The 55,529-nt window shown below is 68.3% G+C and carries 52 protein-coding genes (1 of these 52 running past the window's edge); 11 read left to right on the top strand and 41 right to left on the bottom strand.

All coding sequences use genetic code 11. The features are described 5' to 3' along the window. Positions 1 to 165: 165 nt before the first annotated feature. Genes AC1DYK_RS16735 through AC1DYK_RS16750 form a run of 4 tightly spaced genes read right to left on the bottom strand, consistent with a single transcriptional unit; the run spans position 166 to position 3,594 of the window. Entirely contained in the window at positions 166 to 834 is a 669-nt protein-coding gene (locus AC1DYK_RS16735; protein WP_478167348.1) for a cysteine hydrolase family protein, read from the bottom strand. A gap of 26 nt (positions 835 to 860) precedes the next feature. After that, on the bottom strand, positions 861 to 1,724 hold the full coding sequence (locus AC1DYK_RS16740; RefSeq protein WP_478167349.1) for an ABC transporter permease: 864 nt from the start codon (positions 1,722 to 1,724) through the stop codon (positions 861 to 863). 32 nt (positions 1,725 to 1,756) lie between these two features. Further along, entirely contained in the window at positions 1,757 to 2,563 is an 807-nt protein-coding gene (locus AC1DYK_RS16745) for an ABC transporter ATP-binding protein (protein WP_478167350.1), read from the bottom strand. Continuing rightward, complete coding sequence (locus AC1DYK_RS16750) at positions 2,563 to 3,594, bottom strand: ABC transporter substrate-binding protein (protein WP_478167351.1); 1,032 nt, start codon at positions 3,592 to 3,594, stop codon at positions 2,563 to 2,565. The genes AC1DYK_RS16745 and AC1DYK_RS16750 overlap by 1 nt, the downstream gene beginning before the upstream one ends. A 290-nt stretch (positions 3,595 to 3,884) precedes the next feature. Here AC1DYK_RS16750 and AC1DYK_RS16755 point away from each other — a divergent pair, with 290 nt between their 5' ends. Continuing rightward, positions 3,885 to 5,417: a hypothetical protein gene (locus AC1DYK_RS16755; RefSeq protein WP_478167352.1), complete on the top strand. Its 1,533-nt coding sequence runs from the start codon at positions 3,885 to 3,887 to the stop codon at positions 5,415 to 5,417. 123 nt (positions 5,418 to 5,540) lie between these two features. On the opposite strand, the gene add is transcribed toward AC1DYK_RS16755, so the two are convergent. After that, the gene (gene add / locus AC1DYK_RS16760) at positions 5,541 to 6,509 is read right to left on the bottom strand and encodes an adenosine deaminase (RefSeq protein ID WP_478167353.1); all 969 of its coding nucleotides are present in this window, start codon (positions 6,507 to 6,509) and stop codon (positions 5,541 to 5,543) included. 248 nt (positions 6,510 to 6,757) lie between these two features. On the opposite strand from add, the gene AC1DYK_RS16765 reads away from it, so the two are divergent. The 3 genes from AC1DYK_RS16765 (at position 6,758) to AC1DYK_RS16775 (ending at position 9,967) form a co-directional block, all read left to right on the top strand. Beyond that, entirely contained in the window at positions 6,758 to 7,009 is a 252-nt protein-coding gene (locus AC1DYK_RS16765) for a heavy-metal-associated domain-containing protein (protein ID WP_478167354.1), read from the top strand. A gap of 118 nt (positions 7,010 to 7,127) precedes the next feature. Further along, entirely contained in the window at positions 7,128 to 7,598 is a 471-nt protein-coding gene (locus AC1DYK_RS16770) for a hypothetical protein (RefSeq protein ID WP_478167355.1), read from the top strand. Positions 7,599 to 7,792: 194 nt separating this feature from the next. Continuing rightward, positions 7,793 to 9,967, top strand: coding sequence for a copper-transporting P-type ATPase (locus AC1DYK_RS16775; RefSeq protein ID WP_478167527.1), 2,175 nt, complete (start codon positions 7,793 to 7,795; stop codon positions 9,965 to 9,967). A gap of 33 nt (positions 9,968 to 10,000) precedes the next feature. Here AC1DYK_RS16775 and AC1DYK_RS16780 read toward each other — a convergent pair whose 3' ends face one another. Together AC1DYK_RS16780 and senA are read right to left on the bottom strand one after the other, a co-directional pair. Further along, entirely contained in the window at positions 10,001 to 10,348 is a 348-nt protein-coding gene (locus AC1DYK_RS16780; RefSeq protein WP_478167356.1) for a copper-binding protein, read from the bottom strand. A 24-nt stretch (positions 10,349 to 10,372) separates the two neighbouring features. Beyond that, positions 10,373 to 11,707 carry a selenoneine synthase SenA gene (gene senA, locus AC1DYK_RS16785; protein WP_478167357.1) on the bottom strand — a complete coding sequence of 445 codons (1,335 nt, stop codon included), beginning with the start codon at positions 11,705 to 11,707 and terminating at the stop codon, positions 10,373 to 10,375. Here senA and senB point away from each other — a divergent pair. Then, complete coding sequence (gene senB, locus AC1DYK_RS16790) at positions 11,592 to 12,566, top strand: selenoneine biosynthesis selenosugar synthase SenB (RefSeq protein ID WP_478167358.1); 975 nt, start codon at positions 11,592 to 11,594, stop codon at positions 12,564 to 12,566. The genes senA and senB overlap by 116 nt on opposite strands. A gap of 60 nt (positions 12,567 to 12,626) precedes the next feature. Here the strand turns inward: senB and AC1DYK_RS16795 are convergent, their stop codons facing one another. Both AC1DYK_RS16795 and AC1DYK_RS16800 read right to left on the bottom strand, forming a co-directional pair. Continuing rightward, positions 12,627 to 12,824, bottom strand: coding sequence for a hypothetical protein (locus AC1DYK_RS16795; protein ID WP_478167359.1), 198 nt, complete (start codon positions 12,822 to 12,824; stop codon positions 12,627 to 12,629). Next, positions 12,821 to 13,009 carry a hypothetical protein gene (locus tag AC1DYK_RS16800; protein ID WP_478167360.1) on the bottom strand — a complete coding sequence of 63 codons (189 nt, stop codon included), beginning with the start codon at positions 13,007 to 13,009 and terminating at the stop codon, positions 12,821 to 12,823. The genes AC1DYK_RS16795 and AC1DYK_RS16800 overlap by 4 nt, the downstream gene beginning before the upstream one ends. A 184-nt stretch (positions 13,010 to 13,193) precedes the next feature. On the opposite strand from AC1DYK_RS16800, the gene AC1DYK_RS16805 reads away from it, so the two are divergent. Next, a complete protein-coding gene (locus tag AC1DYK_RS16805; RefSeq protein WP_478167361.1) occupies positions 13,194 to 13,370 on the top strand; it encodes a hypothetical protein in 177 nt (58 codons plus the stop codon). Positions 13,371 to 13,398: 28 nt separating this feature from the next. Here AC1DYK_RS16805 and AC1DYK_RS16810 read toward each other — a convergent pair whose 3' ends face one another. The 7 genes from AC1DYK_RS16810 to nadB form a co-directional block, all read right to left on the bottom strand. Next, the gene (locus AC1DYK_RS16810; RefSeq protein WP_478167362.1) at positions 13,399 to 14,250 is read right to left on the bottom strand and encodes a LysR family transcriptional regulator; all 852 of its coding nucleotides are present in this window, start codon (positions 14,248 to 14,250) and stop codon (positions 13,399 to 13,401) included. 43 nt (positions 14,251 to 14,293) lie between these two features. Further along, the gene (locus tag AC1DYK_RS16815) at positions 14,294 to 16,150 is read right to left on the bottom strand and encodes a lactonase family protein (protein WP_478167363.1); all 1,857 of its coding nucleotides are present in this window, start codon (positions 16,148 to 16,150) and stop codon (positions 14,294 to 14,296) included. A 132-nt stretch (positions 16,151 to 16,282) separates the two neighbouring features. Further along, the gene (locus AC1DYK_RS16820; protein ID WP_478167364.1) at positions 16,283 to 16,954 is read right to left on the bottom strand and encodes an AraC family transcriptional regulator ligand-binding domain-containing protein; all 672 of its coding nucleotides are present in this window, start codon (positions 16,952 to 16,954) and stop codon (positions 16,283 to 16,285) included. Positions 16,955 to 17,159: 205 nt separating this feature from the next. Further along, positions 17,160 to 17,990 (bottom strand): pantoate--beta-alanine ligase, encoded by an 831-nt coding sequence (panC, locus tag AC1DYK_RS16825; protein WP_478167365.1) that lies wholly within the window; start codon positions 17,988 to 17,990, stop codon positions 17,160 to 17,162. A gap of 10 nt (positions 17,991 to 18,000) precedes the next feature. Next, the gene (gene panB / locus AC1DYK_RS16830; RefSeq protein WP_478167366.1) at positions 18,001 to 18,885 is read right to left on the bottom strand and encodes a 3-methyl-2-oxobutanoate hydroxymethyltransferase; all 885 of its coding nucleotides are present in this window, start codon (positions 18,883 to 18,885) and stop codon (positions 18,001 to 18,003) included. Positions 18,886 to 18,903: 18 nt separating this feature from the next. Further along, the gene (gene panD / locus AC1DYK_RS16835) at positions 18,904 to 19,305 is read right to left on the bottom strand and encodes an aspartate 1-decarboxylase (RefSeq protein ID WP_442285846.1); all 402 of its coding nucleotides are present in this window, start codon (positions 19,303 to 19,305) and stop codon (positions 18,904 to 18,906) included. Positions 19,306 to 19,346: 41 nt separating this feature from the next. After that, on the bottom strand, positions 19,347 to 20,924 hold the full coding sequence (gene nadB, locus AC1DYK_RS16840; protein ID WP_478167367.1) for an L-aspartate oxidase: 1,578 nt from the start codon (positions 20,922 to 20,924) through the stop codon (positions 19,347 to 19,349). 155 nt (positions 20,925 to 21,079) lie between these two features. On the opposite strand from nadB, the gene nadC reads away from it, so the two are divergent. Continuing rightward, positions 21,080 to 21,955, top strand: coding sequence for a carboxylating nicotinate-nucleotide diphosphorylase (nadC, locus tag AC1DYK_RS16845; RefSeq protein WP_478167368.1), 876 nt, complete (start codon positions 21,080 to 21,082; stop codon positions 21,953 to 21,955). A 14-nt stretch (positions 21,956 to 21,969) separates the two neighbouring features. Beyond that, positions 21,970 to 23,091 (top strand): quinolinate synthase NadA, encoded by a 1,122-nt coding sequence (gene nadA, locus AC1DYK_RS16850; protein ID WP_478167528.1) that lies wholly within the window; start codon positions 21,970 to 21,972, stop codon positions 23,089 to 23,091. Between the two features lie 6 nt (positions 23,092 to 23,097). Here nadA and AC1DYK_RS16855 read toward each other — a convergent pair whose 3' ends face one another. The 16 genes from AC1DYK_RS16855 to AC1DYK_RS16930 form a co-directional block, all read right to left on the bottom strand. Next, on the bottom strand, positions 23,098 to 29,478 hold the full coding sequence (locus tag AC1DYK_RS16855) for an amino acid adenylation domain-containing protein (protein ID WP_478167369.1): 6,381 nt from the start codon (positions 29,476 to 29,478) through the stop codon (positions 23,098 to 23,100). 176 nt (positions 29,479 to 29,654) lie between these two features. Continuing rightward, positions 29,655 to 31,517, bottom strand: coding sequence for a non-ribosomal peptide synthetase (locus tag AC1DYK_RS16860; protein WP_478167370.1), 1,863 nt, complete (start codon positions 31,515 to 31,517; stop codon positions 29,655 to 29,657). A gap of 197 nt (positions 31,518 to 31,714) precedes the next feature. Continuing rightward, positions 31,715 to 32,896 carry a lipocalin family protein gene (locus tag AC1DYK_RS16865; protein WP_478167371.1) on the bottom strand — a complete coding sequence of 394 codons (1,182 nt, stop codon included), beginning with the start codon at positions 32,894 to 32,896 and terminating at the stop codon, positions 31,715 to 31,717. Positions 32,897 to 32,976: 80 nt separating this feature from the next. Continuing rightward, the gene (locus tag AC1DYK_RS16870) at positions 32,977 to 35,205 is read right to left on the bottom strand and encodes an NADP-dependent isocitrate dehydrogenase (RefSeq protein WP_478167372.1); all 2,229 of its coding nucleotides are present in this window, start codon (positions 35,203 to 35,205) and stop codon (positions 32,977 to 32,979) included. A 344-nt stretch (positions 35,206 to 35,549) separates the two neighbouring features. Further along, the gene (locus AC1DYK_RS16875; RefSeq protein WP_478167373.1) at positions 35,550 to 36,269 is read right to left on the bottom strand and encodes a type 1 glutamine amidotransferase; all 720 of its coding nucleotides are present in this window, start codon (positions 36,267 to 36,269) and stop codon (positions 35,550 to 35,552) included. Beyond that, positions 36,266 to 37,303: an amidase gene (locus AC1DYK_RS16880; RefSeq protein WP_478167374.1), complete on the bottom strand. Its 1,038-nt coding sequence runs from the start codon at positions 37,301 to 37,303 to the stop codon at positions 36,266 to 36,268. Before AC1DYK_RS16880 ends, AC1DYK_RS16875 begins: the two co-directional genes overlap by 4 nt. A gap of 222 nt (positions 37,304 to 37,525) precedes the next feature. Continuing rightward, a complete protein-coding gene (locus AC1DYK_RS16885; RefSeq protein ID WP_478167375.1) occupies positions 37,526 to 38,698 on the bottom strand; it encodes an ABC transporter substrate-binding protein in 1,173 nt (390 codons plus the stop codon). 54 nt (positions 38,699 to 38,752) lie between these two features. Further along, on the bottom strand, positions 38,753 to 39,472 hold the full coding sequence (locus AC1DYK_RS16890) for an ABC transporter ATP-binding protein (RefSeq protein WP_478167376.1): 720 nt from the start codon (positions 39,470 to 39,472) through the stop codon (positions 38,753 to 38,755). After that, positions 39,465 to 40,229 (bottom strand): ABC transporter ATP-binding protein, encoded by a 765-nt coding sequence (locus AC1DYK_RS16895; RefSeq protein ID WP_478167377.1) that lies wholly within the window; start codon positions 40,227 to 40,229, stop codon positions 39,465 to 39,467. Before AC1DYK_RS16895 ends, AC1DYK_RS16890 begins: the two co-directional genes overlap by 8 nt. After that, complete coding sequence (locus AC1DYK_RS16900; protein ID WP_478167378.1) at positions 40,226 to 41,188, bottom strand: branched-chain amino acid ABC transporter permease; 963 nt, start codon at positions 41,186 to 41,188, stop codon at positions 40,226 to 40,228. Before AC1DYK_RS16900 ends, AC1DYK_RS16895 begins: the two co-directional genes overlap by 4 nt. Then, entirely contained in the window at positions 41,185 to 42,045 is an 861-nt protein-coding gene (locus AC1DYK_RS16905; RefSeq protein WP_478087154.1) for a branched-chain amino acid ABC transporter permease, read from the bottom strand. The genes AC1DYK_RS16900 and AC1DYK_RS16905 overlap by 4 nt, the downstream gene beginning before the upstream one ends. Before the next feature lie 36 nt (positions 42,046 to 42,081). Continuing rightward, the gene (locus AC1DYK_RS16910; RefSeq protein WP_478167379.1) at positions 42,082 to 43,278 is read right to left on the bottom strand and encodes an ABC transporter substrate-binding protein; all 1,197 of its coding nucleotides are present in this window, start codon (positions 43,276 to 43,278) and stop codon (positions 42,082 to 42,084) included. Positions 43,279 to 43,362: 84 nt separating this feature from the next. Beyond that, the gene (locus AC1DYK_RS16915; protein WP_478167380.1) at positions 43,363 to 44,622 is read right to left on the bottom strand and encodes an NAD(P)/FAD-dependent oxidoreductase; all 1,260 of its coding nucleotides are present in this window, start codon (positions 44,620 to 44,622) and stop codon (positions 43,363 to 43,365) included. After that, the gene (locus AC1DYK_RS16920; protein ID WP_478167381.1) at positions 44,622 to 44,945 is read right to left on the bottom strand and encodes a 2Fe-2S iron-sulfur cluster-binding protein; all 324 of its coding nucleotides are present in this window, start codon (positions 44,943 to 44,945) and stop codon (positions 44,622 to 44,624) included. Before AC1DYK_RS16920 ends, AC1DYK_RS16915 begins: the two co-directional genes overlap by 1 nt. 7 nt (positions 44,946 to 44,952) lie before the next feature. Beyond that, on the bottom strand, positions 44,953 to 46,392 hold the full coding sequence (locus AC1DYK_RS16925) for a glutamine synthetase family protein (protein WP_478167382.1): 1,440 nt from the start codon (positions 46,390 to 46,392) through the stop codon (positions 44,953 to 44,955). A 12-nt stretch (positions 46,393 to 46,404) separates the two neighbouring features. Further along, positions 46,405 to 47,730 (bottom strand): aromatic ring-hydroxylating dioxygenase subunit alpha, encoded by a 1,326-nt coding sequence (locus tag AC1DYK_RS16930; protein ID WP_478167383.1) that lies wholly within the window; start codon positions 47,728 to 47,730, stop codon positions 46,405 to 46,407. Between the two features lie 287 nt (positions 47,731 to 48,017). Here AC1DYK_RS16930 and AC1DYK_RS16935 point away from each other — a divergent pair, with 287 nt between their 5' ends. Further along, positions 48,018 to 48,752, top strand: coding sequence for a GntR family transcriptional regulator (locus AC1DYK_RS16935; RefSeq protein ID WP_478167384.1), 735 nt, complete (start codon positions 48,018 to 48,020; stop codon positions 48,750 to 48,752). A 3-nt stretch (positions 48,753 to 48,755) separates the two neighbouring features. Here the strand turns inward: AC1DYK_RS16935 and AC1DYK_RS16940 are convergent, their stop codons facing one another. After that, positions 48,756 to 48,992, bottom strand: a complete 237-nt coding sequence (locus AC1DYK_RS16940) for a hypothetical protein (protein ID WP_478167385.1) — start codon at positions 48,990 to 48,992, stop codon at positions 48,756 to 48,758. A gap of 202 nt (positions 48,993 to 49,194) precedes the next feature. Between AC1DYK_RS16940 and AC1DYK_RS16945 the strand changes: the two genes are divergently transcribed. Continuing rightward, complete coding sequence (locus AC1DYK_RS16945) at positions 49,195 to 49,503, top strand: DUF4124 domain-containing protein (protein WP_478167386.1); 309 nt, start codon at positions 49,195 to 49,197, stop codon at positions 49,501 to 49,503. Positions 49,504 to 49,544: 41 nt separating this feature from the next. Here the strand turns inward: AC1DYK_RS16945 and AC1DYK_RS16950 are convergent, their stop codons facing one another. From AC1DYK_RS16950 to AC1DYK_RS16970, 5 genes are all read right to left on the bottom strand, one after another. Beyond that, positions 49,545 to 50,153 (bottom strand): PqiC family protein, encoded by a 609-nt coding sequence (locus tag AC1DYK_RS16950; RefSeq protein WP_478167387.1) that lies wholly within the window; start codon positions 50,151 to 50,153, stop codon positions 49,545 to 49,547. Continuing rightward, positions 50,150 to 51,136 carry an MlaD family protein gene (locus AC1DYK_RS16955; protein ID WP_478167388.1) on the bottom strand — a complete coding sequence of 329 codons (987 nt, stop codon included), beginning with the start codon at positions 51,134 to 51,136 and terminating at the stop codon, positions 50,150 to 50,152. The genes AC1DYK_RS16950 and AC1DYK_RS16955 overlap by 4 nt, the downstream gene beginning before the upstream one ends. Further along, a complete protein-coding gene (locus AC1DYK_RS16960) occupies positions 51,133 to 51,918 on the bottom strand; it encodes an ABC transporter ATP-binding protein (protein ID WP_478167389.1) in 786 nt (261 codons plus the stop codon). Before AC1DYK_RS16960 ends, AC1DYK_RS16955 begins: the two co-directional genes overlap by 4 nt. A gap of 2 nt (positions 51,919 to 51,920) precedes the next feature. Next, positions 51,921 to 52,727 carry an MlaE family ABC transporter permease gene (locus AC1DYK_RS16965; protein WP_478167390.1) on the bottom strand — a complete coding sequence of 269 codons (807 nt, stop codon included), beginning with the start codon at positions 52,725 to 52,727 and terminating at the stop codon, positions 51,921 to 51,923. A 210-nt stretch (positions 52,728 to 52,937) separates the two neighbouring features. Next, positions 52,938 to 53,129, bottom strand: a complete 192-nt coding sequence (locus AC1DYK_RS16970) for a hypothetical protein (protein WP_478167391.1) — start codon at positions 53,127 to 53,129, stop codon at positions 52,938 to 52,940. Positions 53,130 to 53,238: 109 nt separating this feature from the next. Between AC1DYK_RS16970 and AC1DYK_RS16975 the strand changes: the two genes are divergently transcribed. After that, positions 53,239 to 53,772: a nucleoside deaminase gene (locus AC1DYK_RS16975; protein WP_478167392.1), complete on the top strand. Its 534-nt coding sequence runs from the start codon at positions 53,239 to 53,241 to the stop codon at positions 53,770 to 53,772. 24 nt (positions 53,773 to 53,796) lie between these two features. Here the strand turns inward: AC1DYK_RS16975 and AC1DYK_RS16980 are convergent, their stop codons facing one another. The 3 genes from AC1DYK_RS16980 to AC1DYK_RS16990 form a co-directional block, all read right to left on the bottom strand. Then, positions 53,797 to 54,537, bottom strand: a complete 741-nt coding sequence (locus tag AC1DYK_RS16980; protein ID WP_478167393.1) for an SDR family oxidoreductase — start codon at positions 54,535 to 54,537, stop codon at positions 53,797 to 53,799. 112 nt (positions 54,538 to 54,649) lie between these two features. Further along, positions 54,650 to 55,297 (bottom strand): PAQR family membrane homeostasis protein TrhA, encoded by a 648-nt coding sequence (gene trhA / locus AC1DYK_RS16985; RefSeq protein WP_478167394.1) that lies wholly within the window; start codon positions 55,295 to 55,297, stop codon positions 54,650 to 54,652. Positions 55,298 to 55,308: 11 nt separating this feature from the next. Next, positions 55,309 to 55,529 carry the final stretch of an SPFH domain-containing protein gene (locus tag AC1DYK_RS16990; RefSeq protein ID WP_478167395.1) on the bottom strand. 691 nt of this gene lie beyond the right edge of the window, so only the last 221 of its 912 coding nucleotides appear in the window; the start codon falls outside the window, past its right edge — the gene reads right to left on this strand; it ends in the stop codon at positions 55,309 to 55,311.

Consider the following 55,529-nt stretch of genomic DNA (forward strand, 5'->3'; position numbering starts at 1 on the left):
GAGGTCCTCACCACGCCCAACGCCAAGCAGCAGAGAGCGCTCAACCTCATCCAGAAGATCCAGATGTAGACAGCAGCCAGAACCCCGATCTCACGCCAAATGCTTGTCGTGCAAAGGAAAACTCGCTCGGCGACTTCAGGAACTTCGGTCTAGGCCTGAACAGGCCTAGGCCCGCAGGCGCGTGCCGACCTCGTCGACGGTCAGCACGTCGCCGAAGAACAGCATCCAGTTGTGCAGCGACTGCACATGCTCGCCCGGCGTGAGGGCCGAGAGCGCGTCCTCGACCATCACGGTGGCGTAGTTCATCATCATCGCGTCGCGTGCCGTCGACTCGCAGCAGACGTTGGTGACGGTGCCGCCGATCAGCACGGTCTCGATGCCGCGCGCCTTCAGCACTTCGTCGAGCGATGACGAGCCCGGCACCAGTGCGCTGTAGCAGCGCTTGACGACGCGCGGGTCTTCAGGGCGCGCGTCCAGGCCCGGCGCCAGCGCGAAGCCGGCGTGCGAGCGTCCGAGTTCGAGCAGCCGGCGCGCGCTGCGCTCGGGGGTCAGCATGTAGGCGTGGTGGTGCGACCAGAAGCTGTCGGCGCCGTCCGAGCAGGTCTGCACCCAGATCACCGTGCCGCCAGCCTCGCGCAGCGCGGCGGCGAGTTGGTTGACCTTGCCGAAGGTGTCGCGCGCCGGCGCGCACTCGGCCATGAAGCCGGGCTGGGTGTAGTAGTTCTGCAGGTCGACCACGACGAAGGCGGTGCGGCGCGCGTCGAAGCGCGGGTAGGGGTGCAGCGTGCCTTGCCGCGCGATGACGCGGTCGACGATCCAGGCGGGAAATTCCATCGTGTGTCCTTGGGGCTGGCGGGCGCTCAGCCGTAGCGGCGTGCCAGGGCGCTCTCGACGCGGGCGATGACGAGGTACATCAGCGCCGACATCAACGCCAGCACCACGATCGCGGTCATCACGATGTTGAGCTTGAAGATCTGGCTGCCGTTGACGATCAGGAATCCCAGGCCCTCGCTGGCCGACTGGAACTCGCCGACGATCACGCCGACCAGCGACAGGCCGATGTTCATCTTGAGTGCGGCGATGAGCGTCGGCACGCTGCCGGGCAGCACCACCATGCGCAGCACCTGCGCGCGGCTCGCGCCCAGCGTCGTGGCCAGCTTGATCTTGTTCGGATCGGTCGCCTGGAAGCCGTCGTAGGCGACCATGATCGTCACGAAGATCGCGATCGCGACCGCCATGCCGTACACCGAGTACTCCGAGCCGAGCCAGATGTAGAAGATCGGCACGAAGGCGATCTTCGGCATCGCGTTGGCGACCACCAGGAACGGGTCGAGCACCTTGTTGGCGAAGCGCGACCACCACAGGCCCGCCGCGATGGCGACGCCGAACACCATGCTGAGCACGAAGCCGACCAGGGTCGCCTTGAAGGTGGCCCAGGTGTGCATCGCCAGGTTGCCGTGCAGCAGCAGGTCGACGAAGGTCGGCCACAGTGCGCTCGGGTAGCTGGTGAGCATCGGGTTGACCACCTTGGTCTTGGCCAGCAGTTCCCAGAGGCCGAAGAAGGCCGCGAGCAGCAGCAGCCGGCTGGCGAGCACCAGAGTCTTCTCGCGGCGCTGGCGGGCCAGCCACTTCGCGTAGGCCGCGCTGGGCGCCTGGTCGGCCTTGCCGGCGGCTGAGCCGGGTGAGGCGGGCTGCGAGGTCGCGGCCGGGGCGGGTATCGTCATCGAGGGGGTTGCATTCATCTCTGCGCTCACGGTCATCCTTCGACGTGCACGTCGAGCTCGTCCCAGAGCGTGCCGAAATAGGTGTTGAACTCGGGCAGGGCGCGGGCCTCGAAGGGCGTCGGCCGCTTGCCGTGGCTGGGAAAGCTCATCAGGTGTTCCGACTTGATGCGGCCCGGGCGGCGCGACAGCACCACCACGCGGTCGGTCATCGCGATCGCCTCGCCGATGTCGTGCGTCACCAGCACCACCGACTTGCCTTCGCTGCGCAGCACCTCGACCACCTCGTCCGCAATCGCCAGGCGGGTCTGCGAATCGAGCGCCGAGAAGGGTTCGTCGAGCAGCACGACATCGGGATTGGTCACCAGCGTGCGGGCCAGCGCCACGCGCTGGCGCATGCCGCCCGAGAGCTGGCGCGGGTAGTGGTGCAGGAAATCCCCCATGCCGCACTTGTGCAACAGGTGGATGGCGCGCTCGCGGGCCTCGCGCATGTTGCGCTTCTGGATCTGGGCGCCGAGCAGCGCGTTGTCCAGGATGCTGCGCCATTCGTACAGGTAGTCCTGCTGCAGCATGTAGCCGATGCTGGGCGACGGACCGGTGACGGGCTTGCCGTCGACGGTCACGCTGCCGGCCGAGGGATCGAGGATGCCGGCGATGATCGACAGCAGCGTGCTCTTGCCGCAGCCCGACTGGCCGATGATGCTGACGAACTCGCCGGGCGCGACCGCCAGCGAGATGTTGTCGAGCGCCTGGGTCTCGCCCTGCAGCGTGAAGTAGCGCAGCGAGACGTTGCGCACGTCGATGCGCGGCCGCCCGGCCGCGGAAATGCCCGGCGCCGCCATCACTTGGCCTTGTTGGCGAAGTCGGTCACGACGACCTGCTCGTACTTCACGCGCTTGCCGCTTTCGAGCACGCCGCTGGCCGTGAGCATGTCCTGCAGTTGCTCGATGGCGGGCTTCTCCACCAGCGGCGAGGTCTTCCACAGCTTGTAGCCGCGATAGCGCTCGATGGCCCTGGCAAGTTCGGGCTGCGACATGCCGGGGAAGAACTCGGCGACCTGCCTGGCGAGGTCGGCGGCCGGCGCCGTCTGCACGTACTGCTGGGCGCGCGCCACGGCCTGGGTCCAGGCCTGCAGCACCTCGGGGTTCTTCTGCATGTAGACGTCGGTGGTGGTGAACACGGTGTAGTCGACCGGACCGACTTCGCTGCCGATGGAGGCCATGACGTAGCCGTTGCCGTCTTTCTCGAGGTTGCCGGCTTCCGGCTCCAGGAAGATCGCGTAATCGTTCTGGCCGGCCATCCAGGCGCCGGTGCGTGCGGCCGGACCGATGTTGTTGACCAGCTTGAGGTCTTTCTTCGGGTCGAGGCCGTGCTTGCGCAAGGCGGCTTCCAGGAAGACGTCGGGGTTCGAGCCCGGACGGAAGGCCATGACCGACTTGCCCTTGAGCTGGTTCCAGTCGAACTTGCCGCTGACCGGCTTGCGCGCCATCAGCAGGAAGCCGTCGGTCGCGGTGAGGCCGGCGAAGATCTTCGGCTTGGCCGGCGACTCGCTGTTGGCCACATAGATCGAGGCCTCGGGGCCGATCAGCACGATGTCGGCGCTGCCGGACAGCAGCGCGGCCATGCCCTTGTCGGTGCCCTGCGAGGTCTTCATCCCCACGTCCAGGCCGGCATCCTTGAAGTAGCCCTGGTTCAAGGCGACGTACATCGGCACATACAGCACCGAGCGGATCACTTCCTCGTAGCGCACCTTGGTCAGGGGCTTGGCGGTCTGCGCCGCGGCCTGGCCGCAAAGGCCCACCAGTCCGGCCGCCATCGCGAGCGCCGGCACGAGTCGAACAAGTGCCGGTATACGGCGCGAAAGCAGGAACATGGGGAACCTCCAAGTGGTGATGAGTTAATACAGTATGCAAAACGCGGGCCAGAAAGCAATCTTGCAATGCAGCATGGCGGCCCCTCTGAAGCCATTCGCACGCCGACCCTGAGAGGGGAGTTTCCCTATGGCGATGCTCTTTTTCGGAGCGCCTTTCGCACCATCCAGGCGCGCCGGAAGCCGTCTCAGAGCGTTTACCCCATGGCCTGATCTTTGCATTGTTGGAATACTGTATACCGTTTTAGTGCGTTTTCTTCTACAGAACAACCCCAACTCCACGAGGTTCACAGATGGATTCCATCAGCATCACCGCCGCCCACTGGGTCTACCTGCTGGGTGTCGGCGCCATCGTCCTGACGATGATCTTCCGCGCCAACGTCGTCGTGCCGTCGATCATCGCCACCTTCTGCGTCGCGCTCGCCTGGACGCACAGTCCGGTGGCGGCGCTCGGCAGCATCTTCAATGCGAGCTTCGTCGCGGCCAAGGAGCTGTTCAACATCTTCCTGGTCATCGCCTTGATGACATCGTTGCTCAATGCCCTGAAGGCGCTGCAGTCGGACATCCGCATGGTCGAGCCTTTCCGCGCAATCATGAAGAACGGGCATGTCGCGTACTTCGTGCTGGCCGGCATCACTTACCTGATCTCGCTGTTCTTCTGGCCGACGCCCGCCGTTCCGCTGGTGTCGGCGGTGCTGCTGCCCGCGGCCATCGCGGCTGGCCTGCCGCCGCTGGCCGGCGCCGTGGCGGTCGCCATCGCCGGCCAGGGCATGGCGCTGTCGTCGGACTACGTGATCGGGGTCGCCCCCGGGATCGGTGCCCGCGCCGCCGGTGTCTCGGCCGCGATCGTGGCCGACCGCGCGCTGGTGCTGTCGCTGATCACCGGCGTCATCGCACTGCTCATCGCCTACCTGTCCTTGCGGAGCCGCATCGTGCCGGCCAGCAATGCCCTGCTCGTGAAGTGGCAGGGGCAGCCGACCCATGGCCGCAGCGCCGAATTCGAAGCCGCCGGGACTTTCGACAAGGCGGAGATCGCCCGCGGCACCAGCCGCGACGCGCCCTTCCTCAGCGATGCGCAGATCGAGAAGACCCTGCACGCGTTGACGGCACGCCGCATCGTCTGGTCCAAGGTCTTCGCCATCCTCACGCCATTGGCCTTCCTGGCCGTCATCGCGACGATGGTGATGCCCAAGGTCGTGCCGTCGCTGCCCGAGCTCAAGGGCGGTGCCGCGGCGACGCTGGTGGGCGGCATGGCGGCAATGCTGATGATCCTGGCGACGCTGGCCGCCGAAGGCCCGCGCAAGATGCTCGACGTCAGCGCCGACCACATCACCGACGGGTTCGTGTTCGCCTTCAAGGCGATGGGCTCGGTGCTGCCGATCGCCGGCTTCTTCTTCATCGGCGCGGGCGAGACCGCCGGCCCGATCCTCGGAATGGCGGCCGACGCCAAGCCGCCGCACCTGTTGTTCGAGCTGATCCAGAGCGCCCAGCACCTGATCCCCCACAACCACGCCTTCGTCGCCTTCGGCGTCCTGATCGTGGGCATGATTACCGGAATCGACGGCTCCGGCTTTGCCGGCCTGCCCCTCACCGGCACCCTGTCGGGGGCGCTGGCGCCCGCCGCCGGCATGGACGCGGCGACGCTGGTCGCGGTCGGCCAGATGGGTGCCGTGTGGACCGGCGGCGGCACGCTGATTGCGTGGTCCTCGCTGATCGCGGTTGCCGGCTTCGCGCGGGTGCCGGTGCTGTCCGCGGTGCGGGCGCTGCTGATTCCCGTCGTCACAGGGCTCGTCGTGTCCACCTTGTGCGCAGTCTTGCTCTGGTGACATCTCCGCCTTGTCCGGTCATCGACGAACCGCCCCAGGGCCGCGCATGAAGATTTCCCGCAGGTGCCCATCCGCATACCGCGCGCTGCGGCTGCCGATGATCTCACGCCACCTCTTCTCTTCTCACCAGTTCGACAGCGCCTCGATCAGCCGTGCCTTGACGTCGGCATTGGCAAAGCTCGCATCGATCGAATGGCGTGCCAGCGATCGAAGGTCGTCATCCGACCAGCCGAACGCCTTGCGGCACATGGCGTACTCGCCCACCAGGCTGGCCCCCAGCAAGGCCGGATCGTCGGTGTTGAGGGACACGGCGACGCCGGCACGGCGCAGGCGATCGATGGGATGGTCCTCGATGCGAGGGTAGACGCCCAAGGTCAGGTTGGAGGTCGGGCAGATGCCCAGGGGTATCTGCCGATCGACCAACAGTCGAACCAGCTCCGGATCTTCGATCGCGCGCACGCCATGGTCGATGCGGTCGGCGCCGAGCAGTTCGATGGCATCCCGAACGCCCTCGGGGCCGCTGGACTCGCCGGCATGCACGGTGCGGCGCAGCCCCGCCGCACCCGCGCGTCGGAACGCCTGGGCGAAACGCGGGCCCGTGCGGCCGGCGGCAGCCTCGTTGCCATCGATGGAGAGTGCCACGACACGCGGGTGTCGCAGGGCCACCAGCGTGTCGACCAGTTCGGCCGCGGCGTCGGCCGATTGCGTACGCAACAGGCTCACGCACAGACCCACCGGCGGAAGTCCGTCCTGTTCTGCGGCGGCGAAGCCGGCATCGATGGCGTCGATCATGTCGGGCAGGCGACCCTGCCACGCCTCCCAATGGGTCGGGTTGACGATCACGTCCGCGTAGCCTGCACCGCTGTCGGCGAGCCGCTTGCTGTAGCTGTAGCTCAACTCGGCCAGGCGCTCGCGGGTCGACGCGAGGCCGCACGCCCAGTCAAGGAACTGCAGGAAGTCGGCCAGGCCTTCGAACTCGAACAAGCGTTCGCGTGGTCTGGGCAGGGGCACGCCTGCTTGCGCTGCCCATTGCGCCAGAGAGTTGATTTCGAAGCAGCCTTCGAGATGCGCATGGACCTCTGCCTTCGGCAAGGCCTTCAGTCTGTCATTGTCGATAGGGGAAGTCTGAGAGTGGTTCATGGGGGTGCCCGGTTGTGCATGCGCCGTGAGGCGCCAGCCCGCCAGTCTCGCGCGTCGGCGGCCCGACGTCATGCGCTCGCGTGCATAGCCTGTATTCGCCGGTGCATCTTGGCCACAAAAAAATGAATGGGGGCCTTGACCTTCCCATGATGGGAGGGTTAACACTGAACGCTTCAAGTACTTCCCTTTGGAGCCAAGCAATGATTACCTTCGAAGTCAACGACATGACCTGCGGCCACTGCGCGAGCACCATCAGCAAGGCGGTCGCCGGCATCGACAGCGACGCCAAAGTCCAGGTGGACCTGGCCGCGCATCGGGTGCACATCGAGCCGGCCGCTGCAACGGCTCAGGCGTTGAGCGACGCCATCAAGGATGCGGGCTACAGCCCGGTGGCCATCGACGGTGCCTCCCGCCCTGCGGCAGCGCAGCGAAGCGGCTGTTGCTGCGGATAGGCAAGGGCAGCCCCTGAGACCACTCATTTGATCTGCATCAAGGGTGCATGGGGTCTCCGCGAGCATGCTGGTGACATCGAGCGCGCTTCCGAGCGCTCGCGTCACAAGGTGAACCACGATGAAGCTCATCAGCATGCTCGTCACTACCGCTGCGGTCACGCTGGCCGGCTGTTCCTCGTTCTCCGGTTCGGGGGCCCCGCAGGGGGAAGCGCACGACGCGCATCACCCGGCGGCTGAATCCGCACCGAAGGTCGACCCCGCCAGGTTCGAGCAGCAAATGAAGACGATGCAGGAGATGCACCAGAAGATGATGGCCGCCAAGACGCCCGCAGAGCGTGCCGCGTTGATGAACGTCCATATGAAGGCCATGCAGGACGGCATGGCGATGATGGGCCAGATGGGCGGCGGCATGCCGATGATGGGCCAGATGGGCGGCGGCATGCCGATGCAGGGCCAGATGGGCGGCAAGTCATCGATGCCCGGCGGTCCGTCCATGCACAAGGACATGGTGCAGCGCATGGAGATGATGGAAATGATGATGCAGATGATGGTGGACCGGGAGGCCGCGCGGCCGCCCGCTGCCAGGTAGCGGCATCTGCGCAGCCTCGGGACTGAAGCGGGCGAAAGCCGTCCCGGGGCTTGACCTTCCCGCCATGGGAAGGTGGAGACTTCGGCATCACTATTGCTGGAACGAAGATGCCAATGACGCCCGACACCACGTCCGAGCTCGACGCGGCCAAGATGCCCGACCCCATGGGCCATCACGGTCACCATGGCCATGGCATGCACGCCGGCCACGCGCCGTCCCAGCCGAGCCAGGCGCCGAAGGCGGGCTCGAAGGACATCGAGTACACCTGTCCCATGCATCCTCAGGTGCGGCAGATGGGCCCGGGGAACTGCCCCATCTGCGGCATGGCGCTCGAGCCGGTCGTGGCCACGACCGAAACCGGAGAGAGCCCCGAGTTGCGCGACATGACGCGGCGCTTCTGGGTCGGCCTGGTACTCACCGTCCCGGTCTTTGCGCTGGAGATGGGCGGGCACCTGATGGACATCCATCACCTCATCGGGCAGCAGACCTCGAACTGGGTCCAGCTTCTGTTCGGAACGCCGGTCGTGCTCTGGGCCGGCTGGCCCTTCTTCGTCCGGGCCTGGGCGTCGGTCAAGAACCGCAGCCTGAACATGTTCAGCCTCATCGCGCTGGGCACGGGGGTGGCCTGGGTCTACAGCATCGTGGGGACGCTGATGCCGCAGGTCTTTCCGGCCGAGTTCAGGGGGCCTGACGGCGCGGTGGCCATCTACTTCGAAGCCGCCGCGGTCATCACGGTGCTGGTGCTGCTCGGCCAGGTGCTCGAACTCCGGGCCAGGGAAAAGACCTCGGGCGCGATCCGCGCGCTGCTCGACCTGGCGCCGAAGGAGGCGGTGCGCGTGAAGGCCGACGGGACCGACGAGCGCGTTCCATTGGAGACCGTGCAGGTGGGCGAATCGCTGCGCGTGCGTCCCGGCGAAAAGGTGCCGGTCGACGGCGAACTGATCGACGGCAAGGGCACCGTCGACGAATCGATGGTCACCGGGGAGCCGATGCCGGTGGCCAAGGCGCCGGGCTCGAAGGTCACGGCGGGGACGCTCAACCAGACCGGCGGCTTCGTGATGCGCGCCGAGAAAGTCGGAGCCGACACGCTGCTCTCGCAGATCGTCCACATGGTGGCCGCCGCGCAGCGCAGCCGCGCGCCGATTCAACGCATGGCGGACCAGGTGGCGGGGTGGTTCGTGCCGGTGGTCATCGCCGTGGCGGCGCTCGCCTTCGTCGCCTGGTTCGTGTGGGGGCCCAGCCCGGCGTTCTCGTATGCGCTCATTGCGGCGGTGGCGGTGCTCATCATCGCGTGTCCCTGCGCCCTGGGGCTCGCCACGCCGATGTCCATCATGGTCGGCGTCGGGCGCGGTGCGCAAAGCGGCGTGCTGATCCGGGATGCCGAAGCGCTGGAGCGGATGGAGCAGGTCGACACGCTGGTGGTCGACAAGACGGGCACATTGACCGAGGGCCGCCCCAAGGTCGTGACCGTGCAGCCGGTGGAAGGCTTCGAGGCCGGCGATGTTCTCCAGAAGCTCGCCAGCGTGGAGCGAGCCAGCGAGCATCCCCTGGCTGCGGCCATCGTGGCCGACGCCCTGGAGCGCGAGCTTGCGCTCTTGCCCGTCGCCGACTTCGACTCGCCCCTGGGCAAGGGCGTGGTCGGTGTCGTGGACGGCGCCCGCATCGTCTGCGGCAGCGCGAAGTTCCTGGCGGAGAGCGGCATCGAGGTCGCCTCGCTGGCCAAGGCCGCCGAGGCGGTCAGTGCCAAGGCGGCCACCGTCATCTTCGTCGGCATCGATGGCCGCCTGGCCGGATTCGTCGGCATCGCGGACCCGATCAAGGCGAGCACGGCCCAGGCCATCGCCGCGCTGCGAAAGGCGGACATCCGCGTGGTCATGCTCACCGGCGACGGCAGGACGACGGCGCAGGCGGTCGGTCGGGAGCTGGGCATCGACGAAGTCGTGGCCGAGGTGCTTCCGGAGGACAAGGCCTCGGTGGTGCAGCGATTGAAGGCCGAAGGGCGCGTCGTCGCGATGGCGGGAGACGGCGTGAACGATGCGCCGGCCCTGGCAGCGGCGGACGTCGGCATCGCCATGGGCACCGGAACCGATGTGGCCATGGAGAGCTCGGGCGTGACGCTGCTGCACGGAGACCTCATGGGCATCGTGAAGGCGCGCCAGTTGTCGCGGGCGACGATGGGCAACATCCGCCTGAACCTCTGGTTCGCCTTCGGCTACAACGTGCTCGGCATCCCGGTCGCGGCCGGCGTGCTCTATCCCTTCTTCGGCATCCTGCTGTCGCCGGTCGTGGCGGCAGCCGCCATGGCGTTGTCGTCGGTGAGCGTCATCGCCAACTCCCTCCGGTTGCGAACGGCCAGGCTGGACGACTGACGGCTGAAAGGGAAGTACGAAGGGTGGTGGCGTTCAGCGGGCGGATTCGATGTACGTCACCGTCGCTTCGCCCTTCCTGCTCTCCGCGTTGAATCGCACCTTGTCGCCAGGCTTGAGCCGGTCCAGCATCCGCTTGTCGGCCACGGCGAAGCCCATGGTCATCGGGGGCATGCCGAGGTTGGGCAGGTCGCCGTGGTTGATGACGACTTCGCCGTGTTCCTTGTCGACCCTTTCCACTTCGCCTTCGGTGAGGGCCATGGCGGGAAGCGTGCCGACGCTCCAGGCCTTGCCCGGGGCAGCCGCCGCGCGCGTGCTGGGCTGCGCCTGTGCGCCAGCCCACGAGACGAGCGAGAGGGCAATGAGGATGGCTGTGCGATTCATCGTGGTTTTCCGTGGATGTTGTCCTCACGAAGCCGTTCGGAACCCGGCAAAGATGTCTGCCCGTTGCGGCATGAAGAAGTTGCGGTAGCGCAGGTCGTGCATCCGCTCGTGCGTCGCGAAGGCGCCGCCGCGCAGCTCGCGGTGGTCTCCGAACCAGGGTTGGGAGTAGTCCGTGTACGGACCGGCCTTGAAGCCAGGGTACGGCTGGAAGGCGTCGCAGGTCCATTCCCAGACGCTGGCGCCCCAATGGAACGCCATGCCGAGCAGCGCCGCGGCATGCTCCCACTCCGCCGCGCGCGGCAGTCTTCGGCCCGCCCACGCGCAGTAGGCTTCGGCTTCGAAGGCATTGACGTGGATGACCGGCAGATCCGGGTCCAGCGGGAGCCAGCGGTCGAACCAGCGCACTTGCCACGCCTTGCCTGCGGCCGTCTCGTGGAGTCGCCAGCGCTCGGGATGTCCCCGCGCGGCCGTGGAACGCCACGCGCCCGCCATGCCCGGCCAATACGCCGGCTCGTTGTAGCCGCCGGCCTCGACGAAGCGCAGGAACTCGCCCGCCGTCACCGGCCGCGCGTCGATCTCAAAGGCTTCAAGCACCTCGACGCGGCTCGGCCCTTCGTTGTCGAACGCAAAGCCGCGGCGATCCGGAGGCCAACCGGTGCGCACGCTCCCACCCGGGACCTTGATCGGGCTGCCGTGGGGAACCGGTGCCAGCCCTGTGCCCGCAGGTGCGGGATAGCAGAGCGCCGAGCGCATCCAGGTGAAGGCTTCGCGATGCATGTCCTCATGGAACAGGGCCAGGCGATGAAAGTACAGCGCGTCGTCGCCGTCGCCGTCCGGCAAGGCCTGGATGCAAGCCTCCAACTGGGCGGCCAGCATGTCGCCCACCTCCTGGCGCGAAGGCAACGGCGCTTGCCAGCGCAGGGCGTGCGCGAGCCGGGCGGAGTCGAAGAGGGTGTCGGGGCCGGCGATCCGAGCCGGCAACGCCGCCCGGACCCATCCGTCTTCGCCCGCATGGTGCGGGCCTCGAAGCATCCAGAACTCGCCGAACCAGGCCAGATGGCCAAGCTCCCAGGGGATGGGGTTGATGCCGTTCTGGTGGGGAACCTGCCACTGCGCATCGGACAGGTCGTCGACGAGCGACAGCGTGCGGCGACGACTGTCCCGCATGGCGTCCGACAGTGCTTGTCCGCCCAGGCGGCGGGCATCCTGCGCTTCGATCGCGGGTCGTGGCACCATGGCTGGCATGAACGAGTCTCCTGTGGTCATCGTGTCGCCGGCGGTCGAATCAAGCAACAACGGGAATTGGCACACGGCCGCGCGATGGCGGGAGTTCCTGTCGGCGCGGGCGCCGACCACCATCGTGCAGCAATGGGACGGCGAGGACGCGAGGGCCATGATCGCCCTGCACGCGCGTCGCTCCGCCGAATCGATTGCGCGATTCCGAAAAGCTTATCCGAAGCGGCCCCTCGCGCTGGTGCTGACCGGCACCGACCTGTACGGCAACCTGGCGTCGGACGCGGCAGCGCAGCATTCGCTGCAGTGTGCCAGTCACATCGTGGTTCTGCAGCAAGAGGCCATCCACAGCTTGTCCTCGGCCGACCAGGCGAGGGCGCGTGTGATCGTCCAGTCGGCGCCTCGTGTGTCGTGCGTCGAACCGGCCGCCTACCCTTGCGACTTCGTCGCCGTCGGGCACTTGCGCAGCGAAAAGGACCCGCTGACGCTGATGCTGGCGGCGCGACAGCTCCAGGGTACGGGCATTCGCATCGTCCACATCGGCAACGCACTGGATGCGGCGCTGGGTGACCAGGCGCGCCTGACGATGGACGAATGCCCGGACTACCGCTGGCTTGGCGGCCTGCCGCAACCCGTGGCGCGGCAATGGATGGCGAGCGCACGGGCGCTGGTGCACATGAGCCGGCTCGAGGGCGGCGCCAACGTGGTCATCGAGGCGGTGCGGGCGCAAGTCCCGGTCCTGGCGAGCCGGATCGACGGCAACGTCGGCTTGCTGGGGCGTGACTACGACGGCTATTTCGAGGTGGGCAATGCTTCGGCCCTGGCGGGGCTGATGCGGCGCGCGCACGAAGACCCTTCATTCCTGTCTCGTCTGCGGGGGCAGTGTGCCGGCCGCGAGACCCTCTTCGACACCGCGGCCGAGGCGACGGCGGTGACGCGCCTGCTCGGCGACATGCTCGGCCACGAGGCGGGAGACCGCACCTAGCAGCCACCGCCAGGTGCGCGTTCAAGTCCGAGGCGATCGCTCGGAGGGGTTGCGAGCCGGTCAGAGCGGTCTTCGCTCCGGCTCATGACGCTTGCGGGCGAGTGAGGCATGCCGCGCCCGAATCACGGAATCCAGTGCGTCGGCGACGGCATCGGCGTTCGGTTGGCCGCGCAACGCTCGCAGGCGCAGTTCCAGGGCAATCCTACGCAGCTGGGCGATGCCCAAGGGCACCGGCGCTGGGTAGAAATCAGCCGTCATCCGGAGGTCAATACGCGAATCAGGACCGGCACGGCCACGAGCAGGACGCCGAGCGCGATGTTGCGTCGCCAGCCGGCGGCGTGTTGCGCTCGCGTGCGTTCCCGGTGAGCCTGGCTCAGGGCCATGCGCTCGGTCGGGTCGACGTCGTTGTTCCACCATCCGCGGGTTGTGTTGCTGTCCGTCATGTAACCAATTATGTCTACAAGAAAGCAAATTATCTAGAGGTAAGTGATGAAAAAGTTCACGTTTCTTCCAGATCGTCCCTCCACTTCTTCCCGGAGCGCCATCTCAAGCGGGACTTCAAAAATGGGTACTTAGGTGTGCATTTATTCCTTGGAACCCGTAGGGATGATGAACACAATTGTTTACATGCAGCCTCCCTCGACCGACCCCCAGAGCTTCAGCAGCTTCGCACCCTTGAATCGCGCGGACATGACCCACGAGCCCAAGAAACGTCCCCCTCCGAGGGATCGCATGACCAAGTTCGTGATGGCCGGCTTGATCGCCGTCTTGGCGATCTGCGTGGGCTTCGGAGTTCGGTGGTAGCCGGTCGCGACGGCTGACTGCGCGTGGCTCAGTTGGCCAGGCGTGCGATCAGCAGGTTGAGCAGCACTTGCAGTCTGGCCTGGCGTCGCATGTCGCGGTGATAGCCCAACCAGGTGTCGCGGCTGGGTGGCTCGTCGCCGAGGTCGACCCGCTCCAACTGGGCGAACGAATCGCCGAGCGGGCGGGGCAGCACGGCCAGGCCTGCGCCCAGTGCGCACATCCTCGCCTGAACGTCGCGATTGTTGCTTCGTGCGATCACGGTGGCGTTCGGAAGGATCGCTTTCAGCCAGGCCGCATCGGACGTTGCGCCAGAGGCCAGGTCCATCGTGACCAGGGCCGTCCCGGCGCCGTCGCCTGCAGCCGGATGTCTGGCGCCTGCCCGGATATAGGCCGCATAGGAGATGCTCATCAGTCGACGGGACACGATCTCCGCATCGTCGAACGGGTAGACCCGAAAGACCAGGTCGGCCTCCCGTCGCAGGAGGCTGTAGGCCCGCGCGCTCGTGATCAGTTCGACCACCACGCCGGGTTGGAGAGCCGCGTACTCCGCGAGCACCGGCGTGAGAAGGTGCTCGCCGAACCAGTGCGAGGACGAGAGGCGGATCAGTCCTTCGAGTTCCGGATCCCTGCCCGACAGTTCACGCTGGAGCGCGAGGGTCTCTCCCTCGATGCGCTCGGCCCGGGGCAGGACCGAGGCGCCTTCATCGGTCAGTACGAAGCCGTCATCCGTTCTGAGAAAGAGCGGCTGCCCGATGGCCTCCTCGAGCACACGGAGCCTTCGGCCCACCGTGGCCTGGCTCTGGCCGAGCAGGCGCGCGGCGGCGCCGAGCGAGCCTTCCTTCGCAATGGCCAAGAAGATGCGGAGGTCGCTCCATTCCATGCGCATCGCGCCATTGTGAATGCATGCTCGCGGCGGAGGTGGATCAGTACGACAGCGCGATGGAAGATCTTCCGCCTCCGCCGCTGACCAGCGTCGTGCTGCCCGTCGCCAGGGCGCCCGTGACCGCATCGATGGTCTGGGTCGTCATGGTCCATGCGCCGGTCGACCCGGTGAAAAGGAAGCGGCCCGTGGGGTCCGCAGCCAGCGCACCCGCAAGGCCGGAGCCCACGTTGAGGGGCGATGCCGGCAGCGGCGACAACGCCCCCGTGGCGGCGTTCACCGTGTAGGCGGTCACCGAGTCGCCGGTGTTCTCCGAGACATAGACGAACCGCCCCGAACCGTCGAACGCGATCATGTCCGCGCCGGGCGGCCCGGCGAATGGCGAGCCTGGGACCGCGCTGAGCGCCCCGCTCGCGGCGTCGATCGCGAAGGCGCGCACGCCCGTCGAAACGTAGCCTCCATTGCCGTAGAAGAACCGGCCGTCGGGACTGAAGGCGGCACCGCGACTGGCGATGCCGGGGGCTGCGAAGGGGCTGCCAGGCACGGCGGTCAAGGCGCCGGTGCCGTCGTCGATCGAGAAGGCCTCGATGACGCCCCTGGCGCTGGGCACGACGTAGAGGAACCTTCCGCTCGGGTCGATCGAGACGGACAGGATCGGGCCGAGCACGGCCGTGGCCACCGATGCGCCGAGCATGCCCGTCACGGTGTCCGTGACCTGAAAGACCTGCACGCTGTCGCCGGTCTGGTTGCCGACGACGACGTACTTGCCGTTCGGCGTGACCGCGACCGACGAGGGGTAGGAGCCTGTCGAATAGGAGGTGGGCGCGGCGAGCGCACCTGTCGTTCGATCGATGCGCTGGACGGTCAACAGGTTGGAGGCGCCCGCCGTGACGAGCGCGAAGTTGCCCGACGGGTGGATGGCCACCGCGGTGGCGTCGGGGAGGGTCGCGAACGGCGATCCCGCGATCGGGTTGAGCTTGCCCGTGGTCGCATCGATGGCGAAGACGTTCACCTTGTTGCCGGCTCTGTCGGCGACGTAGGCGAAGCGCGCGGCCGGCGTGCTGCAGTCCACGACCGCCCCGGTCGCGGGAGCGGCCGCCACCGTGCCGCTGCCGGCCGTGACCTTGCAGTAGAAACCGTTGGGCTGCGTGCGGACGCTGACCCGGAAGGCGGCGCCCGATGCGACTTCCGCGGGGAACGAGAAGGAGCCGTTGGCCGAGATGGCCAGGTCGTCGCTGGCGTTGTTCTGCAGCACCAGCCCGGCGCCCGTATAGCCGCTGACGACGCCGGACACGGGGAAAGTGCGCGTCGAGCAAACGACGCTCGGGTCGCCGATGTTGCGGTCGACCACCGACCCGCTCGCGTGCCCGACGCTGCAGGTCTGCGTCGGCGCCGACGGCTGCGTCTTCACGGTGATTGCATAGCTGCCACCGCTGGCCACCGGCGTCGCGAAGGCGATGCCGCCGTCGGCTGCCACCGCGAGGTCGTCGCCCGCGTTGTTCTGCAGCACCAGCCCGCTGCCGGCCAACCCGCTCACGGTGCCGCGAACCGCGAAAGCCTGCAGCGAGCAGACCACCGAGATGTCGGTGACGTTGGCATCGCCGACGGTGCCGCTGCCTCGGGTCGCGGAACAGGTCTGGCTGGGGCCCGAGGGCTGGGTCTTGACCGTGACGGCGTAGCGGCTGCCCTTGGCCTGCGCTGCAGGGAACACGAAGACGCCGTTCGCCGTCACGGCACGCTCGTCGCCCGCCGCATTCTGGAGTACCAGCCCGGTGCCCTGCAGGCCACGGACTTCGCCGCCGACGGTGAAGGTCGCAGGGGCGGGCGCCGGTGTCGTCGGCGTGGCCGGCGGGATGAAGACGGCGGAATCGCTGCCGCCGCCGCAGGAAGCCAGCGCCATGACGAGCAGGCTTGCCGCGCCGCATCGGCGCCAGTGCCAGAGGCGCCGCTCTGACGATCGCGCCGCGGGGCGTGGGGAGATCGAGTGGGACATGAGGCCGAATGAAACAATTTGTAGTGGATGCGGACGAGGCTATCCACCAGCGGCGTGGCTGTCGATCACCGGTTTCCGTGAGCGGGTGCGCTTCACTTTCAACAGGTCAACTGGCGGCCGCATGCGGGTTGAGAGAAGACACATTGCAAGTTTGCCAACTCCAGTTCTCAGGGACCGTGTTGATTGGCCGTAGGGCAACCCTACCGTGAGCTCATCGACAGGCCGACCGAGGATCGCCTCGAGCAGTCTGCAGTGCGCGCCAAGGACGGACTGCATGACGAACACGTGGGTCTCACACAGCGGGCGCAGCGTCTTGACCTTGAGGGTGCTCCATCGAGGGCCGTTGTCCACCTGGAAGTCCATGCTCCCGAAGATCAATTTGGCGTGCCGACTCAGGTACTGGAGGCCTTGGCCCAGGCTGTCGCTTGTCACTGCTGCGATCCCCACCGGGCTGTGATACGGCTGGAGCATCGACCCTGCCATCAGGCCCAGCGCGGGCTCGCCACTGCACTGGATGGCATGCGCGACAAAGCGACGGAAGACAGAGAAGTCCACCATGCGCTGCCCGTCGCAGAGCTCATGCCACCAAGCCAGGCCTGCACTTGCAAGTACTTCCGACGGCCGTACGCCGCGGCTGTTCAAACAGTCCAGGATGCTGCGGACGTAGACCGGATGCGCGAACGGAATGGCGACTTCGCCCTTGATACTCATGACTCGATAGTTGGGTTGGCCTTGACCCGAACTTGTTGCTTCGTCGAGTCATATTTGGCTGTGCCCAATCTACACGCCAACTCTCGGACGCCACTCTGCAAATGGTCCGAGACGTTTCCTGAGAATCACCGGAAAGTTCTCTTGCCGCGATCTGTCCTTGGTTGGTGCCTTGGCGACGAATTCAACGCTTCTTGGCAACCGGCCGTCAGCCGTCGATCTCGAGGTTGTCGATCAGGCGCGTGCTCCCCAGACGCGCCGCCGCCAGCGCCACCAGCGGCTCGCCGGCCGTCGGCGCCTGCAGGTCCGAGCGGCGGCGCAGCACCATGTAGTCGGGCTGCCAGTCTCGCGCGCTGAGGGCCTGCATGGCGCGCGCCTCGATGGCGCCGAAGTCGCGCTCGCCCGAGCGCACGGCCGCGGCCATGGCCTGCAGCGCCTGCGACAGCTGCACGGCCTCTGCGCGTGCGGCGTCGCCCAGGTAGCCGTTGCGCGAAGACAGCGCCAGCCCGTCGTCCGCGCGGCGGGTCTCGCCGCCGACGACCTCGATCGGCAGCGCGAACTGGCGCACCATGTGGCGGATGACCATCAGCTGCTGGTAGTCCTTCTTGCCGAACACGGCCACGCGGGGCTGCACGCAGGCGAAGAGCTTCATCACGACCGTGCAGACGCCGACGAAGAAGCCGGGCCGGAAATGGCCTTCGAGGATGTCGGCCAGCGCGCCGTCGGGGTGCACCTTGCAGGTCTGGGGTTCGGGGTAGAGCGCCTTTTCGTCGGGCGCGAACAGAAGGTCGCAGCCGGCCGAGCGCAGCTTCTCGCAGTCGCTGTCCCAGGTGCGCGGGTAGGTGTCGAAGTCTTCGTGCGGCAGGAACTGCAGCCGGTTGACGAAGATGCTGGCCACGGTGACGTCGCCCAGCGGCTTCGCCTGCCGCACCAGGGCCAGGTGGCCGTCGTGCAGGTTGCCCATGGTGGGCACGAAGGCGGGGCGCCGGTAGCGGCTCAGGTGGTCGCGCAGTTCGGGAATGGTGCGGGCGATGTGCATGGTCGTGTGCCTACCAGGCGTGGAGTGAGTCGTCGGGGAAGCTGCCGTCCTTGACGGCGCGCACGTAGGCCTGCATGGCTTGCGCGATGCCCGGCGCATCGGCCATGAAGTTGCGCACGAACTTCGGCAGCTTGCCGAGGCCGACGCCCAGCATGTCGTGCAGCACCAGCACCTGGCCCGCGGTGCAGCGGCCGGCGCCGATGCCGATGGTCGCGCAATGGCGCAGTTCGTTCGTGAGTTCGGTCGCCAGCGCGGCGGGCACCATCTCGAGCACCAGCATCGCGGCGCCCGCGTCCTGCAGCGCATGGGCCTGCTGCTTGAGCAGCGCCGCGGCCTCGCTGCCCTTGCCCTGCACGCGGTAGCCGCCCAGGGCATGCACGGTTTGCGGCGTCAGGCCGAGATGGGCGCAGACCGGGATGCCGCGCTCGACGAGGAAGCGCACGGTCTCGGTGGTCCAGCCGCCGCCTTCGAGCTTGACCATGTGCGCGCCGGCCTGCATCAGCTGCGTGGCGCTGTGCAGCGCCTGTTCGCGCGACGCGTGGTAGCTGCCGAAGGGCAGGTCGGCGATGAGCCACGCCGTGCCCTGGGTGCGGCGCAGTCCGCGCGCCACGCTTTCGGTGTGATAGCGCATGGTGTCGAGCGACACGCCCACGGTGCTCGGAAGCCCCTGGCAGACCATGCCCAGCGAGTCGCCGACCAGCAGGCATTCGACCCCCGCGGCATCGGCCACGGCGGCGAAGGTGGCGTCGTAGGCGGTCAGCATCGTGATCTTCTCGCCGCGCGCATGCATGTCGGCCAGGCGCGGCAGGCTCAGCGGCTTGCGAGTCGATGGCGGCGAGGCCGGGGGCAGGCTGCCGTAGGGGGTGGCCGCATCGGCGGCGGGCAGGGATGACATGTCCTCTTGCTCCCGATGTCAGGCCGCGACGGCTTCGCCCGAGGCGGCCTGCACCGGGATGTGGGCGCGCTCTTCCTTGATGCGGTTGGCGTCGTCGACGAAGACCAGCTTCGGCCGGTGCGCTGCCACCTGCTCCTCGGGCACCAGGCCGAAGGCCGCGATGATGATCAGGTCGCCCACGGCGGCGCGGCGCGCGGCCGAGCCGTTGACCGAGATGATGCCGGTGCCGCGCTCGCCGCGGATTGCATAGGTCACGAAGCGCTCCCCGTTGTTGATGTTCCAGATGTGGACTTGTTCGTTCTCGGCCATGCCGGCGGCGTCGAGCAGGTCTTCGTCGATGGCACAGGAGCCTTCGTAGTGCAGCTCGCAATCGGTGACGGCGACACGGTGGATCTTGGACTTGAGCAGGGTGCGGAACATGGCGTGAAAGCTCTTTCTTTGTGCGAGAAAAGATGAAGGTGTCAGCCCGCGGGCGGCACGAGGATGGTCGGTGCCGCTGGCGCGGCGAGCGTCGGATAGTCGCGGCTGAAGTGCAGCCCGCGGCTTTCGCGCCGGGCCTGGGCCGAGCGGACGATCAGGTCGGCGACCTGCACCAGGTTGCGCAGCTCCAGCAGGTCGCGCGTGACGTGGAAGTGGCCGTAGAACTCCTGCACCTCGCCCTGCAGCAGCGCGATGCGGTGCGCCGCCCGCTCGAGCCGCTTGTTGGTGCGCACGATGCCCACGTAGTCCCACATGAAGCGCCGCAGCTCGTCCCAGTTGTGCGAGATGACCACGGTCTCGTCGGCGTCGGTGACGCGGCTGTCGTCCCAGGCCGGCAGCTCGGCGCGCGGTCGTTGCGGCGCCTCGGCGATGGCCTGCGCGGCGGCGCGCGCGAACACCATGCACTCGACCAGCGAGTTGCTGGCCAGCCGGTTGGCGCCGTGCAGCCCGGTGCAGGCGGTCTCGCCGATGGCGTGCAGGCCGGGCACGTCGGTGCGTCCCGCGAGGTCGGTGAGCACGCCGCCGCAGGTGTAGTGCGCTGCCGGCACCACTGGAATGGGCTCGCGCGTGATGTCGATTCCCAGTTCGGCGCAGCGCGCCAGGATGTTCGGGAAGTGTTCCTGCAGGAAGGCCGGGCTCTGGTGCGAGATGTCGAGGTGCACGCAGTCGAGGCCGTGCTTCTTCATTTCGAAGTCGATGGCGCGCGCCACGATGTCGCGCGGCGCGAGTTCGGCCCGCTCGTCGTGCGCGGGCATGAAGCGGGTGCCGTCCGGCAGCAGGAGCCGCCCGCCTTCGCCGCGCACCGCCTCGCTGATCAGGAAGGACTTCGCGTCCGGGTGGTACAGGCAGGTCGGATGGAACTGGATGAACTCCATGTTCGCGACGCGGCAGCCCGCGCGCCAGGCCGCAGCAATGCCGTCGCCGGTGGCGGTGTCGGGGTTGCTCGTGTAGAGATAGACCTTGCCGGCGCCGCCGGTGGCCAGCACGGTGTGCGGGGCGCGGAAGGTCAGCACCTCGTCGGTGGCCTCGTCCAGTGCATGGAGGCCGAGGCAGGCGTTGTCGGTTCGCCCGAGCTTGCGGCCGGTGATCAGGTCGACCAGCGTGTGCTGCTCGAACAGCGTGATGTTGGGCGTGCGCCGCACCTGCTCGATCAGCGTGCGCTGCACCGCCGCGCCGGTGGCGTCGGCCGCATGCACGATGCGGCGCTCGCTGTGGCCGCCTTCGCGCGTGAGATGCAGCTCGCCGTCTTCGAGCGAGAAGGGCACGCCGAGCGCGCGCAGCCAGGCGATGGCCTCGGGCGCATGCTCGACCACGAAGCGCGTGGCGGCCAGGTCGCAGAGGCCCGCGCCGGCGACCAGCGTGTCGTCGACGTGCGACTGGATGCTGTCGCCTTCGGCCAGCACCGCGGCGATGCCGCCCTGCGCCCACTGGCTGGCGCCGTCCTGCAGGGCGCGCTTGGTGATGACGGCGACCCGATGCGTGGGCGCCAGGTGCAATGCAGTGCTGAGGCCGGCCAGCCCGCTGCCGACGATCAGGACATCGAATTCATGAAAAATCACAGGTCTTCGCTCTTGGCTCGGATGACAAACGGGGCGAACCATAACCGACTCTTGCGCTACGCCCGCGTGCATTTAGGCGAGGCGACCGCATCGGCATCGCTGCTACGATCGCGGCCATTCGCCGCATGTGTGTGGCCTCGCGACCGATGATGAAGATGGACAGTACTCTCGATTTTTCTTCCGCCGAATGGGCCGCCATGGTGCGCGCCGATGCACTGCGGGCCCTCGATGAAGATGTTGGCAGTGGCGATCTCACGGCCTCGCTGATTGCCTCCGATCGCCGCGCCGAGGCGCGGGTTCTCGCCCGCGAGTCCGCCGTCCTGTGCGGGGCGCCCTGGGTCGAGGCGGTGGTCCGCCACCTGGATCCCGGCGCACGGATCGTGTGGCATGTCGCGGAAGGCGATCGCTGCGCGGCCGACCAGACCGTGCTCGAAATCTCGGGCGCTGCCCGAGCGCTGCTCACGGCCGAGCGCACCGCGCTCAACTTCCTGCAGCTGCTCAGCGCGGTGGCGACCAAGACCGCGGCCCATGTCGAAGCCGTGCGCGGCACGCGGGCGCAGATCGTCGACACGCGCAAGACGCTGCCCGGCCTGCGCCTGGCGCAGAAGTACGCGGTGCGCATCGGCGGCGGCGTCAATCACCGCATCGGCCTCTACGATGCCGTGCTGATCAAGGAGAACCACATCGTCGCGGCCGGTGGCGTCAGCGCCGCCTTGCGTGCCGCGGCCGAGGTCGCGAGCCGCGCGACCTTCGTGCAGATCGAGGTCGAGACCCTGGCGCAGCTCGACGAGGTGCTGGCCGACGGGGCCCGCATGGTGCTGCTGGACAACATGGACCTGCCCGCGCTGCGAGAAGCCGTGCGTCGCAATGATGCGCTCGGCGATGCCCGTGCCTTGCTGGAGATCTCCGGCGGCGTGACGCTCGACGGCCTGCGCGCGCTGGCCGAGACCGGCATCGACCGGATCTCGATCGGGGCCCTGACCAAGGACGTCAAGGCGATCGATTTCTCGATGCGGTTCCGGGAGGCTTGATCATGACGCTGACCATGGAGCTTCCGCTGATCGACGTCGACTACGAGCAGCCGCTCGCCGCCGCCGGCGGCGCCGCCTGCGAAACGCGCCAGGCGTGGGCCCGCGTGGCACCCGAGCCGGGTGCCGCGGAGCGCCTCGCGCTGAAGGATCGCATCCGCCGCCTGCTGCGCGAGCGCGATGCGGTGATGGTGTCCCACTTCTACGTTCATCCCGACCTGCAGGACCTGGCCGAGGAAACCGGCGGCCTCGTCAGCGATTCGCTCGAGATGGCGCGCTTCGGCCGCGACCATGCGGCGCGCACGCTGGTGGTCTCGGGGGTGCGCTTCATGGGCGAGACCGCCAAGATCCTGTCGTCCGACAAGCGGGTGCTGATGCCCGATCCGGACGCCACCTGTTCGCTCGACCTCGGATGCCCCGCGGACGACTTCGATCGCTTCTGCGCGCAGCATCCCGACCGCACGGTCGTCGTCTATGCCAACACCAGCGCCGCCGTGAAAGCGAGGGCCGACTGGGTGGTGACGTCGAGCTGCGCGCTGGACGTGGTGCGGGCACTGACGGCGCAGGGGCGCAAGATCCTCTGGGCGCCCGACCGGCACCTGGGCGACTACATCCGGCGCGAGACCGGCGCCGACATGCTGAGCTGGGGCGGCGCCTGCATCGTGCACGACGAGTTCAAGGCGCTCGAACTCGAGCTGCTGAAGCAGGCCCACCCGGCGGCCCGGGTGCTGGTGCATCCCGAGGCGCCGGCCGATGTCATCGCGCTGGCCGACGCGGTCGGCTCGACCTCGGCCATCCTGAGCGCGGCGCAGCGCCTGGATGCGAGCGAGTTCATCGTCGCCACCGACAGCGGCATGCTGCACAAGCTGCGCACGCTGAATCCGGGCAAGACCTTCATCGCGGCGCCCACCGCGGGCAACGCGGCGACGTGCAAGAGTTGCGCCCACTGTCCCTGGATGGCGATGAACGGCCTGGCCGGCCTGGCGCACGTGCTCGAGACCGGGGCGGGCGAGGTGCATGTCGAGCCGGCGCTCGGGCGTCGCGCGCGGGTGCCGATCGATCGCATGCTGGCCTTCACGGCAGCGCTCAGGGGCGGTCAGCCGGTCGATCACCTGGTGGCGGGCATCGGCGCGGCCTGAGCAAGGCTAGGGCCCGCGCTTGAACAAGCGCTGGAACCACCCCTTGGCCTCTTCCGCCTGAACCGGTTCGTGCTCGGACAACTCGATGCCGCTGGCGAGTTGGGCCAGGGATTCGAAGATCATGCGTCGGGCTTCCAGCCGGACGCCGCTGGCGCGCTGGAAGGCGACGACGACCCGGCCGACCTGCAGGGAGTCGCCGCCCAGGTCGAAGAAGTTGTCGAGCCGGGAGATCTCGGCGCCGTCTACCGCCAGCAGTTCGCTCCAGATCCGGGCCAGGGCCATCTCCGCAGGCGTGGAAGGGGCGTGGCCTGCAACCGCATCCGTCCGCTGCTCGATCCTGGGCGCGGGCAACGCATGCCGGTTGATCTTCCCGTTGGGAAGCAGGGGCAGGGCCTCGAGCGCGACGTAGTACTGGGGCAGCATGAAGTCGGGCAGGCTCACTCTCAGGTGATCCCTCAGCGCCGGCGTGTCGAGCGCCCCGTCTCGCGCAACGGCATAGGCCACCAGCCTGGCGTCCCCGGGGCGGTCTTCGCGCGCGATGACCAGGCATTGCGCGATGTTCGGGTGTGACTGCAGGCGCGATTCGATCTCGCCCAACTCGATGCGATGGCCGCGCACCTTCACCTGGAAGTCGAGCCGCCCCTGGTGCTCGAGCAGGCCGTCGTGGCGCCAGCGCCCGCGGTCGCCGGTCCGGTAAAGGTGCGCCTGGGGGTCCGGACTGAACGGGTCGGGGATGAAGCGCTCGGCGGTCAATTCGGGTCGGTGCAGGTAGCCTGACGTGACGCCGTCGCCACCGATGAAGATCTCTCCGGATACGCCGGCCGGGCATCGATGGCCCTGTGCATCGAGCACGTGGATGCTGGTGTTGGCGATCGGCCGGCCGATCGAAATGGTCTGCGGCCGCGAGGGCACCTTCCAGCAGGTGGACCAGACCGTGGTTTCGGTCGGACCGTACATGTTCCAGAGCTCGCCCGTTCGCTCCGAGAGCTGCTCGGCCAGATGCGGGCCGAGGCTCTCGCCCCCGACCAGCGCCTTGAACGACGACGAGCCGGTCCAGCCGGCATCGATCAGCATGCGCCAGGTCGCCGGCGTCGCCTGCATCACGGTGGCGCGGGCCTGGTCGATCAGGGTCCGGAGCGCCTCGCCGTCGACGGCCTGCTCCCGGGTGGCGAGCACGACGGTGGCGCCGGCGAGCAGCGGCAGCAGCACTTCCAGCACCGCGATGTCGAAGCTCAGCGTGGTCACGGCGACCAGCACGTCGTGCTCGCCAAGACCGGGTTCGTTCTGCATCGACAGCAGGAAATTGACCACCGCGCGGTGGGGCACCACGACCCCCTTGGGCTTGCCGGTGGAGCCGGAGGTGTAGATGACGTACGCCGGATCCTCCGGCCGGGCGTCGGCATCGCCGTCGGCCGGCAGGGGGGTCTCGGGGTGGGCCATCAGCTCGGCCTGTGCCGGGTCCAGCAACAGCGTCGGTAGTTCGATCTCGCGCCACAGGTCCGAAAGACCCTGCTCGGTCAGGAGCAGCGTCAGCGCTGCATCCTGCGCCATGTCGTGCAGCCGTTGCAGCGGGTAGGCCGGGTCCAGTGGCACATAGGCGCCTCCCGCGCTCAGGACGGCGAGCTGCGCGACCACCATCTCCGGGGATCGCTGGGCGCAGAGCCCCACCAGGCTACCTCGCCGCACGCCGCGGGCGCGCAGCGCATGGGCCAGTCGATGCACGCGCGACCAGAGCTCTGCATGGCTCAGCGCGGCGCCCGGCACCTGCATGATGGCCGTACCGGCCGCCTTGCGCCGCGCGCGAAGAAGCGCGTGAACCGTCAGGTGGTGCGGATAGGCGATGTCGGTCCGGTTCCAGCTCTCGAGCCTCGCCTGATCCAGGGGACTGGCCGCCGAATGGTCGTGCAGGGGCCGGTCCGGCTGCCGGACGAACAGGTCCAGCAGATGCATGTAGTTGTCGAGCATCGCCTGCGCGGTCTCGGGCGCGAAGAGCTCGGTCGAGTAGCTCAATGACAACGAGTGCTCGCACTCGGTGTCGATCGTCAGTGCCAGGTCGAACTGCGCCGCACGCAGGTTCAAGGGCAGGAAGCCGACGTCGAGGCCTTCGAACTGCGGCGTCTTCCGGGGCGTGTTCAGCACATTGAACATCACGCGAACTTCAGGTGCCCTGGTGCCGGGCGCCTGCTTGTGCAGCAGGTCCATCAGGTAGTCGAAGGGAATGTCCTGATGGGTGAACGCCGACAGGCAGGTCTCGCGTACCTGCTGCGCCAGCTCCCTGAAGCTTTGCGTCGGCCGCACGTGGCTGCGCAGCGCCAGCGTGTTCACCAGCGAGCCGACGACCTGCTCGGACTCGAATCGGGTACGTCCTGCGATGGGTGTCCCGACCACGACGTCTTCCTGCCCGCAATAGCGCGCCAGCAAGGCCTGGAAGGTGGCCAGCAGGGTCATGAACGGCGTCAGCCCGAGGCCGCCGCCGAAGCGCTTGACGCCGGCGAGCCAGCCTTCCGGGAATTCCCGTCGAATGCGGTCGCCCTGGCTGGTGAGGCGCTGGGCCACGGCCGTATCGGATGTCAGGTTCAAGGGGCTGATGTCGGCAAGTTGCCGCAGCCAGTAGCGCGTCTGGCCGGCGAGCACATCGTCGTTGATGTGCCCTCTCTGCCAGCTTGCGTAGTCGATGAAATCGATCGACCGGGAGTTCGGGGGCATCGCCTGGCCCCGCAGTTCGGCGGCGTACAGGTCCTGCAGTTCGTGCATCACGATGCCCCACGACCAGTCGTCGCCGATGATGTGGTGCATCACCAGCACGAGGGCATGATCGTTCGCGTCGCGCTCGATCAGGATGAATCGATGCAGGGGCGCCGATGCCAGGTCGAAGGGCTCCGCGGCGATGCGTGCGGCCTGTCGCTCGAGTTCGTCGTCCCGCTCGGCCTCGGGAACGGCCGCCAGCGAGAGCTGGACCAGGTTGGCCGGCTGCGCCTCGCCGACGAAGGCCATGGGTTCGGTGTCGCCGAAGTCGAAGGTCGTGCGAAACGCCTCGTGCCGCGCGACCAGTTGATCGAGCGCCCGGTGCAGCGCGCCCTTGTCGAGCGGCCCGCGCAGGCGCAGCGAGTCGCGCATGTTGTAGGCCGCGCCCTGCGGATCCATCTGGTTCAGCACCCACATGCGCCGCTGAGAGAAAGACACCGGCAGCGGCCCCGTCCGTGGCAGCGCCACGATGGGCGCCAGGGGCGACGCGCTGTCCGCGGCGGGGTCCGAGGCGAGGCCGCCGACCGTCCGGGCCATGTCCTCGATCGTCGGTTGCTCGAAGATCCCGCGCAAGGGCAGCTCGACCCGAAGGGTCGCGCGGACCCGGGACACGATCTGCGTGGCCAGCAGCGAATGACCGCCGAGATCGAAGAAGTTGTCGCGTACGCCGAATCCGGACTTGCCCAGCACACCGGTCCAGATGTCGAGCAGGGTGGATTCGATCGGCGATCGCGGAGCGACCAGTTCATGGGACGCCGAGGCGGTGTCGGGCTTCGGAAGGCGGTTGCGGTCGAGTTTGCCGCTGGTCAGGAACGGCAGCTCGGACAGGAACATGAATACGGTCGGAATCATGTAGTCGGGCAGCCGCGATTGCAGCGCCGATCGCAGGGAGGCGGCATCGGCCGGCCCCTTCAGGACCACGTAGGCGACAAGCTCCTGGCGGCCGGGGGCGGTCTCGCGCAACAGCACCGCGTTCATCCGCACGCTGTCGCAGGCGGCGAGCGCGGACTCGATCTCGCCGAGTTCGATGCGGAAGCCGCGCAGCTTGACCTGGTGGTCGTTGCGCCCGATGAACTCCACCACGCCATCGTGCAGCCAGCGCGCCAGGTCGCCGGTACGGTACATGGTCTCGCCGGGCCGGAAGGGATTCGGCACGAAGCGCTCGGCCGTGAGGTCCGGGCGATTGCGGTAGCCGCGCCCCACGCCAAGCCCGCCGATGTACAGCTCGCCCGCCACGTTGACGGGCTGGGGCTGGTGCCGCGCATCGAGGACGTAGAGTTGGACGTTGGCGATGGGACGACCGATCGGCACGATGGTGCGATCAGGCAACTGCTCGCCGATTTCATACCAGGCGCTGTCGACGGTCGCTTCGGTGGGCCCGTAGAAGTTGCCGAGCCTGACGCCCGGCAGGAGTCGCCGGAATGACAGCGCGAGCACGCGTTCCATGGCCTCGCCGCCGCTGAGCACATAGCGCAGCCGCGGGTACGTCAGCCCTTCCAGTTCGGCCAGCAGCACACGCAACTCGGACGGCACGAACTGGATCACACTGATGTCGTTCTCACGAATGGCTTCAGCCAGCAAGCGCATGTCCTGATGGACATCGGGCTGCGCGATCACGAGCGTCGCGCCAGAGGACAGGGTCGAGAAGAATTCCCAGGCCGATGCGTCGAAGCTGACGGAAGTTTTCTGCAGCACGCGGTCGCTTGAGGTCAGCCCCAGCGTGTCGTTCATCCACAGCACGTGGTTGCTCAAGCCCTGGTGCATCAACTGCGCGGCTTTCGGCGTGCCGGTCGACCCCGAGGTGTAGATCATGTAGGCGAGTTGGTCCGGTCGCGTCGAATCGGGCAACTCGGCCAGCGGCTCGCGGGGCAGCTCTCCCCCCGGGTCCGGAACCACGACGAGCTTCATCGTCGGCGAGGTCTCGACCTGCTGCAAACGGTCGACCAGATGCGCCTGGGCCAGCACCACGGCCGGCGCCGCATCTTCCAGCATGGCCTGCAGCCGCTCGGTCGGCTGCTCCGGGTCCAGCGGAAGGAGGACGCCGCCGGCCTTGAAGATCGCCAGGTAGCCCACGACCAGGCCGAGGCAGCGCTTCATGCACAGGCCGACCGCGACTTCCGGCCCGACGCCCAGCGCGCGCAACTCGTGCGCGAGCTGTTCCGACAGCAGGTCGAGCTCGCGGTAGCTCATGCTGTGTGGCCCGAAAACCAGTGCGACGGCATCCGGCGTCGCGCGCGCCTGGGTGCGAAAGAGCGCATGCACCGGCAGGTCGGCCGGGCCGGCCGTGGGGCCCTGGTTCCACTCGACCAGCACCCGGTGCTGCTCGGCCGCGTCCATCAGCGGCAGGCGGTCCAGCGCGCAGGCGGGATCGGCCACGATCCCCTCGAGCAGCCGGACGAAGTGCGTTGCCATCTGGGCGATGGTCTGCGGCTCGAACAGGTCGGTGCGGTACTCGAACGCCGCTTCGAGCCCCTGTCGGCCGCTTTCGAGGACGGTCAGCGACAGGTCGAACTTGGAGGTCTGCGCAGGAACGCTCAGCTGCTCGCTCTCCAGGCCCTCGATCTCGAGGACACGGTAAGGGAAGTTTTCGAGCGCGAACGAGACCTGGTAGAGCGGATTGCGGCTGGTGTCGCGTTCCGGGCTCAGCTCGGCCACCAGCCGGTCGAACGGCATGTCCTGGTGGGTGAGCGCTGCGAGCGTGGTCTGGCGCACGTTCTTCAGCAACTCGATGAATCCGGACTCGCGCTCGACATGGCTGCGCATGACCACCGTGTTGACGAAGTAGCCCACCAGTCCGTGCAGCCTCGCATCGTCGCGCGCCGCCAGCGGGACGCCGACGGCGATGTCGGTCTGGCCGCCATAGCGCATCAGCAGCACGTCGAAGGCCGCCAGCAGGGCCATGAAGAGCGTGGCGTCCTGGTTGGCCGCCAATGTCCGCAATGCAGCGGTGAGTTCCGGGGCGATGCGCACCGTCAGCGTCCGGCCCGCATAAGCCACGTGGGAAGGGCGTGCCAGGTCGGTCGGCAGGTTCAGCGTCTGCAACTCGCGCAGGTTCTCGCGCCAGTACGCGCCTTGTGCATGAAGACCGCCGCGTTCGAAGCGCTGGCGTTGCCAGACGGCATGGTCCGAGAAGCGCAGCGGCAGCTCGGCCATGCCGCTGCCTTCGCCGCCCTGCGCATAGAGCTGACCGAGTTCGCGCTTGACGACGCTCATCGACCAGCCATCGGCCACGATGTGATGGACCAACAGGATCAGGACGTGGTCGTCCGGCGCGATGCGAATCAGCTCGGCGCGCAGCAACGGCGCGCTGGACAGATCGAAGGGCTCGGCGATGGTGGCCCGGATGCGCTCCAGCAGCGCAGCTTCCGTCGTGTCGCTTGGCGCCAGCGGCACCTGCCGCAGACGGAACCGCTCCAGCGCGACGCGCACCGGTACGACCTTCTGCACGGGTGCTTCCGCAGTGGCGTGAAACTCGGTGCGCAAGCTTTCGTGGCGCGCAATGAGCGTCCGCTGGCTGCGCTCCAGCAGCTCTGCGTCCAGCGGACCTCGATAGCGCGTCGCCGAATGAATGTTGTAGGCCGTGCCGCCGCTGACCATCTGATCCAGGAACCACAGTCCTTCCTGCGAGAAGGACAGTGGCACGCCGTCATTCGGGTCACCCGCCGTGGACGGGCCCGCCTGCGCGCGTTGTTGCAGAAGTTTGCGGGCAAGAATGCGTCGTCGTGCTTCGGGGCTGTCGGGGCTCGTCGGAATCGAAGGCTCCGCAGCGGCCAGGTTCGAGGCTGGGTTCATGGCGATTTGAAACTGGGAAAACGAGGTCAACGACCCATCGGGTCGGTGCCGAGCAAGCGGGCGACTTCGTCGTCGCTCAGGGCGTCCAGGTCGGCCTGCAATGCCGAGCTCAGCGCATCGGCCTCTTCGATGGCGGCTTGCACCGTGGCCGCGAAGGCGACGACCGTCGGCGCGGCCAGCAAGGCCGATGCGGACAGGTCCAGGCCCCACGTTTCATTGACGGTCCGAGCCAGCCGTAGCGCTGACAGGGAATCGCCCCCCAGGGCGAGGAAGTTCGCATTGGATGGGGACATCGGCTGGTCCAGGGTCTGCGCGAACAGCAGGGCGATGTGCGCCTGGAACGGCGTCAGTGGCGCAGCAGGGGCGGCCTCGATGCCCCCCGAGATCTGATGGCGAAGACCGAGGCGTTGGACCTTGCCGCCCGGGCCCACGGGGATCCGATCGACCACGTGGATGCACGCCGGCACCTTGAAGTCGGCGATGACGCCGAAAAGGCGGGAGCGCAGGAACTGTCCCGAAACCGCGCTGTCTGGCGCAGGCACCACGGCCGCGTGGACGTCTTCGCCCATCGTCGGGTGATCCACCGGGTAGGCCACGGCTTGAGCGACGCCCGTCAAGCGCAAGAGGGCCTGCTCGACTTCGAAGGGCGATATTTTTTCGCCGCCCCGGTTGATCAGTTCCTTGCTGCGGCCGGCAAGGAAGAAGAAGCCGTCCTCGTCGAACCAACCGAGGTCGCCGGTATGAAACCATCCGTCCCGAAAGGCGTCGGCGTTGGAACGGGGAGCGTCCTCGTAGCCATCGAACACCGAGGGGCCACGTGCCATGACTGCGCCCAGCTGCCCCACCTTCAATGGATGGCCCTCGTCATCGATCACGCGCAGCTCCGCGCCGACCGGGCGGCCTATCGATTCCGCCTTTTGAACGTCGGGCGGCAACGGATTGCTGGACAGTGGTCCGGCCGTTTCAGTGATGCCATAGCCCTGAATCACGGGAACGCCCCACAGGTCTTCGATGCGGTGTTGCAAGCCCGCGGGCAGACTCGACGATGCCGAGCGAATCAGGCGAAAGGCGTGCGGCGGCATCCCCGAGTGGTTGCGCGACACGTGGTCGACAACGGCTTGGTGAACAGTGGGCGTCGCGGTGTACCAGGTGGGACGGAATTCGCGCGCCCAGCGCAGGAACTCCGTGGCGTCGAAGGCGGGCGTACACACGACGGACGAGCCGGAGACGAGGGGCGCCAGCAGCCCGACGATCAAGCCTTGGCTGTGGTACACGGGCATCACGCACAAGCTGCGGTCTTCCGGGCTGAGCTCGAGGTGATGCGCGGTCTGGAGTGCGGAATGCACGATCTGCTGCTGCTTCAAGGGCACGCGCTTGGACTTTCCGGTCGTGCCCGAGGTCATCAGTACAAAGGCTGTATGTGCCGGTTCGGGCCAGGGTGCGTCGGCACCGGCTTTTTCGCTTCCCGATGGACTGTCGAGCCAGCGCTGCATGTCGAAGGTCAGAGGGACCAGCCCCAGCGTCTGCGCAATACGGGCTGCCATGGGGTCATCCGGCAAGCCGACGATGGCATCGGCGCTGGCGTCGTCGAGCTGCGCGAGGAGTTCCGTCGAGGTGAGCCTTGGGTTCAACGGAATGCAAACGGCCCCGCATGCAATGGCCAGGCAAGAAACCGCCAGCTCCATGCCCGACGGCATCAGCACCGCAACGCGAGCGGCGGGTGCAAGGCCGTGGGAAGCGAGCCAGGGCCGCGCGTGCTGCACGAGGGCGAACAACTGCGCGTAGCTGAGGGGCTGGAATCCTGGTGCCAGAAGGGCGATCGCAGCAGGTGTTCGCGTGGCATGGCGCTCGAGTTGCTGCGCCAGTGTCGAGACTTCGAACTCAGGCAAATGACATTCCTTCGCATCGACCCGGAGTCGATGCCCTCAGCAGATGAACGGGTGGCCTTATTCGATTCGTTGTGATCCTTGTAGATCGAACGCTGCCGTGATGGACTCGAAGAGTAGCATCTTCATATGCTTCCAGTGAGTCCCTGCCCGAGGGCATGTCATCGATGCAAGGGGGCTGGGGCGGGGCCCGCCGACGGTCACTTGCGGTTCACGCGCGCCGCATCCAGCCGGTCATAGCCGCTCAACTCGACGAATCCTTCCCCGCTGGAACTGCCCGTGACCTTCACGGGTCCCTCCCAGTAGATGTTCGCGGTCGTCCCGCTCGAATCGAATTCGCTGTCGGCGACGAAGGGCTTGATGCTCAACACGCCCGACGGGAGCTTGACGCCCCATTCGACGACATAGGTGATCTTCGTCTTCGGGCTGGTCCAGGTGTTGCCGGGCGTCAGTTCGATGTCGCCCGGCTTGAGGGCCACGGACCCGCTGGCGTTCGAGACCGTGCCGGCCGTCATGACGTTCCGGCCCTCCATGTCGAACAGTTCGTAGAGCATCACGTCGGACCCATCCGCCAGGTGCAGCGCGAACCAGTTCCAGCCCAGGCTCAGGACATCGAAGTCGCCCCACTGGTGATCGAACCACACGTCGCCGCTGACCTGGACGGGTTTGCCGCCGATGGCGATTTCGCCTTGCGCCGCCACACGCGGGCGCGAGTAGTAGTAGCTGATGCCGCTCTTGCCGAAGTCGAGCAGGCCCGGCGTGTCCGAGCCCGCCGCGCGATGCGCGACGACCGGGCGGGCATCGTTCAGGTCGAGCGCGATGGAGGCGCCTTCGAAGGACGCGCGCAGCACATGCAACGGCCCCGAGGCCGCGACCTGCCAGCCGTCCTGCCTGAAGTCGAAGCCCTTGGCGACGCTCTTCGCGGGAATCCCGCCGGTGCGGGTCTGGCTCGCATAGCGCTTGCCGGTTTGAAGGTCGGTCAGCGCCGCGTGCATGACCGTGTGCTTGATCAGGCCGTTGGCGACGAAGACGGCGACGTGGAAGGCATAGCGATTGCCCGTCTTCGCGTCGAGGATCCCGTTGTAGTACCACCACTCCATGCCGGACCCATGGGGGGCGTCGTCGGCCGGCAGGTTCAGGGGAGGCAGGGCGGCGGTCCGCTCGACCGGTTTCCTGCCCGTGTCGACCGACCCGGCCGATGCGGCGGCGGCCGGGGCCGGTTCGGACGCCGACAGATAGAACAGGCCCCAGCCGACTACCGCGATGATGACGACCACGGCCGCCGCGAAGACCTTCAAGCCCCTGCGCCGTGCCCGCCGCTTTCGCGAGGAGCGCGACCCGCTGTGGCTGTGGTCCATGCGGGCGTGGTCGTCGGCTTTCATCTGTGGGATCCAGGTTGAGCGATGGGACGGAGCCTACACCGCGCAACCGTCGACCGCGTCCGGGCATCCCCTGAGCGGATTTATGCCTCCAGCGCCGCGTTGAAGGTCGCGCTCGGCCGCATCACGGCCGCGGTCTTCTTCGCATCCGGCAGGAAGTAGCCGCCGATGTCGGCCGGCTTTCCCTGCACGGCCTTCAGTTCGTCGACGATCTTCTGCTCGTTGGCGGCCAGCGACTTGGCCAGCGGCGCGAAGTGCGCCTGCAGTTCCTTGTCGTCGGTCTGGGCGGCCAGCGCCTGGGCCCAGTACAGCGCGAGGTAGAAGTGGCTGCCGCGATTGTCGAGCTCGCCGGTGCGGGTCGACGGGCCCTTGTTGTTGTCGAGCAGCGTGCCGGTGGCGGTGTCGAGCGTCTCGGCCAGGATCTTGGCCTTCTTGTTGCCGGTCTTCTGGCCCAGGTCTTCCAGCGACACGGCCAGCGCCAGGAACTCGCCGAGCGAATCCCAGCGCAGGTGGTTCTCCTCGACCAGCTGCTTGACGTGCTTGGGGGCCGAGCCGCCGGCCCCGGTCTCGAACATCGCGCCGCCGGCCATCAGCGGCACGATCGACAGCATCTTGGCGCTGGTGCCCAGCTCCATGATCGGGAACAGGTCGGTCAGGTAGTCGCGCAGGATGTTGCCGGTGACCGAGATGGTGTCCTTGCCGCGGATCACGCGCTCCAGCGTGTAGCGCATGGCGCGCACCTGCGACATGATCTGGATGTCCAGGCCCGTGGTGTCGTGGTCCTTCAGGTAGGTGTGGACCTTCTTGATCAGCTCGGCTTCGTGCGGACGGTACTCGTCGAGCCAGAACACGGCCGGCATGCCCGACAGGCGCGCACGGTTCACGGCCAGCTTGACCCAGTCGCGGATCGCCGCGTCCTTGACCTGGCACATGCGCCAGATGTCGCCGGTCTCGACGTTCTGCTCGAGCAGCACCTCGCCGGTCGCGATGTCGACGATGCGGGCCACGCCGTCCTCGGGGACCTCGAAGGTCTTGTCGTGCGAGCCGTATTCCTCGGCCTTCTGCGCCATCAGGCCGACGTTGGGCACGGTGCCCATGGTCACGGGGTCGAAGGCGCCGTTGGTCTTGCAGAAGTTGATCATCTCCTGGTAGATGCGGGCGAAGGTGCTCTCGGGCATCACGGCCTTGGTGTCCTTCGGACGGCCGTCGGCGCCCCACATCTTGCCGCCCAGGCGGATCATGGCGGGCATCGAGGCGTCGACGATCACGTCGTTGGGCGCATGCAGGTTGCTGATGCCCTTGGCCGAATCGACCATCGCCAGCTCGGGGCGGTGCTCGTGGCAGGCGTGCAGGTCCTTGATGATCTGGTCGTGCTGCGACGAGGGCAGGCTCTCGATCTTCTCGTAGACGCTGCTGAGGCCGTTGTTGACGTTGACGCCCAGCTCCTCGAACAGCTTGCCGTGCTTGGCGAAGGCGTCCTTGTAGAAGACCTTGACGGCATGGCCGAAGACGATCGGGTGCGAGACCTTCATCATCGTCGCCTTGACGTGGAGCGAGAACATCACGCCGGTCTCGCGCGCGTCTTCCATCTCGTCCTCGTAGAACTTGAGCAGCGCCTTCTTGCTCATGAACATGCTGTCGATGATCTCGCCCTCGAGCAGCGCGACCTTCTTCTTCAGCACGATCGTCTGGCCGCTCTTGGTGACCAGGTCCATCTGGACGTCGCGGGCCTTGGTGAGCGTCATGCTCTTCTCGCCGGCGTAGAAGTCGCCGCCGTGCATGTGCGAGACGTGGGTGCGCGAGGCCGGGCTCCACTTGCTCATCGAGTGCGGGTTCTTGCGCGCATTGCGCTTGACGGCGGCCGGTGCGCGGCGGTCCGAGTTGCCCTCGCGCAGCACCGGGTTGACCGCGCTGCCCAGCGCCTTGGCGTAGCGCGCCAGCGTTTCCTTGTCTTCGGCGGTCTTCGGGTCTTCGGGAAAGTCGGGCAGGTTGTAGCCGCGGCCCTGCAGCTCACGGATGGCGGCCTGCAGCTGGGGCACCGAGGCGCTGATGTTGGGCAGCTTGATGATGTTGGTGTCGGGGAACTGGGTGAGGCGCCCGAGTTCGGCCAGGTTGTCCGGCACGCGCTGCGCCTCGGTCAGGCGGTCGGGGAATTCCGCCAGGATGCGGGCCGCGACGGAGACGTCGCTGGTGACGACGTCGATGCCCGCCGGGGCGGCAAAAGCCTGGATGACGGGCAGCAGGGAAGCCGTTGCCAGCAGCGGCGCTTCGTCGGTGAGGGTGTAGATGATTCTTGATTTTCCGGCAGTCATTCGGGACCTCTTGTGCATTGAACAGATGGATGAGTCGCTCACGGTGGATCGGCGTGGTCGCGCGCGCGGACAGATCCGAAACCCGGAGAGTCTACGACTCGACGGTGGGGGCGTGCAGGCCGGGGGTCATCGGGCGCGGATGCACCTTCCTGGGGCCCCCGCCAGCTTATTGAGCTACCTTCGCGCAGCAGCGCTTCGGATTCGCCTTGGGAGCGGCCCGGCGGCTCATTGGGCTACCTTCGCGCAGCAGCGCTGCGGTATTCGCCTTGGGAGCGGCCCGGCGGCTCATTGGGAACCTCCGCGCAGCAGCGCTGCGGTATTCGCCTTGGGAGCGGCCCGGCGGCTCATGCGCAGCGGGCCGTCCAGCGCGCGTAGAGGCGATGCAGGAGCGCATGCATCTGCCGGGTGCGCCGGGGCAGATCCCGCAGGATGTCGTCGAAATCGCTGGCGGCCGGGTTGCCCAGCGCGTTCTGGCGTGCCAGCTGGTGCCCATTGCGCTGCACCGACAGTTCGACCAGCGCCGGGGTCATCTCGAGATGGGACTGCACCAGCAGGTGCAGCCCGCGCACCAAGAAGGCCTGGTTGCCGCAGTGGGCGCCGCGCGCCAGCGGCACCGCGCCCGCCGGCGGTTCGAAGGTGTCGCCGTGCCACTGGAAGGTCTGCAGCACCTGCCCCGCGTGCTCGCCCCACCAGTCGCGGGCCGTGCCGGACGCCTCGGCGGTGATCTCGCACCAGCCGATCTCGGGCTGGTCGTGCGGGCGGACCTCGCCGCCCAGGGCCAGCGCGACCAGCTGGCTGCCCAGGCAATGGCCCGCGACGGGAATGCCGCGCGCATCGGCATCGCGGATCAGCGCGAGCTCCTGCGCGATCCACGGCAGCGGGTCGTGCACGCTCATGGAGCCGCCCATGAACACCAGGCCGCCGAAGGCCGAGGCCTCGGCGGGCACCGCGTCGCCGTCGACGATGCGCACCAGCGTCACCTCGCGGCCCAGCGCCTCGAGGATGGGCACCACGGCGCCCGGTGCCCCGACCTCGGTGTGCTGGAAGACCGCGATCGGCTTCATGCGGCGGGGCCGCGCAGCAGCAGCGATTCGACTTCCCGGCCGAAGGCGAGCACCCGCGCGTCCTCGTACTTGCGGCCGACGATCTGCAGCCCGAAGGGCAACCGGTCGGCGTCGCGCCCGAGCGGCAGGCTCAGGGCCGGCTGCTGCGTCAGGTTGAACGGGTACGAGAAGCCGTTGCCCGCGAACCAGTTGACGGGCGCGCCTGTGCCGTCTGCGATGGGCGGCGCCACGGTCGGCGTGGCCGGCGTCAGCAGCAGATCGATGCGGCTGAACTGCTGGGCCAGGCGCGAAGTGAAATCCCGCAGGCGGATCCGGCTGCGGGACAGCCGCCCTGCGTCCAGCGTCGCGCCTTCCTGGTAGATCTGTTGAAGGGGGCCCTCCAGCAGCGCGCGCTGCTCCGGCGTCCAGGCGAGAAAGGACTCGTGCACGCGCGACGCCCACACGGTCCACATGTCGGGCGCCATGTCCGTGCCCTCGGCGGGCAGGGGAACGAGGCTGTGGCCCGCCTGTCCGAGCTGCTCGACCAGCGCGTGGAAGGCGTCGGCGATCGCGGGCGCCACCTGCATGTCGGCGCCCAGTTGCAGGGTCCAGCCGATGGAGAGCGGCCGGCCGGTCCCGGCGCCGCTGCGTGCGAACAGCGAACTCGGGTCGCGCGCATCGGCCTGGGACAGCACCTGCATGGCGAGCTCGCAATCCTCGACGCTGCGCGTGAAGGGGCCCAGGTGGGCGAATTCGGCGAAGGCGCTCTGCGGCGCGAGCGGGATGGCGCCGAAGCTCGGCTTGAAGCCCACCAGCCCGCAGTACGACGCCGGAATGCGCACCGAGCCGCCCGCATCGCTGCCGAGCGCCAGCGGGCCCCAGCCCGCGGCGGCCTGCGCGGCGGCGCCACTGCTCGACCCGCCGGTCGAACGCAGCGGGTCGACCGGATTGCGCGTCAGGCCGCCATGCGGACTCCGGGAGCCGATGTTCCAGCCGAATTCGGTGGTGGTGGTCTTGCCGAAGATCACGCAGCCCGCGGCGCGCAGCAGCGCCACGGCCGGCGAATCCGCGGCCGCCGGCGGCGACCCCGCCGCCCCCCCCCGCCAGGGCGGCCGCCCGGGCGCTTTCGCGGTCGAGCAGGCAGAAGGCGTTGATCTGCCGCGTGTCGGCCTCGATGGCCGCGAACAGCGCGTCCAGCACCCCTTCGGGCGTGTGCTCGCCGCTCGCGTAGGCCTTCGCCAGGCCGGCGATGTCCAGCCTCAGCGCATCGCAGGCCATCAGTGTGCGGCCTTGAAGGTCTCGAACTCGATGTTGGCGATCGTGCCGTCGACCTTGCCGACGCGGCGGATGTACTCGTCCTGCACGATGTCGCGGGTCTTCGCGTCGATGCCGATCGGGCCGCGCGGGCTTTCGAACTGCAGGCCCTGGAAGGCCTGGATCAGCGCCGGGCCGTCGGCGTTGCCGTTGGTCTTCTTCAGCGCGGCATAGATCGCGGCCATGCCGTCGTAGGCCGCCACGCTCATGATGGTCGGGCGCGCCTTTGCATCGCGCTGCGCCTTGAAGTCGCGCACGTAGCGCGCGTTGAGTTCCGACTTGTGATGCATCGAATAGGGGTAGACGGTCGTGATGTCGAGCGCGCGGTCGCCGATCACCTCGATGATGGCTTCGTCGACGATGTCGCCGGTGCCGATGAGCTTGACGCCGGCCTCGGGCAGGCCCTTTTCGCGGAACTCCTTGATGAAGGCCGGCGCCACGTCGCCGCCGTTGACGAAGGCGAACAGGACGTCCGGCTTCGCGTCCTTCACGCGCTGCATGTAGGGCGAGAAGTCGAGCGTCATCATCGGCGTGCGCACGCTGCCGACGATCTCGCCGCCGGCCTTCTTGTAGGCGGCCAGGAAGGCGGCTTCGGCGTCATGTCCCGGCGCATAGTCGGCGACGATCACATAGGCCTTCTTCGAGCCGTTCTTGATCGCCCATTGCGCGATCGGCGGCACCACGTCGGGGTAGCTGAAGGAGGTGCGCACCATGTAGGGCGACTTGGCCGTCAGGTCGGCGGCCGCCGCGTTCATCACGATCATCGGCACCTTGGCCTGCGTCGCAATGGGGGCGACCGACAGCGCGTTGGGCGTGAAGCCGAAGCCCGCCAGCAGCTGCACCTTGTCGCGGACCACGAGCTCCTGGGCCAGCCGCTTGGCGAGTTCCGGATTCGGTCCGGCCACGTCCTTCACGATGATCTCGACCCGCTTGCCCGCGACGCTGTCGCCGAACTGCTTCTGGTAGATCCTGATGCCGGCCTCCATCTGCTTGCCGAACTCGGCGAAGGGGCCGGACATCTCGGCGATGAGACCGATGCGGACGGTGTCCTGCGCGAAGGCGGCCGGCGCGGCCAGCGTGAAGGCGCAGGCGGCGAGGAGGCCGCGGCGGGACAGCCGGGAGACGCAAGTTGACATGATGTGGTCCTGACAGGAAAAGAGGAAAGGGAGTGAAGACGGCGATGGCCCGCCTCAGGCCGGCACTTCGGCGATGCCGACGCCGAGCAGGCCTTCGAGCAGGGCCGCATCGCCGGCCAGCGCCGCGCTCGGACCGGCATGCACCACGGTGCCGCGCTCCAGCACGATCGCCTGGTGGGTCATCTCGAGGGCCAGCACCGGGTGCTGCTCGACCACGATCGACGCCAGGCCCTCGCTCTCGCAGAGATGGCGGATCGAGCGGGCCAGCTCCTCGACGATGATCGGCGCCAGGCCTTCCATCGGTTCGTCGAGCAGCAGCAGCTTCGGATTGGTCATCAGCGCGCGGCCGATGGCCAGCATCTGCTGTTCGCCGCCCGACAGCTGGTTGCCGTAGTTGCCGCGCCGCTCGCGCAGCCGCGGAAAGAATTCGTAGACCCGCTGCAGGTTCCACCTGCCCGGCCGCGCGATCACGGTCAGGTTCTCCTCGACGGTGAGCGAGGGGAACACCTCGCGCTCCTGCGGCACCCAGCCCAGGCCGGCGCGCACGCGGCGATGGGCCGGCCAGCGCGTGATGTCCTCGCCGCACCAGCGCAGCGCACCGCGCATCACGCGGGTGTTGCCCATCAGCGTTTCGAGCAGCGTGGTCTTGCCCACGCCGTTGCGCCCGAGGATCGCGAGGCTCTGGCCTTGCGCCAGCGAAAAGCCCAGGCGGTCGAGCACCACGGCGTTGCCGTAGCCGGCCACCACCTGATCGAAGGCGAGCATCTCAGACATGGTTGGCTCCTGCGTGGCCCAGATAGACCTCGCGCACGCGCGGGTCGGTGCCGATTTCGGCGGGGGTTCCTTCGGTAAGGATCTGGCCGGCGACCAGCACCGAGATGCGACGCGAAAAGCGGAAGACGAGATTCATGTCGTGTTCGATGAACAGCACGCTGATGTCCTGCGGCAGCTCGGCGATGACCTCGAAGAGTTCGCCGCTCTCGTCCTCGGGCACGCCGGCGGCGGGCTCGTCGAGCAGCAGGATGCGCGGCCTGGCGGCCATGGCCAGCGCGATCTCCAGCAGCCGCTGCTTGCCGTAGGCCAGTTCGGCCACCGGCACGTCGGCCAGCGCGTCGAGCTTGAGGCGTCCGAGCAGCGCATGGGCTTCGTCGAACGCGGCCTTGTTGCGCTTGAGCGGACGCCACCAGACCGCGCCCAGGCCGTCGCGCTCGCTGATCGCGAGCACCACCGACAGCAGCGGCGTGAGGCTGGGAAACAGCGTGTTGATCTGGAAGGTGCGCGCCAGCCCCAGGCGGGCGCGCTTGTCGGCGGACAGCGAGGTGAGCTCGCGCTCGCCCATGTGGATCGTTCCGTGGGTCGGCCTGAAGACGCCCGTCAGCAGATTGATCAGCGTGGTCTTGCCGGCGCCGTTCGGCCCGATCAGGGCCTGGCGCGCGCCGGGTTCGAGCGTCAGGTTGACGTCGTCGACCGCGCGGAAGGCGCCGAAGGAGATCCCGAGCCCGCGGGTGCGAAGTGCGGCGCTGCGGCTCATAAAGGTCTCCCGGTCTTCACCAGGCGCGACAGCGCGCCCATGATCCCGCCGCGGCCCAGCATGACGGCGGCGATCAGGAAGATGCCGAGCCAGAACATCCAGTACTGCGGGTTGAGGTCGGCGAACCAGTCGTGCACCAGCATGTAGACGATCGCGCCGATGAGCCCGCCGTACAGCCGGCCGGTGCCGCCGAGCACGAGGATGATCAGCACCTCGGCCGAGCGGTTGAAGCCGATCGACTCGATGCCGACGAACTGCGTGGTCTGGGCCAGCAGCGCACCGGCGATGCCGGCGACGCCGGCCGACAGTGCATAGGCCATGCGCAGCCGCGCCTCCACCGGCGAGCCGATCGCGAGCATGCGCTTGCGGCTGTCGTGGATGCCGCGCAGCGTGAGCCCGAAGGGCGAGCCCAGCACCAGTCGCACGCCGAGGAACACCACCAGCACCACGGCGTAGGCGTAGACGAAGGCGGTCTTGCCGAACAGGTCGAACTCGAACAGTCCGAGCACCGGCGAGATCACCACGCCCTGCAGGCCGTCGGTGCCGCCGGTGATCGACGACAGCCGGTTGGCCAGCTCGGCCAGCAGCATGCAGACGCCGATGGTGATCATCAGCCGCGTGAGGTCGGCGCCGCGCACCACCAGGTAGCTCAGCACATAGCCCAGCACGGCGCACACCATGAGCGCGAACAGCAGGCCGCTGAAGGGCTCGCTCCAGCCATGCTTGGCCAGCAGGCCGGCCGCATAGGCGCCGGCGCCGAAGAAGGCCGCATGGCCCACCGTGAGGATGCCGGCGTAGCCGAGCGCCATGTCCAGCGAGACCGCGAACAGCCCGAAGATCATGATCTGGCTCATCAGCGTGAGCTTGTCCGGCAGCAGGAAGAAGCTGGCGCCCAGCGCGAGCCAGAAGGCCACCTCGGCCGCACGCAGGCGGCCCGGCGAAACTGTGATGGGCTTCATACCAGCCCCTTGCGCGGGATGATGCCGTTGGGCCGCAGCAGCAACATGATGATCATGACGACATAGATGAGAAACGCGCCGGCTTCCGGCAGGTAGTACTTGCCCGCGACATCGACGATGCCGACCAGCAGCGCGGCCACGAAGGGGCCGGTGATGGTGCCGGCGCCGCCGACGCACACCACGATCAGGAAGTACACGAGGTACTTGAGCGGGAACGACGGCTCCAGCCCCAGCATGCCGAGGCTCAAGGCGCCGCCCAGTCCGGCCAGGCCGCAGCCCAGCGAGAAGGTCAGGAAGAAGAGCCGCTGCACGTGGATGCCGGTGCCGCCGGCGACGCGCTGGTTGTCCACCGCGGCCCGCACCATCGCGCCGTAGCGCGTCTTGCCGAGCACCAGCAACAGGCCCGCGAGCACGAGCACGCCGCACAGGATCAGGAACAGCCGATAGCGGCCGACCTCCAGGCCCCCCAGCGACACCCGGCCGTCGAGCACCGGCGGCAGCTGGAAGGGCTGCATCGTCGGGCCGAAGAAGTAGGTGAAGACGGCGACCGAGACGAACACGATGCCGATCGACAGCAGCACCTGGTCGAGCGGATGCGCACGATAGAGCCGCCGGTAGAACAGGAACTCGAGCACCGCGCCGACCAGCGCCGCCACGACGAAGGCCACCGCCAGCGACGGGAAGAAGCCCACGCCGAAGTGGTTCATCAGAACGCTTGCGGCGTAGCCGCCCACCATCGCGAACGTGCCGTGCGCGAGGTTGACGAAGTTCATGAGGCCCATCGTGATGGACAGGCCCACCCCGATGAGGAAAAGGAGCATGCCGTAGGCCACTCCGTCGAAGATCACGATTCCCATGGATGTCCCGTTGCTGCTGTCGCGGCGGCCGCTCGCTTACTTGCTTTCCTTGGCCGGGTCCTTGACGCGCTCGAACTTGTCGAACTCGACGTTCACGAGCTCGCCCTTGGTGCGTTCGGTCTTGCGGATGTAGACCGTCTGCACGATGTCGCGCGTCGCGGGGTCGATCTGGACCGGGCCGCGCGGGCTCTCGAAGCTCAGGCCCTTGAGTGCTTCCATGACCTTGTCGCCCGAGACGTCGCCGCGGGTCTTGGCGAGCGCGAGGTCGATCGCGGCCATCGTGTCGTAGGCGGTGACGGCGAAGTAGCTCGGGCGCAGCTTGCCGCCGAACTCGGCCGCGAAGTCCTTGACGAACTTCTGGTTCTTCGGCGAGGGATGGGCGTAGGAATAGTGGTGGCTCGTGAGCAGGCCCAGCGCCACGTCGCCGGTGGCGTCGAGGTAGCTGTCGTCGGTCGCCTCGCCGGTGGCGTAGAGCTTGATGCCCGCTTCTTCCATGCCGCGCTCCTTCCACACCTTGAGGAAGGCCGGCGGCATCACGCCCGAGGGGAAGAAGAAGAACACCGCCTGCGGCTTGGCATCCTTGATCCGCTGCACGTAGGCCGAGAAGTCGGGGTTGTTCATCGGCGTGCGGACTTCGCCGACCACCTTGCCGCCTTCGGCCGTGAAGGCCTTCTTGAATGCGGTCTCGGCGTCGACGCCCGAGGCGTAGTCGGCGACCACCGTGTAGGCTTCCTTCACGCCCTGCTTGACCATCCAGCGCGCCATCGGATCGGTCACCTGCTGCACGGTGAAGGACAGCCGCGCCACGTAGGGCGAGCTGCTGGTGATGGCGGAGGACGCCGCGTTCATCACGAGGGTCGGGATCTTGGCCTGGGTGGCGATGGCCGCGACGGCGTAGGCGTTGGGGCTGAAGTCCAGGCCGGTGAGGATGCCCACCTTGTCGCGCACCACCAGCTCCTGCGCGATGCGCTTGGCGGCATCGGGCGCCGGGCCTGCCGTGTCCTTCTTGATGATCTCGACCGGCCGCCCGGCGATCTTGCCGCCGTGTTCCTTGAGGTACAGCGCCACGCCGGCATCGAACTGGCGGCCGTAGTCGGCGTAGGGGCCCGAGTAGGTCGCGATCAGGCCGATGCGAAGCGGCTCGTCGGCGGCCTGGGCCGCGCCCATGGCGCCGAAGGCACCGAGGCAGGCCAGCGTCAGGGTGGCGAGGACATTTCTCTTGTTCATCATCATCGTGGAAGCTCCGTTCAATGAAGCCGGTGGGCCGGCAGGCAGGGTGGTTGGGAAAACGGTGGGGCCGGTGCGCGGCCCCGGGACTCAGGAGGTCGCGGCCTCCGGTGCGGTCGTCGCCGCCGGCCTGAGGTCGAAGGATTCGTCGGCGAGCTGCCCGGCCGTGAAGCGGGCACGGGTGCCGATGAGCTTGCGGCTCAGCATGTGCTCGGCCGGCTTGTTCACCGAGTGCGCGGCCACCAGCGTGCCGCCGCGCAGGTAGAACACGCTGAAGCGGTCGCTCGCCATGTCGCCGCGCAGCACCACCTCGTCGCCGGGCGCGGCCAGGCCGGTCATCTGGAACTTGAGGTCGAACTGGTCGCTCCAGAACCAGGGCACGGCCGTGCAGGGCCGTTCGTGTCCGACGATCAGCGAGGCCAGCGCGCGGGCGCCGTCGTTGGCCGACTGGATCGATTCGAGCCGCATGCGCGCCGGTGCGCCGGGTGCGGGCGGCAGCGCCATGCTGGCGACGTCGCCGGCCGCCAGCACGCGCGGCGCGGACGTGCGGCCCAGCATGTCGACCACGATGCCGTTGTCGACGCCGATGCCGGCCTCGCGCGCCAGCTCGGCATTGGGCAGCACGCCGATGCCCAGCACCACCAGGTCGCAATCGATGCGCCGTCCGTCGTCGAGCTCGACCGCGGCCACGCGGCCCTGGGTGCCATGCAGCGCACGCACACCGCGGCCGGTCAGGAGTTCGACGCCGCGGCGGCGATGCGCGTGCTCGACGAAGGCCGACATCGCGGGCGGGAAGGCGCGCGCCAGCAGATGCGGCTGCGCTTCGATCACCGTCACCGCGACGCCGCGCGCGCGCAGCGCCGAAGCGACTTCGAGGCCGATGAAGCCGCCGCCGATCACGCAGGCGCGCTGGGTGCGCTCGGCGGCATGGGCCACGCGCAATGCATCGTCGAGGGTGCGCAGGTCGAGCACGCCGTCGAGGTCTGCGCCGGGCAGCGTGAACGGCCTGCAGCGCGCGCCGGTGGTCAGCGCGAGCCAGCCGTAGTCGAGCACGGCGCCGTCGTCCAGCGTCACCGAGCGGGCGCCGGCGTCCAGCGCTTCGGCGCGGCGGCCGAGCCGCAGCTCGATGCGGTTCTGCTCGAAGAAATCGGGGCCGCGCAACGGCAGCTGGTCGAGGGTCGTCTTGCCGGTCAGCAGGCCCTTGGACAGGGGCGGGCGCTGGTAGGGCGCATGCCGCTCGTCGCCGACGATGACGATGCGCTCCTCGAAACCGAGCTCGCGGGCGCTGGCGGCCAGCTGGACGCCGGCATAGGACGCGCCGACGATCACCAGGGGGTGGGCGGCGGGCATCAGCTCTGGCTCTCGGGGACGCGCACGGTCAGGCCGTCGAGCTCGGCGGTCATCGTGAGCTGGCAGCTCAGGCGGCTGTTCGGCTGCCGTTCGGAGGCGACGCCGTCGAGCAACTCGCCCTCCACCTCGTCGGGCGGCGGCAGGCGGTCGATGAAGGCGTCGTCGACGTAGACGTGGCAGGTGGCGCAGGAGCAGGAGCCGCCGCATTCGGCATCGATGCCGCGGATGTTGCCGCGGATGGCGTTCTCCATCACGCTGGAGCCGGCCTTGGCGTCGACGCTGCGGCTGCTGCCGTCCTTGAGGATGTAGTGGATCGTGGGCATGGCGAGGTCAGAACATGTCGAAGTACTCGCGGTGTTCCCACTCGCTGACCTCGAGGTTGAAGCGGGCGATCTCCGCTTCCTTGATGTGGCACAGGTAGTCGACGAAGGTCTTGCCCATCTGTTCGTTCAGCATCGCGTCCTGGCGCAGGCAGGCGAGCGCGTCGCCGAGCGAGCGTGGCAGGTGTTCGGCGGGCGTTTCGTAAGGGGCGTCGGCCGACGGGCCGGGGTTCGTCTTGTTGCGGATGCCGTCCAGCCCCGAGAAGAGCTGCGACGCGAGATAGAGATAGGGGTTGGCGGTCGGCTCGCCCACGCGGTTCTCGATGCGCGTCGCATTCTGCCCGACGCCGCCCAGCACGCGCAGCATCGCCCCGCGGTTGTCGCGGGCCCAGATGGCGCGGTCCGGCGCCAGCGAGAAGGGGCGGTAGCGCCGGTAGCCGTTGATCGTCGGGCTGGCCAGTGCGGCCGAGCCGCAGGCGTGCTCCTTCAGGCCGCCGAGGTAGTGCAGTCCGAGGTCGCTCAAGTCCTGGCCGGGCTCCGAGGGCATGAAGGCGTTCACGCCGTCGCTTTGGCGGCGCAGCGACTGGTGCAGGTGCCAGCCGCTGGACATCACGTTCGGGATGCGCGGGCGGCACATGAAGGTGGCGTGGTAGCCCGCGCGCTGGCAGATCTGCTTGATGGCGCTGCGCAGCAGCACCATGGTGTCGGCCGGCAGCACGCCGGCCGTGGGGCCGAAGGTCAGCTCGAACTGGCTCGGGCCGAACTCGATCTCGAGCGAGCGCAGCGGCAGGCCGAGCCCGATCAGCTGCGAGCGCAGCAGCTCCATCACGGCATCGACGCGGTCGTAGCGCAGCTCGGTCAGGTACTGGTGGCCGTGCGACAGCAGCGACACGCGCGGCGGCTCGCCGGGCTGGCCCGAATCGGTCAGGCCCATGCGCGGGTCGTCGAGCTTGAAGACGTGGAACTCGACTTCCAGGCCGGCGATGAAGTCCAGCCCCATCTCGCCGAGCTGGTGCACCGCGCGCTGCAGGATCTGGCGCGTCGCATACGGGCAGGGCTTGCCGTCGGCCATGTAGGCGTCGCACAGGATCCAGCCGGTGCGCGGCGTCCATGGCAGCACCTTGAAGGTCGAGGGGTCGGCCACGATCGTGAAATCGGCGCCGCCCTGGAAGCCTTCGATGGCGAAGCCGCCGCCGGCCGCGAACACCGGGAACACGGTCTTGTGCGAGGTGTCCTTGGCCAGCAGCGTGGAGGTCAGGTTGACGCCGTCCCACAGCGCGGCGCGGGCCTCGCTGGCGACCAGCGTCTTGCCGCGCAGCAGGCCGTGCTGGTCCGGCCAGGCGAAGCGCACCACATCGAGGTCACCGGCATCGATGCGGCGCACCAGTTCCTGGGCCTGCTTTTGCTGGTCGTCGGACCAGAGGCCGTGTCGGTCTACAAAGGAGCTCATGGCGTGGCGTGCTCAGGCGGCGGCCAGGCGGGCCGAGGCCCAGTCCGACTTGAGGCGGCGTTCGCGGTCGGCGCTCTGCCAGTAGCCGTCGGTGTTGCCGGACTCGCCGATGCCGTCGATCGACGGCGGCCCGGTGAGTGCGCTGGCCTGCGCGGCGTCGATCAGCATCGGCGCCCCTTCGCCGGCCTGCGTGCTCTCGATGGCCTTCACCAGCATCCGGCGGTAGGCGATGATGCCCTTGTCGGTGCTGCCCAGGTGCTCGCGCGTGCGGTCCTGGATCGGGCCCTGCGACTCGACGGCCCACTGGTCGTGCACGTTGATGTCGTCGCCCATGCCGGTGTAGGTTTCGGTCCGCTGCTCGTCGATGCTGTAGCCGTAGTTGTTGCGCTTGTTCTTGCGCGAGGTGTAGTCGGGCAGCTCGTAGAGCTTGAGCCGCTGGTCGCGCATCTGCTGCTTGTCGACCGGGCCGGTGAAGCTGGTGAAGATCGCATACCAGTAGCAGTGCGTGTCGTCGACCGGCACATGCCACTGCGAGATGGTCATCTCGGCGCTCATCGGGATCACGAAGGCCTGCGGGAACACGACGTTGGTCACGCGCACGTGGGTCTGGGTCTCGGAGAGCTTGCGCAAGGCGGTCAGGCGCATGCCGTAGTCGGTCGGGTCGACGCTGATGTCCGGGCGGTCGTATTCGCGCAGCACCTTGGTGATCGGCATGTCGGAGTCGGCCGAGGCGCCGCGGAACTGCTTGCCGTAGCTTTCCGAGGTGTCCGCGTCCTCGAAGAAGCGGTGCAGGTACGAGGCGTGCGCCGGGTCGATGCCGACCTCGAGCGCCTGCAGCCAGTTGCATTCGAACAGGCCCTTGAAGGCGAAGGTGTGCGAGTCGGGCGCCACGAAGCAGTCGAACTCGGGAAACGCCGGCGGCTCGCCTTCGCCGATGTAGGCGAACACGGTGCCGGCGCGCTCGACCACCGGGTAGGCGGCCTGCTTGATGCGGCTGCACAGCTTGCTGCCGGCGGGTTCGGCGGGGGTTTCGAGGCAGTTGCCCTTGGCGTCGAACAGCCAGCCGTGGAAGGGGCAGCGCAGGCCGCCGTCTTCGAGGCGGCCGAAGGCGAGGTCGGCGCCGCGGTGCGGGCAGTCGCGGTCGAGCATGCCCAGCTGGCCCTTCTCGTCGCGGAACAGGACGAAGTGCTGTCCCATCAACTGCACCGGCTTGACCGGGCGCGGGCCGGCGAGTTCGTCGGCGAGCGCCACCGGCTGCCAGTAGCGGCGCAGCAGCGTACCCGCGGGGGTGCCGGGGCCGACCCGGGTGATGAAATCGTTTTGTTCAGCGCTGATCATGGGTGCTCCATCGAGGGGTGACAGTTGGAAACATGCACTGCATGCAATTGCATACATTGTCCAAGCTGTCTTTGTCCAAGGTCAATTGTTTTCCGTTCGAATTGGATGTTGACGGCCTGAAATAAAGGGTTAACACCTAGTGTCTGACGCGCCTATGCGGTGCATTCCATTCAAATGGATGCATCATGGTTCTGATGCATGCAACATCCGGACCAACTGGCGATGCTTGTGTGCAATGGTCGTCGTTCTCCTTAGAATCGAACCATCCCTTCGCTTTGCCGACCCAGATGGACTCCCAACAATCCCGCGTGCTGGTTCAACTCCGCGACCTGATCCTCAAGGGTGAATTCGTGCCCGGCGAGCGGCTCGCCGAGATCCCGCTGGCGGAAAAACTCGGTGCCTCGCGCACGCCGGTGCGGCTGGCGCTGACCAGCCTGGAGCACGAGGGCCTGATCGAGCAGTCGCCGAGCGGCGGCTACCAGATGCGCCGCTTCACCTCGCAGGAGATCGCCGACGCGATCCGCGTGCGCGGCGTGATCGAGGGCTTTGCCGCCCGCCTGCTGGCCGAGGACGGCGCCTCGCGCCAGTTGCTGCGCGACCTGCACGAGTGCCTCGACGATGGCGACAAGGCGGTCAACAAGGCCGAGATGGACCTGGACGACTACGCGGCCTACGTCGAGATGAACGACCGCTTCCACAAGCTCATCATGCAGGGCTGCGGCAACGTCGCGCTGCAGCGCGTGATGGACATGCTCGACGGCCAGCCCTTCGCATCGCCGAGCGCGATGCTGCCGATGCAGTCGTCGATGGAAGAAGGGCACCAGTGGATGAAGCAGGCCCATCGCACGCACCACGCGATGGTGCAGGCGATCGAGCGCGGCCAGGGCTCGCGCGCGCAGGCGCTGGGCGAGGAGCACGTGGAGATCGCGCGCATGAATCTCGAGTACGCGCTCGAGCGGCCGGAACTCGCGGCCGAGCTGATGCCGGGGATGCGGCTGGTGGCCGGCAAGCCCCGCGGCTAGCGGCTAGTTCTGGCAGTTGTTGCGGCTGACGCTGCAGTTCTTGAGCGCCTTGTCGAGCCGCGGGCGGCAGTTCTTCTCCGAGGCGGTCTTGCAGAACTGGTAGTCGGCCTTGGCCGTCTGCTTGCACGTGCTGTACTGGAGTTCGCATCGGGTCTGGCTGCCGCCATCACCCTGGGCGGATGCGAAGTTCGGCACGGCAGCGAGGATCCAGGCGGCGGATGCGAGCGCGATCATTTTCATGAAGATGCTTTCCTCGGGAGGTGGGTCCGCATCTTAGATCGGTGGCTTCGGTGGGGCGTGGTCGATCGTCCGGACCGGCGGTGTTCGGGCTCGGGGCGTCGACCCTGCGTGACTTTTTTCACGGCCGGCGCGACCGCGTCGATACAACTTGTTGCAAATAGGCCGTGCGCCCCTAGGATCGCCGAAACACCGAAAGCGACCCATGCCCTTCCTGGTCCAGCACGTGGCCCGAACGATCGTCGTGTTCAGCATCTGCGCGGCAAGCGCCATGGCCTCCGCCGAGATCCATCGCTGCAAGGATGACCGCGGCCAGACGGTCCTGTCCGACCGGCCGTGCGGCGCCGCGTTCTCCGGCCCGGCGCTGCAGTCGACCGCGTTCGGCGGCGGGGCCGATCGGATCGCTGCGCCGGCGATGCCAGGCATGCGCGCGCGGGATGCCGGCGGGTCGTACGACTTCATCCCGGTCCATCGCCCGGGCGAGCGTCGTTCGGAGAAACAGGCGCTGCGCTAGCGAGGCCGGCGCCGGTTCGCGTGGCCGCCGCGCTGCTCGGCTCAGGGCACGGCGGCGACCGAGGTCGCGGCCTGCGCGGCAATCCGGCGCAGCAGTTCCGTCAACGCCCGCGCCTGCGATTGCGAGCTGTCGGCGTCGCCCGGGATGTCGTAGCTGAACTCCCCGCCGTGCAGCAGGCGCGGCACGCGTTCGGTGCTCCACAGCGCGATGCGCGCGGTCGCCTTGAGTCGCTGTTCGCTGCGCACATAGTCCATGCGGCTCAGCACCACCTGCAGTGAAAGAGCGGCGGGCGACTGCTCGCTGCAATTGGCCTCGCACAGGCGCCAGCCGGGCAGGCGCTCGCGCAGCGCGGCGTTGAACTCGCGCGCGACCCCGATCTCGATGCGCTCGGCCCAGAAGGTGTCGGGCCACTCGCCCAGCGTGCTGGCCTCGGCCCGGTAGCGCACGCGGCGCGCGACCAGGTATTCCGGAATCTCGGGCCGGCCCACGGCCAGCACGCGGACGGAGGCCGGCGCGGAAGCGGCGGCCGCTGCCGACACGGCCGGCGGCAGCGTCAGCAGCACCGGCGCCGGCGTCGAGGCGCAAGCCGCCAGCATCGCCGCCAGCGCGGCGCACAGCGGCCAGGCCGCCCATCGGTTCAGTGCATTCATTGGCGTGGGTTCCCGAAGATGATTGCGTTGGGCCTTTCCTCGAGCTGCTCGCTCAAGGAGCGCAGGCTGCGCGCCGCCTGTGAAAGATCCTTGACCGCGGCTTCGAAATCGCCGCGCAGCGGCGCGCCGGGTGCCGCGACGTCCGCCAGCCGTTCCATCGCGAGCTTGGCCGTTTCCGAGGCCTGCCGGGCGCCGACCAGGGTGCGCTGCAATTCCGGCTGGGCCGCGAGCACCGTCTGGCGCGAGCTGTCGGCCAGCTGCGTGATCGATCGCAGCGTGGTTTCCGAACTGCCCTGCAGTTGGCGGATGGCCTCGGTCGCGGCCGTCAGCGTCTTGCGCGATTCGGCCCCGGTCAGCTGCAGCTCCTTCGCGGCGCCGCCGAGCACGTCCTTGGCGCCGTCCAGCGTGTGCTGCACCGCCACCAGCGTGGTGCTCAGCTCCTGCACCGCCTGGCGCACCTCCGCCACCGTGTCGTGCAGCGGCAGGTTGGCGACCTGGTCGATCAGGGCCCCGAACCGGTCCGCCACCGCCGGGATCTCGGGCGCGCCCGGGCCGCCCAGCAAGGTGGCCGGCGTGTCGGGCAGGAAGTCGAGCTCGATCGCCTTCTGGCCCGTCACCACGCTTTGCGAAGCCAGCCGGGCGCGCAGCCCGCGCTGCACCAGTTCCGGCAGGTCGAGGGCCTTGTTCTCGGTGACATGGGTCAGGTGCAGGGCCGAGGGCTGCAGCCGGAGCGTGACCGGGACCGTGGTCTTCAGCGAAGCGGCGTCCATCTGGATGCCGATGTCCGTCACCTGCCCGATCATGACGCCGCGGAAGGTCACGGGCGCGCCGACCGACAAGCCGCTCACGTTGCCCTGGTAGTACACGCGGGCCTTCTGCTGCCGGGTGAACAGGTCGTTGCCGCCGAGCCAGAGGATGGCCGCGATGGCGATGGCGAAGGCGGCGGCGACGAAGCCGCCGATCAGCAGGGCGTTGCGTTTCATGGGGTGGCCTTGGATGGGGTGGAGGCAGGTGCGGCCGCGGGCGGCACCTCCCGATGGAGAAAGGCATGCACCGTCGGATGCACATCCTGGCGGGCCAGTTCTCGCGGGCAGCCGTGCGCGATCGGGCGCTTGCTGTCGGCGTCGAGGAAGATGCCGTCGTCGGCGATCGCGAACAGGCTCGGCAGCTCGTGGCTCACGAAGACCACGGCCGCGCCGGTGCGGTGCCGGATGTCGAGGATCAGGTCGTCCAGGCGGCGCGAGCTGATCGGATCCAGGCCGGCCGAGGGTTCGTCGAGGAACAGCAGCGGGGGCTCGGCGGCGATGGCGCGCGCGAGGCCGGCGCGCTTCTTCATGCCGCCGCTCAGCGACGACGGATAGAAGTCCGCGAACTCGCCCAGCTCGACCCATTCGAGCACCTCCCGCGCCTTGCTCTCGCGCTGCTTCGCATCGAGGCGGGTCTGGCGCGTGAGCGGCAGGCAGACGTTTTCCAGCACCGTCATCGACGACCACAGCGCGGCGCTCTGGAACAGCATGCCGAAGCGCGAGCGCAGCGCGGAACGCTGCGCATCGTCGCTGGCCCAGAAGTCGACGCCGCTGTAGGTCACGCTGCCGGCCGCCGGCGGCAGCAGCCCCACCAGGTGCTTGAGCAGCGTGCTCTTGCCGCAGCCGCTGCCGCCCATGACGGCGAAGATGCAGCCTTTCTCGACCTTGAGCGACACGTCCTTCTGGATCAGCCGGTCGCCGAACTGCATGACGAGCTGGTCCACCGCGAGCAGGCTCATGGTCAGATGTCCAGGGCGTTGGCGCACATGGCGAAGATGGCGTCGAGCACGATGATGCCGACGATGCTGGTCACCACCGCACCGGTGGTCGCCACGCCGACGCCGGCCGCGTTGCGCTGGGCGCGCAGGCCGTAGTAGCAGCCGACCATGCCGACCAGGGCGCCGAAGGTGAGCGACTTGCCGATGCCCAGGCCCAGGTGGGTCCAGGTCAGCGCCTCGGCCGTGCGCTGCATGTAGGCGGCGCCGGACACGTCGAGCATGGCGGCCGACACGATCATGCCGCCCAGCAGGCCGGCCAGGCAGGCGAAGATGTAGAGCAGCGGCATCATCAACAGCAACGAAGCGACGCGCGGCAGCACCAGGAAGTCGATCGCGGTCAGGCCCAGCACCTCGAGCGCATCGACCTCCTCGTTGGCCTGCATCGTCGCGATCTCGGCGGCGAATGCGGCGCCGGTGCGCCCGGCGATGACCACGGCCGTGATGATGGCCGCCATCTCGCGCGCGACCGCGATGCCCACCAGGTCGGCGACGAAGATACCGGCGCCGAACTTGGCGAGCTGCACCGCGCCCACGAACGCCAGGATCGCGCCCACCAGCAGATTCACGACCAGGACGATCGGCACCGCCCTTGCGCTGCAGTCGGCCAGGACGCGCCCGAGGTCCTCGCGGCGGAAGGTCCAGCGGCCGCGCAGCGCGGCAGCGGCCGACAGCAGCACCTCACCGAGGAAGTGCAAGGGCCGCTCGAGCGGGCCGACGGCCGATCGCAGCAGCGCGCCGATGCTCGGGCCCATGCCCTTGGCGTCGCTCAAGCGAACCCCAGGCCGGCGGCGCGCGCGGGCATCCCGTGGTTCTTTCGCGCCGGCGGCGACGCGGGAATCTGGCGTTCGAAGGGGGGGTGCGGGATCATTCGGCAGGCAGCGTGAGGGTCCGCCGATGTTAGCGAATGGTCGGCCGGGCCGCGAGGCAAGGGCGGTCGCGCCGCCCGCGCAGCGGCGGCAGCCCGTCGGATCAGGCGCCGGCTACCACTCGCCGACTTCGCGCAGGCGCTGATCGGGCTCCAGCCGCTCGAGGCGCTGGCGGGCGAGCTGTTCGCGGCGCCGATCGGTCCCGACCAGCGTCCCCAGCTTGCGCGAGAGCGCCTCGGCAATGGCATGCCGCGCCGTGGGCTTCGGCGTGCGGCCGGCGCGAATCGAGCGGATGCGGCTGTTCATGGCGAATTCCTTGGGGTCAGCCTCGATCATCCCCAACAATGGCGTCATGCGCATGACGGCGGGCGAACCAAAGGCGCCGGATCGTGCATATCGCACATGACACACCACCATGACCCAGCCCATTCCAGAGCCCACACCGCCATCGATGCCCGCCACGCTCTCTGCGCGCGACCTCGAACTGCTGCGCCTCGCGATCCGCCTCTCGGCCGACTCCCGGGCCCGGGGGCGCCATCCTTTCGCCGCGCTCGTGGCCGACGCCGATGGCCAGGTCGTGACGACGGCCGGCAACAACTCGATGCCCCCCGAAGGCGACCCGACCCAGCATGCCGAGCTGGTGGCCGCGGCCCAGGCGGCGCGCAAGCTCACGCCCGCGCAGCTCGCCGGATGCACCCTGTACACCAGCGCCGAGCCCTGCTGCATGTGCGCCGGCGCGGTGTACTGGACCGGCATCGGCCGCGTGGTTTATGCACTGTCGGAACATGCGCTGCTCGGGCTCACGGGCGACCATCCGGAGAACCCCACCTTCTCCCTGCCGTGCCGCGAGGTGTTCGCGCGCGGGCAGCGGCGCGTCGAGGTGGTCGGCCCGCTGCTGGAGGAGGAGGCCGCGGTGCCGCATCGCGGTTTCTGGCACGGCGGCGCCTGAAGCGGCGTCGCCCGGGACGAAAACCTACCAACGCTCCATGTAGGGCCGCAGGTCGAGCTCGAAGGTCCAGGCGTCGCGCGGCTGCGCGTGCAGGTGCCAGTAGTTGTCGGCGATGTGCGCGGGGTTCAGGATGCCGTCCTGGTCCTTCAGTGCGTAGCGCTCGGGAAAGCTGGTGCGGATGAACTCGGTGTCGATCGCGCCGTCGACCACCACGTGCGCCACGTGGATGTTGCGGGGCCCGAGTTCGCGTGCCATGCTTTGCGCCAGGGCGCGCAGCGCATGCTTGGCGCCGGCGAAGGCGGCGAAATTGGCGGCGCCGCGCAGGCCTGCGGTGGCGCCCGTGAAGAGGATGGTGCCGCGGCCGCGGGCAACCATGCGCTTGGCGACCTCGCGGCCGTTGAGGAAGCCACCGAAGCAGGCCATCTCCCAGACCTTGAAGTACTTGCGCGCGGTTTCCTCGAGGATGCTGCACGGCACGTTGGCGCCGATGTTGAAGACCATCACCTCGATCGGGCCGTGCTCGCGCTCGACCTGCTCGACGAGCGCGATCACGTCCTCTTCCTTGCGGGCATCGCTGCCGTAGCCGAAGGCCTGGCCGCCGCTCGCGCGGATCGCGTCGACCGTCGGCTGCAGCTTGTCGGCCGAGCGGCGCGTGAGGCAGGCGATGTAGCCCTCTCTTGCGAAGCGGGCTGCGATGGCGCCGCCGGTGGCATCGCCGGCGCCGATCACCAGCGCGACCTTGGGTTGAGCTTGGGGCCCGGGCATGGGTGTCTCCTTCGTTCGGGGAAGCGGTTCCGATCCGAAAACCATAACATGCCCCCGGGTCGGGAGCCGGCACGCAGCTGACAGCGTGCGCCGTGGACGCGGGGGCGGATTGCTATCCGTGCGCGTGCCAAAGCACCGCGAAGAAGTGGCAGGCACTCCCCGCCAGCACGAACAGGTGCCAGACGGAATGCGCGAAGCGCACCTTGTTGTCGAACAGGAAGACCACCGCGCCGGCCGTGTAGGCCAGGCCTCCGGCCACCAGCCAGCCGAGCCCGGCGGCGCTCATGCGTTCGTGCAGCGGCACCGCGGCCGCCACGGCCATCCAGCCCATTGCCACATAGAGGCCGGTCGACCACAACGGATGCCGCAGCCGGTTGAACAGCTTGGCGCCGACGCCCAGCGCCGCCGCGCACCAGATGGCGCCGAACAGCGCCCAGCCCCACGGGCCGCGCAGCACACCGAGCAGGAAGGGCATGTAGCTGCCGGCGATGAACAGGTAGATGGCCGCGTGATCCAGGCGGTTGAACCAGGCCTTGGCCCTGCCGAACGGCAAGGCGTGGTACAGCGTCGACACCAGGTACAGCAGGATCATCGTCCCGGCGAAGATGCTCGCGCCAACCACGGCGGCCGCGCCATGCTGCTGTGCGGCGCTGTACACCAGGATCGGCAGCGAGGCGATGGCCAGCAGCAGGCCCAGGCCGTGGCTCAGGGCGTTCATCACTTCTTCGGCAACCGTCTGGTCGCGATCGGCGGCAATCATCCTGCAGGCCCTCAGCTGGCGGGGCCCTTGACCATCGCCATCGCCGAAGTGATCAAGGTCGACACCTCGGTCATGTGGCTCGGCACGATCAGCGTCGTCTTCGACTTGTCGGCCACCTTGCCGTAGGCCTGGAGCGCTTCCTCGGCGACCTTGAGCTGCACCGCCGATTGGCCGCCGGGCTTCTCGATGGCCTCGGCGATCCGGGCGATGGCGCCCGCGGTGGCTTCGGCCA

The sequence above is a fragment of the Variovorax sp. P2_H12 genome (genome assembly GCF_056403395.1).

Coding starts and splice junctions, on each gene's coding strand:
- AC1DYK_RS16755 (WP_478167352.1), top strand. CDS start 3,885: ATGGATTCCATCAGCATCACCGCCGCCCACTGGGTCTACCTGCTGGGT.
- AC1DYK_RS16800 (WP_478167360.1), bottom strand. CDS start 13,009: ATGACGGACAGCAACACAACCCGCGGATGGTGGAACAACGACGTCGAC.
- AC1DYK_RS16925 (WP_478167382.1), bottom strand. CDS start 46,392: ATGAGCTCCTTTGTAGACCGACACGGCCTCTGGTCCGACGACCAGCAA.
- AC1DYK_RS16970 (WP_478167391.1), bottom strand. CDS start 53,129: ATGAACAGCCGCATCCGCTCGATTCGCGCCGGCCGCACGCCGAAGCCC.
- AC1DYK_RS16750 (WP_478167351.1), bottom strand. CDS start 3,594: ATGTTCCTGCTTTCGCGCCGTATACCGGCACTTGTTCGACTCGTGCCG.
- AC1DYK_RS16975 (WP_478167392.1), top strand. CDS start 53,239: ATGACCCAGCCCATTCCAGAGCCCACACCGCCATCGATGCCCGCCACG.
- senA (WP_478167357.1), bottom strand. CDS start 11,707: ATGGTGGTCGGCGCCCGCGCCGACAGGAACTCCCGCCATCGCGCGGCC.
- AC1DYK_RS16940 (WP_478167385.1), bottom strand. CDS start 48,992: ATGAAAATGATCGCGCTCGCATCCGCCGCCTGGATCCTCGCTGCCGTG.
- AC1DYK_RS16920 (WP_478167381.1), bottom strand. CDS start 44,945: ATGCCCACGATCCACTACATCCTCAAGGACGGCAGCAGCCGCAGCGTC.
- AC1DYK_RS16815 (WP_478167363.1), bottom strand. CDS start 16,150: ATGGCGCTGGCTTCCTGCGGCGGCGGCAGCGATTCCGCCGTCTTCATC.
- AC1DYK_RS16955 (WP_478167388.1), bottom strand. CDS start 51,136: ATGAAACGCAACGCCCTGCTGATCGGCGGCTTCGTCGCCGCCGCCTTC.
- AC1DYK_RS16900 (WP_478167378.1), bottom strand. CDS start 41,188: ATGAAGCCCATCACAGTTTCGCCGGGCCGCCTGCGTGCGGCCGAGGTG.
- panB (WP_478167366.1), bottom strand. CDS start 18,885: ATGTCATCCCTGCCCGCCGCCGATGCGGCCACCCCCTACGGCAGCCTG.
- AC1DYK_RS16980 (WP_478167393.1), bottom strand. CDS start 54,537: ATGCCCGGGCCCCAAGCTCAACCCAAGGTCGCGCTGGTGATCGGCGCC.
- AC1DYK_RS16775 (WP_478167527.1), top strand. CDS start 7,793: ATGCACGCCGGCCACGCGCCGTCCCAGCCGAGCCAGGCGCCGAAGGCG.
- AC1DYK_RS16795 (WP_478167359.1), bottom strand. CDS start 12,824: ATGACGGCTGATTTCTACCCAGCGCCGGTGCCCTTGGGCATCGCCCAG.
- AC1DYK_RS16885 (WP_478167375.1), bottom strand. CDS start 38,698: ATGTCAACTTGCGTCTCCCGGCTGTCCCGCCGCGGCCTCCTCGCCGCC.
- AC1DYK_RS16895 (WP_478167377.1), bottom strand. CDS start 40,229: ATGAGCCGCAGCGCCGCACTTCGCACCCGCGGGCTCGGGATCTCCTTC.
- AC1DYK_RS16770 (WP_478167355.1), top strand. CDS start 7,128: ATGAAGCTCATCAGCATGCTCGTCACTACCGCTGCGGTCACGCTGGCC.
- AC1DYK_RS16945 (WP_478167386.1), top strand. CDS start 49,195: ATGCCCTTCCTGGTCCAGCACGTGGCCCGAACGATCGTCGTGTTCAGC.
- nadC (WP_478167368.1), top strand. CDS start 21,080: ATGGACAGTACTCTCGATTTTTCTTCCGCCGAATGGGCCGCCATGGTG.
- senB (WP_478167358.1), top strand. CDS start 11,592: ATGAACGAGTCTCCTGTGGTCATCGTGTCGCCGGCGGTCGAATCAAGC.
- AC1DYK_RS16915 (WP_478167380.1), bottom strand. CDS start 44,622: ATGCCCGCCGCCCACCCCCTGGTGATCGTCGGCGCGTCCTATGCCGGC.
- AC1DYK_RS16875 (WP_478167373.1), bottom strand. CDS start 36,269: ATGAAGCCGATCGCGGTCTTCCAGCACACCGAGGTCGGGGCACCGGGC.
- panD (WP_442285846.1), bottom strand. CDS start 19,305: ATGTTCCGCACCCTGCTCAAGTCCAAGATCCACCGTGTCGCCGTCACC.
- AC1DYK_RS16960 (WP_478167389.1), bottom strand. CDS start 51,918: ATGAGCCTGCTCGCGGTGGACCAGCTCGTCATGCAGTTCGGCGACCGG.
- panC (WP_478167365.1), bottom strand. CDS start 17,990: ATGCACATCGCCCGCACCATTCCCGAACTGCGCGACCACCTGAGCCGC.
- trhA (WP_478167394.1), bottom strand. CDS start 55,297: ATGATTGCCGCCGATCGCGACCAGACGGTTGCCGAAGAAGTGATGAAC.
- AC1DYK_RS16890 (WP_478167376.1), bottom strand. CDS start 39,472: ATGTCTGAGATGCTCGCCTTCGATCAGGTGGTGGCCGGCTACGGCAAC.
- AC1DYK_RS16780 (WP_478167356.1), bottom strand. CDS start 10,348: ATGAATCGCACAGCCATCCTCATTGCCCTCTCGCTCGTCTCGTGGGCT.
- AC1DYK_RS16935 (WP_478167384.1), top strand. CDS start 48,018: ATGGACTCCCAACAATCCCGCGTGCTGGTTCAACTCCGCGACCTGATC.
- AC1DYK_RS16735 (WP_478167348.1), bottom strand. CDS start 834: ATGGAATTTCCCGCCTGGATCGTCGACCGCGTCATCGCGCGGCAAGGC.
- AC1DYK_RS16740 (WP_478167349.1), bottom strand. CDS start 1,724: ATGACGATACCCGCCCCGGCCGCGACCTCGCAGCCCGCCTCACCCGGC.
- nadA (WP_478167528.1), top strand. CDS start 21,970: ATGGAGCTTCCGCTGATCGACGTCGACTACGAGCAGCCGCTCGCCGCC.
- AC1DYK_RS16950 (WP_478167387.1), bottom strand. CDS start 50,153: ATGAATGCACTGAACCGATGGGCGGCCTGGCCGCTGTGCGCCGCGCTG.
- AC1DYK_RS16865 (WP_478167371.1), bottom strand. CDS start 32,896: ATGAAAGCCGACGACCACGCCCGCATGGACCACAGCCACAGCGGGTCG.
- AC1DYK_RS16870 (WP_478167372.1), bottom strand. CDS start 35,205: ATGACTGCCGGAAAATCAAGAATCATCTACACCCTCACCGACGAAGCG.
- AC1DYK_RS16765 (WP_478167354.1), top strand. CDS start 6,758: ATGATTACCTTCGAAGTCAACGACATGACCTGCGGCCACTGCGCGAGC.
- AC1DYK_RS16905 (WP_478087154.1), bottom strand. CDS start 42,045: ATGGGAATCGTGATCTTCGACGGAGTGGCCTACGGCATGCTCCTTTTC.
- AC1DYK_RS16810 (WP_478167362.1), bottom strand. CDS start 14,250: ATGGAATGGAGCGACCTCCGCATCTTCTTGGCCATTGCGAAGGAAGGC.
- AC1DYK_RS16930 (WP_478167383.1), bottom strand. CDS start 47,730: ATGATCAGCGCTGAACAAAACGATTTCATCACCCGGGTCGGCCCCGGC.
- AC1DYK_RS16820 (WP_478167364.1), bottom strand. CDS start 16,954: ATGAGTATCAAGGGCGAAGTCGCCATTCCGTTCGCGCATCCGGTCTAC.
- AC1DYK_RS16805 (WP_478167361.1), top strand. CDS start 13,194: ATGCAGCCTCCCTCGACCGACCCCCAGAGCTTCAGCAGCTTCGCACCC.
- AC1DYK_RS16745 (WP_478167350.1), bottom strand. CDS start 2,563: ATGGCGGCGCCGGGCATTTCCGCGGCCGGGCGGCCGCGCATCGACGTG.
- AC1DYK_RS16910 (WP_478167379.1), bottom strand. CDS start 43,278: ATGATGATGAACAAGAGAAATGTCCTCGCCACCCTGACGCTGGCCTGC.